The organism is Campylobacter concisus (genome assembly GCF_003048985.1).
Classification (GTDB): Bacteria; Campylobacterota; Campylobacteria; order Campylobacterales; family Campylobacteraceae; genus Campylobacter_A; species Campylobacter_A concisus_AY.
Map to the genome: position 1 here is coordinate 1 of NZ_PIRS01000003.1, position 57,671 is coordinate 57,671.

At 39.1% G+C, this 57,671-nt stretch carries 56 protein-coding genes, 6 tRNA genes and 1 rRNA gene (1 of these 63 running past the window's edge); 13 read left to right on the forward strand and 50 right to left on the reverse strand.

Annotated features, from left to right (window positions below):
- From CVS91_RS02720 to mqnE, 6 genes are all read right to left on the reverse strand, one after another.
- Positions 1 to 125, reverse strand: a 16S ribosomal RNA gene (locus CVS91_RS02720); the annotation flags it as partial.
- 320 nt (positions 126 to 445) lie between these two features.
- Positions 446 to 1,141: a Tfp pilus assembly protein FimT/FimU gene (locus tag CVS91_RS02725; RefSeq protein ID WP_107830166.1), complete on the reverse strand. Its 696-nt coding sequence runs from the start codon at positions 1,139 to 1,141 to the stop codon at positions 446 to 448.
- A 3-nt stretch (positions 1,142 to 1,144) separates the two neighbouring features.
- A complete protein-coding gene (locus CVS91_RS02730) occupies positions 1,145 to 2,362 on the reverse strand; it encodes an ArnT family glycosyltransferase (protein ID WP_107830168.1) in 1,218 nt (405 codons plus the stop codon).
- Positions 2,363 to 2,371: 9 nt separating this feature from the next.
- Positions 2,372 to 2,812, reverse strand: coding sequence for a phosphoribosyltransferase (locus CVS91_RS02735; protein WP_107830170.1), 441 nt, complete (start codon positions 2,810 to 2,812; stop codon positions 2,372 to 2,374).
- 12 nt (positions 2,813 to 2,824) lie between these two features.
- A complete protein-coding gene (locus CVS91_RS02740; RefSeq protein ID WP_103587469.1) occupies positions 2,825 to 4,117 on the reverse strand; it encodes an NCS2 family permease in 1,293 nt (430 codons plus the stop codon).
- Between the two features lie 11 nt (positions 4,118 to 4,128).
- Positions 4,129 to 5,193, reverse strand: coding sequence for an aminofutalosine synthase MqnE (gene mqnE, locus CVS91_RS02745; protein ID WP_107830172.1), 1,065 nt, complete (start codon positions 5,191 to 5,193; stop codon positions 4,129 to 4,131).
- 110 nt (positions 5,194 to 5,303) lie between these two features.
- Between mqnE and CVS91_RS02750 the strand changes: the two genes are divergently transcribed.
- The 6 genes from CVS91_RS02750 to CVS91_RS02775 all read left to right on the forward strand — a co-directional run bounded on the left by CVS91_RS02750 (position 5,304) and on the right by CVS91_RS02775 (position 11,798).
- Positions 5,304 to 7,802, forward strand: coding sequence for an HD domain-containing protein (locus CVS91_RS02750; protein ID WP_107830174.1), 2,499 nt, complete (start codon positions 5,304 to 5,306; stop codon positions 7,800 to 7,802).
- Between the two features lie 3 nt (positions 7,803 to 7,805).
- A complete protein-coding gene (glmS, locus tag CVS91_RS02755; protein ID WP_107830176.1) occupies positions 7,806 to 9,617 on the forward strand; it encodes a glutamine--fructose-6-phosphate transaminase (isomerizing) in 1,812 nt (603 codons plus the stop codon).
- Between the two features lie 146 nt (positions 9,618 to 9,763).
- Positions 9,764 to 10,552 (forward strand): peptidoglycan-binding protein, encoded by a 789-nt coding sequence (locus CVS91_RS02760; protein WP_107830178.1) that lies wholly within the window; start codon positions 9,764 to 9,766, stop codon positions 10,550 to 10,552.
- 1 nt (position 10,553) lies between these two features.
- Entirely contained in the window at positions 10,554 to 10,979 is a 426-nt protein-coding gene (locus CVS91_RS02765; protein ID WP_107830180.1) for a gamma-glutamyl phosphate reductase, read from the forward strand.
- Positions 10,980 to 11,010: 31 nt separating this feature from the next.
- Positions 11,011 to 11,283: a DUF4172 domain-containing protein gene (locus CVS91_RS02770; protein WP_107830182.1), complete on the forward strand. Its 273-nt coding sequence runs from the start codon at positions 11,011 to 11,013 to the stop codon at positions 11,281 to 11,283.
- Between the two features lie 263 nt (positions 11,284 to 11,546).
- Positions 11,547 to 11,798, forward strand: coding sequence for a Fic family protein (locus CVS91_RS02775; protein WP_265094388.1), 252 nt, complete (start codon positions 11,547 to 11,549; stop codon positions 11,796 to 11,798).
- Positions 11,799 to 11,890: 92 nt separating this feature from the next.
- Here CVS91_RS02775 and CVS91_RS02780 read toward each other — a convergent pair whose 3' ends face one another.
- Entirely contained in the window at positions 11,891 to 12,385 is a 495-nt protein-coding gene (locus CVS91_RS02780) for a hypothetical protein (RefSeq protein WP_107830186.1), read from the reverse strand.
- Between the two features lie 13 nt (positions 12,386 to 12,398).
- Entirely contained in the window at positions 12,399 to 13,598 is a 1,200-nt protein-coding gene (locus CVS91_RS02785) for a tetrahydrodipicolinate N-succinyltransferase N-terminal domain-containing protein (protein WP_107830188.1), read from the reverse strand.
- A gap of 160 nt (positions 13,599 to 13,758) precedes the next feature.
- Here CVS91_RS02785 and CVS91_RS10400 point away from each other — a divergent pair, with 160 nt between their 5' ends.
- Entirely contained in the window at positions 13,759 to 13,944 is a 186-nt protein-coding gene (locus CVS91_RS10400) for a hypothetical protein (protein WP_234409651.1), read from the forward strand.
- Positions 13,945 to 14,000: 56 nt separating this feature from the next.
- Positions 14,001 to 14,183 carry a DUF1440 domain-containing protein gene (locus CVS91_RS10405; RefSeq protein WP_234409655.1) on the forward strand — a complete coding sequence of 61 codons (183 nt, stop codon included), beginning with the start codon at positions 14,001 to 14,003 and terminating at the stop codon, positions 14,181 to 14,183.
- Positions 14,184 to 14,497: 314 nt separating this feature from the next.
- Here the strand turns inward: CVS91_RS10405 and CVS91_RS02795 are convergent, their stop codons facing one another.
- The 6 genes from CVS91_RS02795 to thiC form a co-directional block, all read right to left on the reverse strand.
- Positions 14,498 to 14,950 carry a hypothetical protein gene (locus CVS91_RS02795; RefSeq protein ID WP_107830190.1) on the reverse strand — a complete coding sequence of 151 codons (453 nt, stop codon included), beginning with the start codon at positions 14,948 to 14,950 and terminating at the stop codon, positions 14,498 to 14,500.
- 155 nt (positions 14,951 to 15,105) lie between these two features.
- Positions 15,106 to 15,795, reverse strand: coding sequence for a cytochrome-c oxidase (locus CVS91_RS02800; RefSeq protein WP_107830192.1), 690 nt, complete (start codon positions 15,793 to 15,795; stop codon positions 15,106 to 15,108).
- 102 nt (positions 15,796 to 15,897) lie between these two features.
- Complete coding sequence (locus CVS91_RS02805; protein WP_107830194.1) at positions 15,898 to 17,235, reverse strand: PFL family protein; 1,338 nt, start codon at positions 17,233 to 17,235, stop codon at positions 15,898 to 15,900.
- A 9-nt stretch (positions 17,236 to 17,244) separates the two neighbouring features.
- On the reverse strand, positions 17,245 to 17,511 hold the full coding sequence (locus CVS91_RS02810; RefSeq protein ID WP_002939508.1) for an ACT domain-containing protein: 267 nt from the start codon (positions 17,509 to 17,511) through the stop codon (positions 17,245 to 17,247).
- Between the two features lie 142 nt (positions 17,512 to 17,653).
- The gene (locus tag CVS91_RS02815; RefSeq protein WP_107830196.1) at positions 17,654 to 18,754 is read right to left on the reverse strand and encodes an Mrp/NBP35 family ATP-binding protein; all 1,101 of its coding nucleotides are present in this window, start codon (positions 18,752 to 18,754) and stop codon (positions 17,654 to 17,656) included.
- Positions 18,748 to 20,043 (reverse strand): phosphomethylpyrimidine synthase ThiC, encoded by a 1,296-nt coding sequence (gene thiC / locus CVS91_RS02820; RefSeq protein ID WP_107830198.1) that lies wholly within the window; start codon positions 20,041 to 20,043, stop codon positions 18,748 to 18,750. The genes CVS91_RS02815 and thiC overlap by 7 nt, the downstream gene beginning before the upstream one ends.
- Positions 20,044 to 20,189: 146 nt before the next feature.
- On the opposite strand from thiC, the gene CVS91_RS02825 reads away from it, so the two are divergent.
- The 4 genes from CVS91_RS02825 to CVS91_RS02840 are packed head-to-tail and all read left to right on the forward strand — an operon-like array spanning position 20,190 to position 23,830.
- Positions 20,190 to 21,308 (forward strand): bifunctional 2-C-methyl-D-erythritol 4-phosphate cytidylyltransferase/2-C-methyl-D-erythritol 2,4-cyclodiphosphate synthase, encoded by a 1,119-nt coding sequence (locus CVS91_RS02825; RefSeq protein ID WP_107830200.1) that lies wholly within the window; start codon positions 20,190 to 20,192, stop codon positions 21,306 to 21,308.
- Positions 21,305 to 22,195, forward strand: coding sequence for a response regulator (locus tag CVS91_RS02830; RefSeq protein ID WP_107830202.1), 891 nt, complete (start codon positions 21,305 to 21,307; stop codon positions 22,193 to 22,195). Before CVS91_RS02825 ends, CVS91_RS02830 begins: the two co-directional genes overlap by 4 nt.
- Positions 22,173 to 23,354 (forward strand): sulfate adenylyltransferase, encoded by a 1,182-nt coding sequence (locus CVS91_RS02835; protein ID WP_103596762.1) that lies wholly within the window; start codon positions 22,173 to 22,175, stop codon positions 23,352 to 23,354. Before CVS91_RS02830 ends, CVS91_RS02835 begins: the two co-directional genes overlap by 23 nt.
- 8 nt (positions 23,355 to 23,362) lie before the next feature.
- A complete protein-coding gene (locus CVS91_RS02840; protein ID WP_021084234.1) occupies positions 23,363 to 23,830 on the forward strand; it encodes a phosphatidylglycerophosphatase A in 468 nt (155 codons plus the stop codon).
- Between the two features lie 68 nt (positions 23,831 to 23,898).
- On the opposite strand, the gene CVS91_RS02845 is transcribed toward CVS91_RS02840, so the two are convergent.
- The 31 genes from CVS91_RS02845 to CVS91_RS02995 form a co-directional block, all read right to left on the reverse strand.
- On the reverse strand, positions 23,899 to 24,453 hold the full coding sequence (locus CVS91_RS02845; RefSeq protein WP_107830204.1) for a hypothetical protein: 555 nt from the start codon (positions 24,451 to 24,453) through the stop codon (positions 23,899 to 23,901).
- A 78-nt stretch (positions 24,454 to 24,531) separates the two neighbouring features.
- A complete protein-coding gene (locus CVS91_RS02850) occupies positions 24,532 to 24,966 on the reverse strand; it encodes a fatty-acid--CoA ligase (RefSeq protein WP_107830206.1) in 435 nt (144 codons plus the stop codon).
- Positions 24,967 to 28,062 (reverse strand): cytochrome c biogenesis protein CcsA, encoded by a 3,096-nt coding sequence (ccsA, locus tag CVS91_RS02855; RefSeq protein ID WP_107830208.1) that lies wholly within the window; start codon positions 28,060 to 28,062, stop codon positions 24,967 to 24,969.
- A gap of 45 nt (positions 28,063 to 28,107) precedes the next feature.
- Complete coding sequence (locus tag CVS91_RS02860; RefSeq protein WP_002941036.1) at positions 28,108 to 28,665, reverse strand: c-type cytochrome; 558 nt, start codon at positions 28,663 to 28,665, stop codon at positions 28,108 to 28,110.
- 93 nt (positions 28,666 to 28,758) lie between these two features.
- Positions 28,759 to 29,988: a major outer membrane protein gene (locus CVS91_RS02865; protein WP_107830210.1), complete on the reverse strand. Its 1,230-nt coding sequence runs from the start codon at positions 29,986 to 29,988 to the stop codon at positions 28,759 to 28,761.
- A 268-nt stretch (positions 29,989 to 30,256) separates the two neighbouring features.
- Positions 30,257 to 30,694 (reverse strand): hypothetical protein, encoded by a 438-nt coding sequence (locus CVS91_RS02870; RefSeq protein ID WP_107830212.1) that lies wholly within the window; start codon positions 30,692 to 30,694, stop codon positions 30,257 to 30,259.
- Between the two features lie 123 nt (positions 30,695 to 30,817).
- Positions 30,818 to 31,405 (reverse strand): hydrogenase-4 component G, encoded by a 588-nt coding sequence (locus CVS91_RS02875; protein ID WP_107830214.1) that lies wholly within the window; start codon positions 31,403 to 31,405, stop codon positions 30,818 to 30,820.
- An 83-nt stretch (positions 31,406 to 31,488) separates the two neighbouring features.
- Positions 31,489 to 31,923 (reverse strand): Dps family protein, encoded by a 435-nt coding sequence (locus tag CVS91_RS02880; RefSeq protein WP_002941158.1) that lies wholly within the window; start codon positions 31,921 to 31,923, stop codon positions 31,489 to 31,491.
- A gap of 152 nt (positions 31,924 to 32,075) precedes the next feature.
- Complete coding sequence (locus CVS91_RS02885) at positions 32,076 to 32,453, reverse strand: rhodanese-like domain-containing protein (RefSeq protein WP_107830215.1); 378 nt, start codon at positions 32,451 to 32,453, stop codon at positions 32,076 to 32,078.
- A 230-nt stretch (positions 32,454 to 32,683) separates the two neighbouring features.
- Positions 32,684 to 32,760, reverse strand: a tRNA-Arg gene (locus CVS91_RS02890).
- Positions 32,761 to 32,839: 79 nt separating this feature from the next.
- The gene (fusA, locus tag CVS91_RS02895; RefSeq protein ID WP_021090006.1) at positions 32,840 to 34,918 is read right to left on the reverse strand and encodes an elongation factor G; all 2,079 of its coding nucleotides are present in this window, start codon (positions 34,916 to 34,918) and stop codon (positions 32,840 to 32,842) included.
- Between the two features lie 12 nt (positions 34,919 to 34,930).
- Positions 34,931 to 35,401 (reverse strand): 30S ribosomal protein S7, encoded by a 471-nt coding sequence (gene rpsG, locus CVS91_RS02900; protein WP_002941142.1) that lies wholly within the window; start codon positions 35,399 to 35,401, stop codon positions 34,931 to 34,933.
- Between the two features lie 78 nt (positions 35,402 to 35,479).
- On the reverse strand, positions 35,480 to 35,875 hold the full coding sequence (gene rpsL, locus CVS91_RS02905) for a 30S ribosomal protein S12 (RefSeq protein WP_002941121.1): 396 nt from the start codon (positions 35,873 to 35,875) through the stop codon (positions 35,480 to 35,482).
- Between the two features lie 80 nt (positions 35,876 to 35,955).
- Positions 35,956 to 37,089, reverse strand: coding sequence for a beta-aspartyl-peptidase (gene iadA, locus CVS91_RS02910; RefSeq protein WP_107830217.1), 1,134 nt, complete (start codon positions 37,087 to 37,089; stop codon positions 35,956 to 35,958).
- Positions 37,086 to 38,441, reverse strand: coding sequence for a Na+/H+ antiporter NhaC (gene nhaC, locus CVS91_RS02915; RefSeq protein WP_199906221.1), 1,356 nt, complete (start codon positions 38,439 to 38,441; stop codon positions 37,086 to 37,088). Before nhaC ends, iadA begins: the two co-directional genes overlap by 4 nt.
- A gap of 199 nt (positions 38,442 to 38,640) precedes the next feature.
- A complete protein-coding gene (locus CVS91_RS02920) occupies positions 38,641 to 39,030 on the reverse strand; it encodes a DoxX family protein (RefSeq protein ID WP_009294512.1) in 390 nt (129 codons plus the stop codon).
- Positions 39,031 to 39,162: 132 nt separating this feature from the next.
- On the reverse strand, positions 39,163 to 43,677 hold the full coding sequence (gene rpoC / locus CVS91_RS02925) for a DNA-directed RNA polymerase subunit beta' (protein WP_002941087.1): 4,515 nt from the start codon (positions 43,675 to 43,677) through the stop codon (positions 39,163 to 39,165).
- Entirely contained in the window at positions 43,664 to 47,809 is a 4,146-nt protein-coding gene (rpoB, locus tag CVS91_RS02930; RefSeq protein WP_107830221.1) for a DNA-directed RNA polymerase subunit beta, read from the reverse strand. Before rpoB ends, rpoC begins: the two co-directional genes overlap by 14 nt.
- Positions 47,810 to 47,926: 117 nt before the next feature.
- Complete coding sequence (gene rplL, locus CVS91_RS02935) at positions 47,927 to 48,304, reverse strand: 50S ribosomal protein L7/L12 (protein ID WP_009294518.1); 378 nt, start codon at positions 48,302 to 48,304, stop codon at positions 47,927 to 47,929.
- A 29-nt stretch (positions 48,305 to 48,333) separates the two neighbouring features.
- Complete coding sequence (gene rplJ, locus CVS91_RS02940) at positions 48,334 to 48,819, reverse strand: 50S ribosomal protein L10 (RefSeq protein ID WP_103567743.1); 486 nt, start codon at positions 48,817 to 48,819, stop codon at positions 48,334 to 48,336.
- A 103-nt stretch (positions 48,820 to 48,922) separates the two neighbouring features.
- Positions 48,923 to 49,624 carry a 50S ribosomal protein L1 gene (gene rplA / locus CVS91_RS02945; RefSeq protein ID WP_103567742.1) on the reverse strand — a complete coding sequence of 234 codons (702 nt, stop codon included), beginning with the start codon at positions 49,622 to 49,624 and terminating at the stop codon, positions 48,923 to 48,925.
- 59 nt (positions 49,625 to 49,683) lie between these two features.
- Positions 49,684 to 50,109, reverse strand: a complete 426-nt coding sequence (rplK, locus tag CVS91_RS02950) for a 50S ribosomal protein L11 (RefSeq protein WP_021092996.1) — start codon at positions 50,107 to 50,109, stop codon at positions 49,684 to 49,686.
- 10 nt (positions 50,110 to 50,119) lie between these two features.
- A complete protein-coding gene (gene nusG, locus CVS91_RS02955; protein WP_199906224.1) occupies positions 50,120 to 50,653 on the reverse strand; it encodes a transcription termination/antitermination protein NusG in 534 nt (177 codons plus the stop codon).
- 12 nt (positions 50,654 to 50,665) lie between these two features.
- The gene (gene secE / locus CVS91_RS02960) at positions 50,666 to 50,845 is read right to left on the reverse strand and encodes a preprotein translocase subunit SecE (RefSeq protein ID WP_002941070.1); all 180 of its coding nucleotides are present in this window, start codon (positions 50,843 to 50,845) and stop codon (positions 50,666 to 50,668) included.
- A gap of 17 nt (positions 50,846 to 50,862) precedes the next feature.
- A tRNA-Trp gene (locus tag CVS91_RS02965) sits at positions 50,863 to 50,938 on the reverse strand.
- A 19-nt stretch (positions 50,939 to 50,957) separates the two neighbouring features.
- Entirely contained in the window at positions 50,958 to 51,116 is a 159-nt protein-coding gene (gene rpmG / locus CVS91_RS02970) for a 50S ribosomal protein L33 (RefSeq protein WP_002941157.1), read from the reverse strand.
- 53 nt (positions 51,117 to 51,169) lie between these two features.
- Entirely contained in the window at positions 51,170 to 52,369 is a 1,200-nt protein-coding gene (gene tuf / locus CVS91_RS02975; protein ID WP_002941132.1) for an elongation factor Tu, read from the reverse strand.
- 72 nt (positions 52,370 to 52,441) lie between these two features.
- Positions 52,442 to 52,516, reverse strand: a tRNA-Thr gene (locus tag CVS91_RS02980).
- Between the two features lie 124 nt (positions 52,517 to 52,640).
- Positions 52,641 to 52,717 (reverse strand) — tRNA-Gly (locus tag CVS91_RS02985).
- Positions 52,718 to 52,724: 7 nt separating this feature from the next.
- Positions 52,725 to 52,809: transfer RNA gene (locus CVS91_RS02990), tRNA-Tyr, on the reverse strand.
- A gap of 52 nt (positions 52,810 to 52,861) precedes the next feature.
- Positions 52,862 to 52,937: transfer RNA gene (locus CVS91_RS02995), tRNA-Thr, on the reverse strand.
- Positions 52,938 to 53,195: 258 nt separating this feature from the next.
- Here CVS91_RS02995 and CVS91_RS03000 point away from each other — a divergent pair.
- The gene (locus CVS91_RS03000) at positions 53,196 to 53,444 is read left to right on the forward strand and encodes a hypothetical protein (RefSeq protein WP_002941090.1); all 249 of its coding nucleotides are present in this window, start codon (positions 53,196 to 53,198) and stop codon (positions 53,442 to 53,444) included.
- Here the strand turns inward: CVS91_RS03000 and CVS91_RS03005 are convergent.
- From CVS91_RS03005 to CVS91_RS03025, 5 genes are all read right to left on the reverse strand, one after another.
- Positions 53,441 to 53,935, reverse strand: coding sequence for a transglutaminase-like cysteine peptidase (locus CVS91_RS03005; protein ID WP_223227820.1), 495 nt, complete (start codon positions 53,933 to 53,935; stop codon positions 53,441 to 53,443). The genes CVS91_RS03000 and CVS91_RS03005 overlap by 4 nt on opposite strands.
- 124 nt (positions 53,936 to 54,059) lie before the next feature.
- Positions 54,060 to 54,695: a response regulator transcription factor gene (locus tag CVS91_RS03010; protein ID WP_103614743.1), complete on the reverse strand. Its 636-nt coding sequence runs from the start codon at positions 54,693 to 54,695 to the stop codon at positions 54,060 to 54,062.
- A 17-nt stretch (positions 54,696 to 54,712) separates the two neighbouring features.
- A complete protein-coding gene (locus tag CVS91_RS03015; protein ID WP_103632496.1) occupies positions 54,713 to 55,210 on the reverse strand; it encodes a DUF5416 family protein in 498 nt (165 codons plus the stop codon).
- The gene (locus CVS91_RS03020; RefSeq protein ID WP_103596752.1) at positions 55,210 to 56,676 is read right to left on the reverse strand and encodes an HlyD family type I secretion periplasmic adaptor subunit; all 1,467 of its coding nucleotides are present in this window, start codon (positions 56,674 to 56,676) and stop codon (positions 55,210 to 55,212) included. The genes CVS91_RS03015 and CVS91_RS03020 overlap by 1 nt, the downstream gene beginning before the upstream one ends.
- A 2-nt stretch (positions 56,677 to 56,678) precedes the next feature.
- Positions 56,679 to 57,671 carry the 3' end of a type I secretion system permease/ATPase gene (locus CVS91_RS03025; protein WP_002941147.1) on the reverse strand. It continues 1,146 nt past the right edge of the window, so the window shows 993 of its 2,139 coding nt (coding positions 1,147–2,139); the start codon falls outside the window, past its right edge — the gene reads right to left on this strand; it ends in the stop codon at positions 56,679 to 56,681.

A 57,671-nucleotide genomic window follows, 5' to 3' on the forward strand; every position in this document is an offset into this window, starting at 1 on the left:
AGCTATACATTACTCACCCGTGCGCCACTAACTCATAAGAGCAAGCTCTTACTCGTCCGTTCGACTTGCATGTATTAGGCACGCCGCCAGCGTTCACTCTGAGCCAGGATCAAACTCTCCATATTAATTACCTATCTAATAGATAGGATTTTTATTATGAAGTTTTTAATCAAAAAAACTTTTAGTTTTATTATCAGTTTGTCTAATCTATTATTTAATTATAATAGACTGGCTCAATCGATCACTTGTTTAGATTTCAAAGATTGACTAATAGTTTAACAATTGTAAGTTAAAAGAACAACGATAAGAAAAAGGCTTTATTAACGGTGAAGTTAAAGGTGGTTTCTCGTTTCGTGAGCTGGAATTATATATGAGGGATGCTTAAATGCAGATTAAAAAATAGCAGCTTTTTGAAAAAAATCAAAAGCTCAAATTTTGATCAAATTTAACTATTTTCTTTTATGGATGCAAAGCCACTTTCTTTTTCTATAGTAATTGTTGTTTGATTACCGCGTTTATCAGTTATTGTTATACTGCAATCTTTTTTAAGAAGTCTATCATAAGGGCGCTTTGCTCCTCGATTTTTTGTAACACTTACTACTTTCATAGGGCGACCCATTTCATCAAAGTTTATAGTTTGCATTCCACTACAACCGTCTTTAAAATCAACTGATGTTATGCCAAACCTTTTTCCTAAATTTAATTCTTTATTTATTTTTTTGCAAGCATCTGTTGACATTCCACTCCAACCACCACTAAGAAGCTTTCCACTTTTATAGATATCGTTTGCGACTTCACTTTCTGAATTTATATTTCCTTTAAAACTATTATCAAAAAAAACATTATACTTCCAAGTCTTTATTCCTGGTTTGTCTATCAAACATTCATCATACAAACTAGTATTATTAAAAGCTATCCCCCATCTCATCTTAAACCATAGTTTAGACTGATTGTTAATAAAATTTTCATACTTATCATCCTGCATAGCGAGGTGCTGGGTGTATCTTATATGAGTTAGGATCTGATTTGCAGCTTCTCTTGAGGCATTTCTGTTTAGTTTTGGGATCATAATGGCAGCTAAAATTCCAACAACAACAATAACAAAAATAAGCTCTATCATCGTAAAAGCTCTTTTTTTCATAGCTTATCGTTCCTTGATATTGAAATTTGCAACTACTTTTCCCATTTTTTCTATACTAAATTTCGATTTTTCATCTAAATCGGCAATTGCTAATAAATTTTTAGAGTAACTTTTTGTTTTTATCCCATAAAATTTAAGTCTTAGCGCAAGCCTTGTATCTTCAGTCGCAATATCTTGCACTCCAGCCTCTTTTAGCTTATCTGCTAGCTCTTTTGCTACATCAAATTTATAAGTGAGATGTTTTGTAGGATCGTTTAAAAATAGGTAAAAAATTTGATTAAAGATGATCGCTGACCAGTTAAATATCAAAAAAAGCATCACTAAGCTAGTGCAAATTTTGTGTCCTTTTCTAAATTTTGGCAGCCTCACGCGATATGAGTTGAAAAAAACTCTTACCATAAGTGGCGTTGCGATCACACAAAATGGCAAAAACTGCTCAAGCTCCAGTCTTTGGCGCACAGAGACTATCATACAAAAGCAAAATGAGCAAATGGCGATAAACCACAAAAGATCCTTCTTCTCCTTAACCCAAATTCTATAAATCGTATATACAAAAAAGATAAAGACAAATGGCGAAAATACAGCGGCAAATATGCCAAAGGTATCGATAAAATGCCCGCTTGGTCTGCCATTTGTTTCAAAGCCAAAAAAGTAAAGCGTCAGCAAAAATAAAATGGCACTGAGCCAAGCAATAGGCGGCTTTCTTTTATAAAGTGCAAATATAAAAAATCCTGCATAAAATATCAAAAAGTCACCATCTATAAAAAAGGCTAGGCAGAAAAATAGGCTAAATAAAATTTTCTTTTTAATATGAAAAAGATATATACACAAAAGCGCTAGAGTGATGCAAATTCCAGCGTTATTTATGATAAGTGCTGAAGCTAGCGTGCCAGGAAGTAGCACAAAAAGTAGAACCGCTATAATCCTGTCAAACTCGAGTTTAATGTAAAATTTACTCACCTTATACATCAAAACCACGCTTGCGATGTGAAAAAAGATCATCACGCCCCGCACAGCAAGGTCATTTTGACCAAAAAAATGGGTGCTTAGTTTTAAGATGTAGCCAAGAAGGCTGTGCTTTTGAAAGAAAATTTCAGCCTCGTTGTAGCTTATGCTAAGAGAATTTGCCGCATAAAGTAGAAAAACAAAATCAATCAAACATATCAAAAATACGCTAAAAGCGATGTGTCTGCTAGCAAATTCTCTAACTCTTTCTAACAAATCGCGCCCTTAAATATGTATATCCCAGAAAAACTCAACCCAGTCATGAGCCTCTTTTACCTTAAATTCAGGCAAAAGCAGAGCCTTCTCTTTATAAAATACAGTCGCTATCTTTATATCTAAATTTGGATAGCGTTTAAGCAGTTCTCTTTTTATCTCGACCATGCTCTCGCCGCTATCGATGATATCATCAACAAGCAAAATTCTAGTGTATTTGCTAAGATCTGGCACGTTAAAAATTTGTATCGTATCAAGCTTGTTTGTATCCTCGTAGTGGATAGAATTTAAAGTAAATAAATTTCTATTTTCAAGCGCAACAGCTAGTGAGTGGCCAAGCGTTAGACCGCCTCTTGCCACAGCTAGTATCACCTCTGGATCAAACTCATCTTTTATCTGTTTTGCCATCTTTTTGGCATCAACGGCAAATTCATCGTAGCTATAAAATATCATCTTTAATCCTTATCAATGCACTAAAAATACGATAAAACTAATAAGCGCTAGCACGACTACACCTAAATTTATATCGCTAAATTCTCTCTTTATGAGCTTAACTATGACGTATGACATAAAGCCAAATGCAAGACCGTTTGTGATCGAGTAAGTAAGCGGGATGAGCACAACTATGAAAAATGTCGCAACGCCGATGGCTGGATCTTTGAAATTTATGCTAGCAAGCTCGGCAAACATAAGCACGCCGACCATTACGAGGATCGGATAGATGGCATTGCCAGGGATCGCTTTAAAAAGTGGCAACATAAATAATGTAAGTATAAATAAAAGTCCGCAAAATACAGCTGTTAGGCCAGTCCTACCGCCCTCTTCTACGCCGCTTGCGCTCTCTACAAACGATGTGGTCGTACTTACACCTACAAGCGAGCCAGCTGCAGTAGCAACAGCATCAGCTTCAAGGGTTTTTTCAAGTTTTACGACGCCATCTTTTTTGTTTTCGTCAAATATCCCAGCCCTTGTGCCAACGCCAGCTAGCGTGCCTATCGAGTCAAAAAGATCTGTCACAAAAAATGTGATAATAACCGGTAGCAAGGCTAGGCTAAAGGCACCTTTTATGTCAAGCTCTAAAAATATCGGTGAGATAGAGGCTGGAGTTGAGAAAATTTCTGTTGGATGAGGAGCGATGCCAAGTACCCAAGCTATCACTGAAGTGACAAGCACTGCTAGGATAAACGCACCCTTTATCTTCCACGCCCAAAAACAAATAACCAAAAATAGCCCCAAAACGCCAAGAAGCACGTTTGGATCTCTGAAATTTCCTATGCCAACCAAAACCGCATCGTTATTTACGATAAAGCCCATTTGCTGAAACGCAACAAAGCTGATAAATGTACCTATGCCAGCGCTTATCGCTCTTCTTAGATCAAGTGGGATGGATCTTATTATCCACATTCTAAAATTTGTAAAAGACAAGACAACAAATATCACGCCGCTTAGAAAAACAACGCCAAGAGCCGTTTGCCAAGGCACTTTCATACCGATGCAAAGACCAAATGTAAAATAAGCATTAAGCCCCATGCCAACACTCATCGCAACTGGTGTGTTCGCCCAAAGACCATTTAATACAGTAGAAAATATGGTAATTAGCGCAGTTGCAGTGATTAATGCCTCATAAGGCATGCCAGTTTTGCTCATAATGATCGCATTTACCGGCACGATATACATCATCGCCAAAAATGTCGTAAGTCCCGCTCCAAATTCCTGCTTCACACTCGTTTTGTTTTGTGCTAAGTCAAAAAATTTCACCCCAAGCTCCTTTAGTAAATTTTAAGTTCGTTATATAAGCTATCACGCTCAACCGGCGTAAAACCAGATGTTTTTATGAGATCACAAAATGTCTTTAGTGTGACGCCATTTGCGCTATTTGCGCCAGCTGCACTTTGTATGCTCTCTTTTTCTATCGTGCCATCAAGATCATCAGCACCAAATTCCTGAGCGATCATCGCTAAATTTAGCGTCGAAGTAGCCCAGTACGCCTTTATATGCGGGACGTTATCAAGCACCAAGCGAGATATCGCCATAGTCTTTAAAATTTCAGCTGATCCTAGAAATTTAATATCTTTTAAGTAGTTATTTTCTCTTTGATAGACAAGCGGGATAAATGCGTTAAATCCGCCAGTTTCATCCTGCAAGTCTCTGATCCTTAGCATGTGATCGATCCTATTTTTACGGCTTTCTATGTGGCCAAAAAGCATTGTTGCATTGCTCTGCCTGCCTTTATCGTGCCACATTTTGTGGATCCTTAGCCAGTTCTCGCTACTTACCTTGCCTTTGCAAATTTTAGCCCTGACCTCTTCGTCAAAAATTTCAGCCCCACCCCCTGGCATGCTATCGACGCCGTATTCAAGCATCTTGTCTATCACCTCATCGTAGCTTAAGCCGTAATGCCTTGATAAAAAATCAATCTCAGCCGCCGTCATCGCCTTTACGTGAAGCTCTGGATGAGCCGCCTTTATCTTTTTAAAAATTTCTAAGTACCACTGCCAACCGCTAGTTGCGTTGTGGGCGGAGACGATGTGTATCTCTTTTACACCGTGACTCACGCTCTCATCAACGATCTTTAAAATTTCTTCGTGACTCATTAGGTATGGATTTGGATTTTTTCTGTGGGCTGAAAATGCGCAAAATTTACAGATATCAGCACAGATATTTGTTGGATTGATATGGCGATTTGCGTTAAAAAAGACCTTGTTGCCGTGCAGTTTTCTGCGCTTTTTATCGGCAAATTTAGCCAAGGTAAAAAGATCAAGCTCATAAAGCGAAAAAGCCTCTTGCTTGCTTAATCTCTCGCCACTTTCTAGTTTTTGTAATAGATTCATTATTTATATCGTCCTAAAGCTGAACTTAAGGCTTCATTATAAGCAAATAAAGCTTTGTTTTTGCAAAAATTATGTAACATTTGCCAAGATATTTTTAACAATGGAAACACTAAATGCTAGCTGATAAAAGTGCCAAAAATAGCGATAATTATTCAAAGATCAAAGAGAAATTTCTTGATTTTAAGGCAAATTTGCCAAAACATTTTCAAAAAAATCAAGGCAGAAATTTCACAAATTTCTTAGCCAAAGAGTATGATGATTTTATAAAATCTTATTTAAATGAAACTATGCGAGAATTTTTTGATGAGTTTGTGCCACAAAATGACAGCTTTGCCTTTAGCGTTCTAGCCACTGGCAAATACGCCCAAACGCTACTTAGCGCAAATAGCGAGCTTGAAATTTTGCTAGTTTATAAAAATTTAAAGGGCTACAATATAAAAAATTTCTTAAAAGAATTTTCTGAAATTTTAGACAGCTCTGGCATGAAATTTGTGATAAAAATTGCCGAAGTGGATGAAATTTTTATAAATTTCAAAGATGACCTTAAATTTAAAAGTGAAACCTCGCAACTTCGCTATATCTGCGGCTCAAAAAGCTTATATCGCTTAGTAAAAAGCGAGATCGTAAAGATAAAAGAATTTGATAAAAAAGCCTTTTTAAACTACCATTTAAAGGCATTTTTGCCATTTTCTAGCATAAGCTACTTGGCACAAGAGCCAAATTTAAAAAGTGGCTTTGGCGGGATCGATGAAATTTACCACCTAAACTGCATACTAAACTGCCTAGATAGCGACGTTTCTGTTAGATCGCAAGCCCTTAAAGTGATGAATGAAAAAGAGATAGCAAGTTTTAATCTAAATGTGGATTTTTTACTAAGCTTGCTAAGTGCTTTAAATTTAACTCAAAACACCGATACTTTCAGTGCTTCAAGTGTCGAGATCACGACAAATTTCATGCAGACAAAGTCCAAAAAGCTGCAAGACAACGAGAGCGTCATCAGCCAAAAGATGCTAAGCTCGATGAATAACGTAGCCATTTATTCAAGATTTATCGCAGCTTCGCTTTGTAGGCCATTTTTCAAAAGCGAGTTAAGCTTCGAGCAGAGAAAATTTGCTAGGCTAAAAAATGGCTTTTACGAGATAAATGGCGTCATCTACGTGCCACTTCACAAAAAGCCAGCCCTTATCGAGGATCTCATAAATGAGCTTTTGGAGTTAAAAGATGTGGATTATAAATTTGATATAAGCGCAATCTTTTATATCAAGCGAGCCATCATCACAAAAGATGGCTTAGAGCGCGCTATAAGCGAGTTTAAGAAGATATTTTTAAGAGAGAATTCCTACGCCATCTTAAAATCCTTGCTCGATGCGCAGATGATACAAATTTTGATAAAACCGATGGAGCATATCTCCCAGCTAGCAGAATATGACGGCTATCACGAATTTACGGTTGATGAGCATAGCGTTTTAAGTGTTAAATTTCTTGAAAATATAAAAGATAAATTTATAAAAAATCTCTATGCTGAGCTTTGCTTGGAGGGCAAAACGATGCTAAAGATCGTGACGCTTATGCATGACGTTGGCAAAGGACTTGGCGGCAAAGATCACGCAAACATCGGCGCAAACATCTTTAGGGCCTATGCTAACAAACTAAATTTAAGTCAAAAAGCTATCAACGTCGGCGTCATCTTGATAAAATACCACACCCTAATGAGCAACGTCTCAAACAGAGAGGACATCTACTCGCAGCGCGTCATCTTCGCCTTTATCTCGAAGCTTGGCGACAAACAGGTTTTAAAGCTACTTTACATCCTTAGCTACTGCGTGATAAACGCCACAAATGAGAGGCTTTACAACGCCTACACAGCAAAGCTTTTAAGGGAGCTTTATGAAATTTCTCTTAGCGCATTTAGCGATGAAAATTTACTTGATGAAGCGACAAGGCGAGTAAAAAAAGAGCAATCTATAAAACGAAATAGCGAGTTTTTGGCGCTTGAGCCAAAGCTGCAAGAGAAAATTTTTAAGATCACATCAAATTTGGTCTTTACAAAATATAGCGCAAGCGAGATCATAAATTTAAGCAAGGTAGCTGACAGCTTAAACGAAACCGAAATTTTCATAAACAATAGTAAAAATTTAAGCATTCAAATTTATACAAACAAAAGCCTAAATTTAAGCGCCCTGCTCTATGAATTTGCCAAATTTGACCTTGCGTATATGGAGATATTTGAGCTATTTGAGAAGAAATTTTATATCAGGCTTGACTTTAACCAAAATGTAAAAAATCATGAGCTTGAAAATACTAAAATTTTAGCCCTAAAATCCCTAAATAGTGAGGTTTTAAGAGAGCCTTTGAAACCAAATATTAACAAAGATGAGATAAACTTCGAGCTAAATCACTCAAAAGATTACGCCAAACTTAGCATCAACGCAAAAGATCAGCGTGGGCTAATGGCTTATGTGATGAGTGTTTTTGACAGGCTTCATTTTCAAGTCACGAGTGCGAGAATTCAGACGGTTAAAAATAGAACGAGAAATCTCTTTTTGATCGAGAAAAACGAGCGACTTGAGAGTAAAGGCGATGAGATATTAAATTTATTAATAAGCGAGTAAAACATGTGTGGAATCGTAGGATACATCGGAGATAGAGAGAAAAAAGAGGTCATTTTAAGCGGGCTAAAAGAGCTTGAGTATCGCGGATACGACAGCGCTGGCATGGCTGTGATGAGTGATGGCAAGATCGACTTTTTCAAGGCGGTCGGCAAGCTTGAAAATTTAGTCCTAAAGACAAAGGACTTTACATCAGAAGGTTTTGGCGTGGCGATAGGTCACACACGCTGGGCGACGCACGGCAAACCAACCGAGATAAACGCTCACCCACACCTTGGCGAGCACTCATTTGTCGTTCACAACGGCATCATCGAAAACTACAAAGAGCTTAAAGATGAGCTTGAGGCAAAGGGCGTGAAATTTGTCAGCCAAACCGACACCGAAGTGATCGTGCATCTTTTTGAAGAAATTTTAAAAGAGGCAAAAGACCCATTTAAAGCTTATGAGGCGACTATCGCAAAGCTAAGAGGTGCTTATGCAACGCTACTTATCACCAAAACTGCACCTGATAAGATATTTTTCGCAAAAGATGCCGCTCCTATGGCGATAGGCAAAAGTGACAAAAAAGAGGTATATTTTGCCTCATCAGATGCTCCACTTATTGGCAACGCAACCGAAGTGGCATATCTTGATGACAATAACTACGGCTATGTGAGCTTAGACGAGATAGCTGTTTTTAAACACGGCAAAAAAGCTAGCATAACCTTTAACGCTTTGCCAAAAGATAAGAGCTATGCCCAAAAAGAGGGTTATACATTTTTTATGGAGAAAGAAATTTACGAGCAAGGTGCAGTTGTATCTGAAACCATCATGGGCAGGGTTAAAAACCACAAAGTGACCCTTGAAAATTTAGACGATGAATACCTAAAAGGCATCGATGATATCGTGCTTTGTGCGTGTGGCACGAGCTATCATGCAGCGCTAACTGCAAGCTATCTTTTTGAAAGACTTGCTAAAGTCAGGACAAAGGTCGAAGTGGCAAGCGAATTTAGATATAGAAAGCCTTATCTAAACAAAAACTCGCTTTTTATCGTCATCTCACAAAGTGGCGAGACAGCTGATACTCTTGAGGCACTTAGGATCGCAAAAGAGGCTGGGCTAAAGACACTTGCGATTTGCAATGTCGATAACTCATCTATTGTTAGACTAGCTGATAATACACTTCTAACTCGCGCTGGCATCGAAAAAGGCGTGGCAAGCACAAAGGCCTTTGCTACGCAGATCATCGTGCTTTGGATGCTTGTACTTCAAATGGCATCAGCAAAGGGTTCTATCAGCAAAAAAGAGCTTGATCACGAGATCAAAACGCTTCTTCACATACCACAAATTTTAAATATAGATAACTCTTTGCAAGAGAAGCTTCACCGCCTAAGCAAGCACTATTTACACGGTCATGGCTTCTTCTTCATCGGTAGAGACATCTTCTATCCGCTAGCACTTGAAGGTGCATTAAAGCTTAAAGAGATTTCATATCTTCACGCCGAGGGCTATCCATCAGGCGAGATGAAGCACGGACCTATCGCACTTGCAGACGAGAAGCTATTTACGATCGCTTTAATGCCTCAAAATTTGTTATATGAAAAAACAAAGAGCAACGTCGAAGAGCTTGCTGCAAGAGATGCATATATCCTAGCGATAAGTCCGCTTGAGTTTGAACTAAGCGACGACTACGTAAAAACAAGTGTTCAAGATCACTACATGAGCGAATTTTTCGAGATGATGCTTGTGCTTCAGCTGCTTGCACTTGAAATTTCTGTTAGACTTGGCAACAACGTCGATATGCCAAGAAACCTCGCAAAAAGCGTAACTGTCGAATAATTTATGTGGCTGGCATCTTGCTGGCCGCTTAAATTTTTGTAAAAAATAATTTTGTATTATGTTATTAAACATAAATTTTATATTAATATTTTTCTAATATTTACTCATATATAATTCTAAAACCAACTTAAATATTAAGGAAAAAAATGAAGTTAAGTTCATCTTTACTAAGCGTGGGTCTTGGAGTTTTACTTTTAAGTGGTTGTGCAACTGGTAACAACAATGGCGTAACTGGCAGTGCTGCTGGCAGCAACAACAAAAATGCTAACACAAAAATAGAAAAGTGTAGTAGCACTATTGGAACACTTGCGTTTTATGAAGACCAAAATTCAGACTGGTATTCATATTTAACACGCAACTACAAGCTCACATCAACTATTCCTGTTCTGCGCCTTCTTGCACAACAAACCGGCTGCTTTGTTATAGTTGAGCGTGGTGCTATGATGGATAATATGATGCAAGAGCGTGCACTTGATAGATCAGGCGAACTACGTAGCGGTTCTGGCTTTGGCAAAGGCAAAATGGTAGCGGCTGATTATACTATTCGTCCTGAAATTTTCTTTAGTAACGAAGATACCGGTGGTGTAGGCGGTGTTGTTGGAGCACTTTTTGGTAGTGCAGCAGGTGCTATCGCTGGTGGTTTTTCAACAAAAGAGACACAAACCACATTGGTTCTTATAGAAAATCGCTCAGGTGTTCAATTAGCAGCAGCCATTGGCTCAGCTTCTAGCACTGACTTCTTTGGCATGGGTGGCGGCGCTGGCGCTTCTCTTGGTGCTGGACTTGGCGCATATTCAAGAACACCTGAGGGAAAAACACTTGTAAATGCTTTCCTTGATTCAATGAATCAATTAGTTATCGCTCTAAAAGACTACAAAGCACAAACCGTAAAGGGTGGTCTTGGCAAAGGTGGAAGCTTAAAAGTAGGAGATTAATATGAAATTTATAGCCATTTTATTTTGTTCATTAACTTTTTTGTTTTCTATGAGTTACGAAAAAAAAGTTGAAGCTAGGCTTTGTGGTCTTATAAATCAAAGAGAAATGGCTAAAATTTATGGCGACATAAGAAGTATTGATAGCTTTGATAAAAAAATAGAAAGCTATAAATTTCGCAACGGAATAGAAAAATTTGACGAGGATAGTTGTCGCGCAAATGGCTACTATCCTGTTGATCCAAACTATGCGCCATATCCGCCTAACTACCGCCCATACTATCAAAATGAGTACGAAAGATTTGATAGATTTCAGCGTGGTTACCGTGGAGGCTACTACAACGACGATGACTACGACGATGGTTTTGAGCACGGATATAGACGTGGCTACAATGACGCTAGAAGAGAGTATAGAAGACCTTATAGATAGACACAAAAGCCACAATCTTTAAAGAAATTTGATGCAAAACATTTGGATATGGCAACATCCTAACTACCCAAATTTCTCTTTCGATAAAAGAGAGATAGACGCCATCATAAAAAAGCTAGAGCAAAATCACGAAATTTTAAAAGATATAACAAACAAGATCAACAGAAACGATCTTTTAAAGGCGCAAATTAGCGCACTTGAAGATGAAATAATAAGCTCATCTCTCATAGAGGGCGAGAGGCTAAAAAGATCAAGCCTTCGCTCATCGATAAAAAAGAGACTAGATGAAAATTTGACTGGCTAGCCGACACTCATGCGACTAGACACAGTGATAATCTAGTCTCGCTAATGCTTGAAGCAAATTTAAACAAAGCCCTATGAGCTTCGAGCGGCTACATGGCTTGCACAATGCCTTGTTTGAATATAGCCATAGCAAATTTTACAAGATAAAAAGAGCTAAATTTAGAGATGATGAGATGAGCGTCGTCTAAGGTCCTTCAAAAAATGTGCAAATCCACTACGAAGCCTTGTCAGCAGAGCGCGTAGAGGAGAATTTTTTTAAATTTTATCAATAAAAGCCCTGAAAACGCCTATGTAAAAAGTGTTTTGGCTCACCTTTTGTTTGCGATCATCCATCCTTATGAGGACGGCAACGGACGCATGGCAAGGGCTTTGGCACACTACTGCTTGGCTAGTGAAAGCATTGAGCCATTTTCAATATCCAGCATTATTTACGCAAATAAAAAAGTTTATTATGAAATTTTAGAGCAACAGCAAAGCTTGAAAATAATTCAAATTTTGACTTCACAGCGTGGATAAAGTGGCATTTAGAAGCGGTAAATAGCGCCATAAAACAAGCTATAAGCTCATTAAAAGGATAAAATTTCTATCAAATTTAAGAGCCAAAGCCCTTAAATTTTATCTTTACTTAGGATTTTTGCGAGCTGCTCTTTGATCTCGTCATCAAATTCGCTAACGCTTATCACACCCCTGCTCTCGCACATCTTAGCGTCATTTACCTCGCAGTAGCCACTCAGCGCGTTTTTGTATCCGCCCCTTATGCAGGCCTCTCTGTCTTCTAAAAATCCAGCGCCGCCAAGGATGAGCACGCCAAGGTCAAAGCCGATCTTAAATTTCGCACTCGCTGAGCTTTTTATCCAGCTTAAAAATATCTCGTCATACCTTAGCCCAAGCGCTCCAATGCCATCTGGCACGACCAAGATATCCACGCCGTAAAGACTCTCAGCGTAAATTTCAGAATGAAGCCTGACGCCAAATTCATCGACTATCTCAGGCTTTAGGGCGTAGGTTTTGATGTTAAAACCTTCAAATTTATGCAAAAAATCATAAATTTTGGCAAAGCTTAGCAAATTTATCTTATCAAACATCAAAATGCCAACTTTCATGTTAGCTCCTTTTTTAATGAAGTGCCTCATTTAGCTTGATCGCCCTTTTGCTCGCACTCGCGGTGATCTGCCCTGTTTGGCTATTTTGTCTAAAATGAAGCCCGTTTAGCCCGCCAAGCTCAAGCGCTTTGTAAATTTCAGCTTCAAATTTAAACTCTGGATTTAGCCTAGCTAGCTTTTCGCGCTCGCTTGCCGAGATATAGACCTTTGTGCCCTCAAGCACCGCTATGCCAGCATCCACGATGCAGTTATCACCTAGTGGCACGCCAGTAACTGAGTTTGCGCCAAGCAAGCAGTGTTTGCCGATGCTTACAGGGTTGCCGTTCGTGCCGCTTAGCACGCCAAGTATGCTAGCTCCACCACCTACGTCACTACCCTCGCCAACTACGACAGAGCTGCTGACCCTGCCCTCAACCATCACGCCGCCAGTCGTGCCTGCGTTAAAGTTGATATAAGCAGCCCCTGGCATGACGACTGTGCCAGGATGCACAGCTGCGCCCATGCGAACCTTGGCAGCGTCTAAAATTCTCGTGTTATCAGCTGGGATGATGTGACTTAAAAATCTTGGGAATTTATCCACGCTCACGATCGCTGGATACTCGCCAAACATCTTTAGTGAAATTTCATTTTCTCTTAGCCACTCAAGCTCGATCGGGATGTTTTGGCTAGTCCATGCGACATTTGGTAGCACTCCAAATGCTCCATCAAGCACGATCGTCCTAGGTGCGACCTTGCCAAGCGAGATCAAGTAGAGCTTGAGATAGACGGCCTCCACGCTAAGTGGCTTTGTGTCATCAAATAAAAATACAAGCTTAAATTTATTCTCATTTAGCTCAATGTCGTCCTCAAATGCCATCTTTACAGCGTGTAAATTCTCCACGTTTTTGTGTGATTTTATATCTTTTTCAAAGACGCTAAAGAGCTTGCTAGCCTTTTTCGCTACCTTTGACGTGAGATCAGCGACAAACTCGTGAGCGCTAAAATCAACCTCAACATCGCACTTTTGCAAGGCATAGATAAAAGCAGCTGCGCTTAAAAAGCTCTCTTTATAATTTACAACGGCGTAACTTGCTTGCAAAATTTTGTCGCTATTTTTTTGTCCGCGATCGACTCTTGCGATGCCAAAAGCAACTGGATCTTTGTAGCCATCTTTTTTTCTAAATTCTTCAAAAAATTCCTTAAATTCGTTTGCGTCTTTAAACTCTTTAGACATCTATTCTCCTTTAAATTTTTTCTTAGTCTAGCCAAAAATGGCTAAAAATTTTATGATTTTAAAGCATTTGAGCTTTGATAAATTTATAAATTATAATAATGATTAACCTTATCATAAAAAAAATAGAAATAAAATGTCACAAATTTTACAAGGAGACAAAATGTCAAATTTAGCTACCAAACCAAAATTTGCCTTAGCTGCGCTGATTAGTTTAATCGCTGGCGTAGTTTCAGCTTTTGTTAAATGGGGCGCAGAAGTGCCGCTTCCACTAAAAAACCCTTTGGATATGTTTAAGAAAGTGCCATCAGAGCGGCAGATGCGATCAACTGCTCGAGAAATTTTCTAAATCCACCTTATGTCTTTTTAAGAGATTATGTCGGTATCGCCGATCCAAATGCTGCTATTTACGAGTTTGCAGGGTATGCCTTTAACTACGTGATACTAACGCACATTATATTTTCAATTGTCTTTGCCGTTGGTTACTGCATTGTGGCTGAGAAATTTCCAAAGATCACGATGTGGCAAGGCGTAATGGCAGGCATTTTAGTAACTATCGCAGTTCATGGTATCTCACTGCCACTCTAGACACTTCCTTGGCATGGGTATGTATATGAGTTTGTAGGTCACATGATCTGGTTTTGGTCTATAGGGATCATCCGCCACGACCTAAGAGCTAGGATCACAAAAGAAAAAGATCCAAACGACTGCTGCAACGCTTAGCTTATAAATTTGCTGTTTTGGGCGCAAAACCTAAGACAGCAAAATTTAATCATTTAAAAAACTCTAGTGCCTCTTAGATCGCAGCCAATACCTAAAAACAAAATTTTCATCATTTTTGCAAAGCTTGAAAAACTTAAATTTATATATCTTTTAATGCATAAATTTAAAAATTTAAGCACTTAGCACTCACTGCTAAGCTCTAAATTTTCTAAACGAAGCGGCTTTTCATCCTCAAAGATCACCCCTATACCATAAGGCTCACAAATATCAAGCGCACCCTCGGCAAATCTCATCAACCACTGCTTATCACGCGCATAAAAGGTGCATTGCGGCGAGCTAAAGGGCAGGTCACAAACTGGCACGTCAAGCAAGCTAAACTCGTCCTTGCTCAAAAAGCGCCCTCGCTTAAGCTCATCTTTTAAAAAGATAAGTGCCTCTTTTACGTACCGATCGATATCACTAGCAATTCGCTCTGCTAGCAAAGTAGTCTCATCATCCACGTCTGCCCTATCTGCGCTAACAAGGCAAAACGCTACCTGCCCAAAAATTTCGCTTTTTAGCTTCATCTCCGCATACCAGATAAAGCCATCATCTGTTGCGACTTTTTCAAGCTCGACAAATTTCAAAGTCATTTTTTATTCTCATTTTTGTGATTTTGCTACTCTTGTAAAAGAGTCAAATTTAAGCAAATTTGTTGTGATTTAAAATAGAGATAGCTTGCAAATTTACCCTTTTAAGATAAAGCAAAAGCTAAATTTACAAGCAAATTTTCAGTTTTTCTCGCTATTTAAAAGCAAAATTTCTCATCAGTGCCATTTTGCTTGCGCATAGCTTTAAAGTTAGCAAGATTGTCTTTGTCTAAAAAGTAATCTTTCTCTTTTTTATTGCGGGCTTCAAGCTTTTCTATGCCTTTTGCAAGGGCTGCTTTTCTATCTTCGTGAGGCGAGCTAAATTCTGGCGAAAACATCGCTTCATAGGCATTTTTCTTAGTCCATTCAAGTGCTTTATCAGCGATCTCTTGTTGCTTTTTGATATCGCAAAATGCATAAGGATTTACCACGTCGCCAACAAGCTTCATAAACGCCCCTATCGCAGCCACCACATCAGTAAATTTCTCACCCTCCATGTCTATAACGCCTCTTAGCAAGATCGCGCGGTTTTTTGCCGCATAAAACCAAAATACCGCATCATCGCGAAGTCCAAGATCATAAGCGCGAGCTGAGAGGACAAAAAGAGTTATCGGACTAACTAACTGCGAAGCGTCCTGCACGATCTTTTCAGCCTTTTTAAAGTCCTCTACTTTGCCACTTTTTAAAAGCTCATCTATCTTGTCATAGACCTTGACATACTCCACCTTGCCAGCATTTGCTGAGTAGTAAGGCGTGACGTAGATGTCGATACTTCTTACTTTGCCATCGTTTGCAAAGCCACATACCGCTGTAAAAAGTAGCATCGAAAGCAGTGATAAAATTTTCATTTTAGCTCCTTAGTTTAAAATTTTTATTATTTTAACTAAAAGCAGTTAAAAAGTTTGGGATAAATTTAAGAAAAAGTCCGCAAATTTAAAGCGGACTTTGAATTAATTTTTAAAACTATGGATAGGTGCTGGAATTTGTCCGCCACGAGCTATGAAGTCGGCACTTGAAGCCTTATTTATCTTCATCACAGGCGCTCTTCCTAAAAGGCCGCCAAACTCGATCATATCGCCCTCCTTACCCAAAGGTATGATACGAACGGCCGTTGTTTTTTGATTTATCACGCCGATAGCCGCCTCATCAGCGATCATCGCAGCTATACTCTCGCTTGGCGTATCCGCAGGTATGGCGATCATATCAAGTCCAACTGAGCATATCGCTGTCATCGCCTCAAGTTTTTCTAAATTTAGCGATCCCGCGCGCACCGCAGCTATCATGCCCTCATCCTCTGAGACTGGGATAAACGCACCGCTTAAGCCGCCCACTTGATTGCACGCCATGACGCCACCTTTTTTAACCGCGTCATTTAGCAGAGCTAGTGCAGCAGTCGTGCCATGCGTACCGACAGCCTCAAGCCCCATCTCCTCAAGCACGCGAGCCACCGAGTCGCCCACAGCAGGCGTTGGAGCAAGAGAGAGATCAACGATGCCAAATTTAACCCCAAGGCGCTCGCTCGCCATTTGACCGACTAACTGACCGATACGAGTGATCTTAAACGCCGTCTTTTTCACAGTCTCAGCCACCACGTCAAAGCTCTCGCCACGCACCTTTTCAAGCGCTCTTTTTACGACGCCTGGGCCTGAAACGCCGACATTTATCACCACGTCAGCCTCGCCCACGCCGTGAAATGCACCTGCCATGAAAGGATTGTCCTCGACTGCGTTTGCAAAGACAACAAGCTTCGCACAGCCCATCTCTGAAGCTGCTGCCGTCTCTTTTATGATGCGTCCCATATCACGCACCGCGCTCATGTTTATGCCACTTTTTGTTGAGCCGACATTGACGCTTGAGCACACTTTTGCGGTTTGTGCAAGTGCTTGTGGGATAGAATTTATCAAAATTTCATCGCCCTTTTGATAGCCCTTTTGCACTAAGGCCGAAAAACCACCTATAAAATCAATACCAACTTCAATAGCCGCCCTATCAAGCGTCTTTGCGATCATCACGTAGTCTTTTGCATCTGTTGCGGCGCCGATTATCGAGATAGGTGTCACGCTCACTCTTTTATTGACGATTGGTATGCCTAGCTCGGCAGAAATTTCGTTGCCCACTCTAACTAGGTCTTTGGCTTTAGTGGTGATTTTTGCGTAAATTTTATCGCAGGCTTTATTGATGTCAGGGTCGATGCAGTCAAGCAAACTAATGCCCATCGTGATCGTTCTGATGTCAAAATTTTGCTCCTCGATCATCGAGATCGTTTCGGTTACGTTTTTGATATCCATCTTTTGTCCTTAAATTTTGTGCATCGCATCAAAAATGGCTGAGCTTTGGATATTTATCTTTACTTTTAGGCTCTCTCCAAGCTTATCTAGCTCCGCTCTTAAGGCTGTAAAGTCCTTATTTTCATCGCTTGAAACCACCGCCATCATCGTGAAAAAGTCGCTTAAAATAGTCTGGCTTATATCATCTATGTTTAGCCCTAGCTCGCTAAGCTTTGCTGAGACGCCAGCAACGATGCCAACTCTATCTTTTCCGACTACGGTTACGATCGCTTTCATCTTTTCTCCTGTTAAATTTTCTTTTTAATAATTGCATTTTGGCTCCAAAATTTAAACTAAGCACCAAGCAAAGTCAAATTTTGGTAGCCAAATTTAAACTGGTAAATTTTAAAATTTGCTCTAAATTTTATCTTTTATAAATTTACTTCGAGCAAGCACTCTTGCCGTCATTTACTGGCTGGATCGCTGAGTTATCAGCCCCGCCGCCGTTATTTATATTTTCTATTATCTCCCAAAGCCTTGCAGCTGCGCTCTCGTAGCGTTTTGCAGTGACTGAGTTTGGCTCATAAAAGCTAACTGGCTTGCCATTATCGCCGCCAACTCTAACAGCTGGCTCGATAGGAATTTCAGCTAAAATTTGAGTGTTGTAAGCCTTTGCTACCTCTTCGGTCGTGCCTTTGCCAAAGATGTCATACTCTTTGCCGTTATCTGGGCAGATGAAGCCGCTCATGTTTTCGATGACGCCAGCGATTGGGATGTGAAGCTTCTCAAACATATCAAGCGCACGCTTGCTATCATCAAGTGCTACCACTTGAGGCGTTGTGACGCATACACCTGCTGTTACTGGCACGCTTTGAGCTAGAGTTAGTTGCGCGTCGCCCGTTCCTGGAGGCATGTCGAGAAACAAGACATCAAGCTCGCTCCAAAGCACGTCTCTTAGCAGTTGCTCGATCGCTTTCATGATCATCGAGCCACGCCAGATAAGGCTCATGCCCTCCTCCATCAAAACGCCCATACTCATCATCTCCACGCCATGGCTAAGTATCGGCTTTAGCTTGTTGCCAACGACTTGTGGCTGAGTATTTACTTCGCCAAGCATTCTTGGGATGTTTGGTCCGTAGATGTCAGCGTCTAAAATTCCCACTTTTTTGCCTAGTTTTGCCATTGAGATGGCTAAATTTAGCGTCGTGGTTGATTTACCAACGCCACCTTTGCCAGAGCTTACCATTACGAAATTTTTAACTTGCGGCGCGATATTTTTACCACTTTGAGTGTTACTTTTCTCCTCAGGTATCTTTGGCTGGATCAAATTTAGAACGTACTCATTTGAGCCCATGACACGTTTGATGTCCGTTTTTAGCTCGTTTGCCACATCAGGATTTGAGCTAACGATCTCGACTTCTATTGCAATTTTATCGCCGATTTCTACGTTTTTTACAAAGCCAAAGCTAACTATATCCTTTTCAAATCCCGGATATATGACGCCTTTTAGTCTATTTAAGACCTCTTCTTTATTTAACATTTTTCTCCTTTTTCTAGATCTTTTGAAATTTTATATGCACAAAATTTTGGTCCGCACATCGAACAAAAATGAGCGCTCTTAAACGCATCTTCTGGCAAGCTCTCATCGTGAAGCTCTCTAGCCTTTTTTGGATCAAAGCTAAGCTCAAACTGCTTGTTCCAGTCAAACGCATACCTCGCGTCACTCATAGCATGGTCTTTTTCGATAGCTCCAGCCTTGCCAAGTGCGATGTCTGCGGCATGAGCTGCTATCTTGTGAGCTACGATGCCCTCTCTTACGTCATTTTCATTTGGCAAGCCAAGGTGCTCTTTTTGCGTTACGTAGCAAAGCATGCTAGCGCCGTGATATGCTGCCATCGTACCACCTATCGCTGAAGTGATATGATCATACCCCGCGCCGATATCGCTAACAAGTGGCCCAAGCACGTAAAATGGGGCGTCATGGCAGAGCTCTTGTTCGATTTTCATATTATACTCAATTTGACTTAATGGCACATGACCAGGACCCTCTATCATCACTTGCACATCTTTTTGCCACGCACGAAGTGTTAGCTCTCCAAGCACCTTTAGCTCGCTAAGCTGTGCCTCGTCTGTCGCGTCATAAAGGCAACCTGGGCGAAGTCCGTCGCCAAGCGAGAGTGAGACGTCGTATTTTGCGCAAATTTCTAAAATTTGATCAAAAATTTCATAAAATGGATTTTGCCTATTTAGCTTTGACATGTAGCTAGCGCTCAAGCTGCCACCGCGGCTAACTATGCCCATTTTACGCTTTTTAACAAGCGGCAAAAACTCACGCAAAAAGCCAGCGTGTATCGTAAAGTAACTCACCCCTTGCCTTGCTTGCTTCTCTAGCACGCTTAAAATTAGCTCATTTGTAATATTTGTAACCTCTTTTGCCTCTTTTAAAATTTCATACATCGGCACCGTACCAACTGGCACGCTTGAGTGCTCTATGATAGCGCTTCTAATGGCATCCAAATCGCCGTCCGTGCTTAGATCCATAACCGTATCAGCGCCAAATTCTAAGCAAATTTCAAGCTTTCTAAGCTCAGCGCAAATGTCGCTGCTTAGGCTTGAGTTGCCGATATTTGCATTGATTTTTGTCTTTAGCTTTCTGCCTATGCCCATAGGCTTTAAATTTGTGTGATTTACATTTGCTGGGATGATGATGCTACCTTTTGCCACCTCATCCATCACTAAATTTTCGCTCACTCCCTCGATCTTTGCCACATAGCTCATCTGCTTTGTGAGCTCACCTCGCCTAGCATAGTACATCTGCGTCTTTGTCATGACCAGCCTTTTTTTAAAATTTAAAGGCTCATTTTAGTCCTTTTTTGTTTTGATCTAACTAAATGCTAGACTTAAATTTATTTCTATAAAAAGAAATATTTAGCTTTTAGGTGTATAATTCCGTAACAATCTTCAAAGGAGCTACCTTGCTTGATATCTCACTTATAATGCTAGGAGCCGGAAATTCTAGCCGTTTTGAGCTACCTGTAAAGAAGCAATGGCTTCGCATCGGCAGCGACCCACTTTGGCTATTTGCCACTAAAAATTTGAGTAACTTTTACACATTTAAAGAGATCATCGTCGTTAGTAAAGAGTGCAAATATATGTCTAAATTTGCTCCAAATTATAAATTTGTTGATGGCGGCGAGACAAGACAAGATAGCCTAAAAAACGCACTTGAGCTAGTAAGTAGCGAATTTGTCCTAGTTAGCGACATCGCGCGCCCTTGCATATCAAGTGAGCTCTTTCACAAGATCATCGAGGCTGCCGCTCAGGCTGACTGCGTGGTGCCTGCGCTAAAGATCGCTGACACTGCCTATCTTGGCGAAAACGCAATAGACAGAGAAAAGGTAAAACTTATCCAAACACCGCAACTCTCGCGCACAGCACTTCTTAAAAAGGCTCTTAGTAGCGGCGAAATTTACACAGATGATAGCTCGGCTATGAGAGCCATAGGCGCAAGCGTTTGGCACATTTTGGGCGATGAGATGGCTAGAAAGATCACTTTTAAAGAGGACCTTGCCAAAATTTCAGCCCTAAAAGCACCAGAAAACGAGGTTTTTGTTGGTAATGGCTTTGACGTGCATGAGTTTGAAAAGGGGCGCCAGCTTGTGCTTTGTGGCGAAAAGATCAACTATGAGTTTGGGCTAAAGGCTCACAGCGACGGCGATGTGGCACTTCATGCGCTAACAGACGCCATCTTAGGAGCTGCTGGGCTTGGCGACATAGGCGAACTCTTTCCTGATACAGACGCTAAATTTAAAGATATTAGCTCTACTTATCTGCTTCAAGAAGCCTATAAAAGGGTGCAAAGTGTGGGCTTTGTGCTAACAAATGTTGACATCACGATAATGGCGCAAAAGCCAAAACTTTCAAAACTAAAATCAAAAATGGAGGCAAACATCGCTCAGGCTCTAAATTTAAGCCAAAGTCGCATAAATGTAAAGGCAACGACGACTGAGGGGCTTGGCTTTGTGGGCAGATGCGAGGGGATCGCTGTCATGGCAAGTGCTAGCCTTAAATTTTACAACTGGACACAAATATGAAAATTTTAATAGTAGAAAACGAAATTTACCTAGCTGGCTCGATGGCTAGCAAACTAGCTGACTTTGGCTACGACTGCGAGATCGCAAAGAGCGTCAAAGAGGCTTTCAAATTTGAAAATTTTGACGTAGTGTTACTTTCTACCACACTCCCTGGGCAGGACTTCTACCCTGTCATAGAGAAATTTAAAAGCTCTATCATCATCTTACTCATCGCCTATATCAACAGCGACACCGTGATAAAGCCGATACAAGCGGGTGCGGTGGATTACATACAAAAGCCATTTATGATAGAAGAGCTAGTTAGAAAGATAAGGCATTTTGAAGAGTTTAGAGGCTTTAAAAACGAGATCAAAAACTACGAAAACTATATAAATTTCACCCTAAAAGACTACGAGATACCTTGCTTTGAAGCTAAAAAGATCAAATTTCCACTTCTTTTAAAATCAAGCAAAAATGGCTACAGCGATAAATTTATCTTTAACTATGTAAAGGCTGGGAATTTGCCATTTTTGTTTTTAGGCAAAGCCTGTTTTAGCGAGCTTGAAAAAGCACTTGCTCAAAGTGGCGACGAGCTCATCTACATCACAAATCTTGAAGAGCTAAAAGAGGATGAAAAAGAGAAAATTTTAGAGCTTTGCAAAAAGAAAAAAGTGGCTATCCAAACTAGCGATTTTGCGCAAAGTGCGCCATTTGAGGAGCTTGAACTCTCCATCCGAGATAAAAACTTTGACATCGGCGAGATCATCACGATCGATGAATATATAAAATATATCATCGTTAATTATCAAGATAAATTCCCCGACACCGAGCTAAGCAAAAAGCTTGGAATTTCTAGAAAATCACTTTGGGAAAAGAGAAAGAAATATGACGTCAGCAAGAAAAAATAGTGAAATTTCTATAAACACCGAAGTTTATGGCGCCTTAGAGCTTATCAAAAACAAAATTCTCTCAAATTTTAGCGCCCTGATGGACGACGAGCAGATCAAAGAGGTGGCAAAAAAGGGCTACTTTAATGGCGAGCCGATGCCCTACTCTTTTGGCTTTGCTCCATTTGGCGAGGTCAATCAAAATATCGCTAGCAAGCTGCATGCTGGCCAAAGAGTAAATTTAAATATGGACGGCAAGATCGTTGGGCACATCGACGTGGCAAAGGTCTTTAAATTTGACGAGAGCATGCGAGCTAAAAATATATTTTTAGCAAATGAATCAAACAGCGAAATGTCACTAAATTTGGGCAAATACGGCATAAGCGGCGAGTTTGAGCTATATGATGAGAGCTTGCAAATAAGCAAAGATGCGCTAAATGAGCTAATAAAAGAGAGTGGCGCCAAGAAGATAACGGCTGTTTTTTTAACGGCTGATCCATTTAACCGCGCTCATGAACGCCTAGTTAGGATGACTATCGACAAGGCCGATCTTGTGGTCGTTTTTCTAATAAGAACGCGCGAAGAGAGGCATATTGACTACGAGATTAGAAAGCAGGTGCTTGACTTTTTTAACCAAAACTACCTGCCTACAAAAAAGGTCTTTGTCTTTGCGCTAAAAAACACAACCCTTTTTAGCTCGCACGCCAACCCAACGCTTGAGTGCATCGCAGCTTCAAGACTTGGCGCAAACAAGCTAGTCATCGGACAAAACCACTCAGGAATTGGCATGTTTTTTGACCACAACGAAGTTCATACGATACTTGACATCTACAAAAACGATCTAAATTTAGATGTGATCGTCCTGCCAGAGCTAGTTTATTGCAACAAGTGTAAGACGCTAGTTAGCACCAAAAGTTGCCCGCACGGACAGCACCACCAGATAAAATACCACCCAGACGTGATCAAAGAGCTACTATTTAACGGCATCATGCCACCAGCCATACTCGTTAGACCTGAAATTTCAGCGCTCATCTTAAGCAAACTCTATGTAAATCGCTTTAAAGATATACAAAAGCTCTGCGACGATCTCTTTGTAAATTCTGGACTGCTTGAAAACAAGACCGACCGCGACTTTTACGAGGAGCTTATGAAGCTCTACCAGACATCATCACTCACTTAAGGAAATTTATGCAAAAGCTATTTTTGACATTTTTTGGATTTGGACTTTTACCAAAGGCACCTGGCACTTGGGGCTCGGTGGCTGGGGCTGTGGTGGCTTATTTTGTGTTATATTTTTTCTCATCTACCACGCTTTTGCTAGCTAGCATTTTGTTATTTTTGGTGAGCATCAGCGTCATTGATGATTTTGAAAAAAAGGTAAATTCACACGACGAAAGCTTTATCGTGATCGACGAGGTTGCTGGTGTTTGGCTTGCTATCGCCATTAGCGGAGCGACGATCTCACAGCTAGTTCTCTCGCTCGTGCTTTTTAGAGTACTTGATATCAAAAAACCATCGATCATTGGCAGGATCGACCGCAACGTAAAGGGCGGACTTGGCGTTATGGGCGATGATATGGTCGCTGGATTTTTCGCTGGCATTATTAGCGCGATGATATATGGCATAGCTATGAAATTTGGCGTAGTTTTGCCGTAAGCTGAGCTAGTGATCTTGCTGGCTCTTTTTAAATTTAACTCTCCCTGTTTTTTATTTTAGACCTCTTTTTAGATGAGAGCTTTATCGTTAGAATTTATCTCATCCCTGCCTGCAAATTTCTCTTTGTCATATTTTTTTCTAAAGACGATCATATTATAAAGTGAAAATCTAAGCTCTTCAAAAAGGCTTAAATTTTTGACATTTTCAGGGGTTATCTCATGGCCATTTTTGTCACATCCTTTGCCGCCTAAAAATAGCAGATAAATAAGCAAGGTCATGAAGTTAAATCTTAAAAGTAACGCCAAGAAGCAGTTTATAAAGCCGTGATTGTATTTAATGCAAACATAAAAGCCAAAAACAGCGTAAATAGCTATTATAAAAAGCATGGCATAAAATATGTAAGATAGCCCAGTATTGTTTGAAATGCCAAAATACTCGGCCGCTTCACTAAAAATAGCTACAGATATAGGAAATATCACGAGCGGAACGATCAGATGTAGGCCGATCAAGTCAAATTTACTCAGATAGACTTTTATATTTCGCCTGCCAGCAAAGATCATCAACAAAATAGCTAGCACTATCGGCAAAAAGACTAAACTAGCATAGAAATCATTGATGTCCAAATTGCACTCCTATTTTTGCTTTGTAAATTTGAGTTTTGCTAACGACATTTTGCGTTCTTAAATTTAAAAAAGCTAAATTTACCTGCGATTTTTGCGGTTTTCTATGCCTATCCTCTCACTGTCTTCGATCTCTGCAACATAGCTTGGATTTTTCTTTTTAGCCTCTTTATCTAAAAAGCTAATAAGCTTTGCATCGGCATTTTGATGAGAGCAGATGAGGATTATAAAATTTATGTAGTTGCTAGCTTCTTTTGGAGCGACCTGATTTTTTTTCGCTGGTATTATAAATTTCTCTCCGAAAATTTGTATAAGCTCGAAAAGCTCGTTTTTGCTTAGAGTTTTATCGCTAGCAAGTTCTTCAAGCTTTTCGATCGTGATCTCTTCTTCGCTCTCAGGCTCTAGCCCTCTTGCCAAGACTTGATGATCTTTGTTTTTTAGCAAAAGATAGATTAGAGCACAAATAGCCACTATAAGCAAAAAAACAAAAAAGACTATCAAGCCTTTAAGAAGCATCTATAGCCTTGTGCAAAGAGAGCGTTTCGTAAATGCGACAACGCTCATAAGCACCATTACAGCAATAACCACCCGGATAAAGTAAGGCACCGGAAGCGGATCTCCAGCTGCATATGAGTGCATGCCAGCTAGATAGAAATTTACCCCAAAATAGGTCATTATGATCGACCAATAGGCAAAAAATGATGCAACAGCAAATGCGTATTGATTATTAAGCTTTGGTATAAATCTCATGTGAAGCACCGCCGCATAGACAAGGATCGAAACTAGCGCCCAAGTCTCCTTGCTGTCCCAACCCCAGTATCTACCCCAGCTCTCATTTGCCCAGACGCCACCCAAAAAATTTCCAAGCGTGAGTAAGCTAAGACCTAGTATCATCGCCATCTCATTTATACGCGTTGCTTCAGTGATATTACGCGTGATCTCTGCATTTGGCTTTTTCTTGTTTTGCAAGATGATAAGCAGCAAAGTAAAGCCGCCAAGCAGTGAGCAAAGACCCAAAAATCCATAACTTGCAGTAATGATAGAGACGTGGATAGTTAGCCAGTAGCTCTGAAGTACAGGCACAAGTGTCGTGATCTGCGGATCCATCCAGCTAAGGTGTGCGACAAATAGCGTAACGCCAGCTAATATAGATGTAAGCGCAAGTGCGATCGGACTACGTTTTGCAAAGATGATGCCAGATAGACCAAGCGCCCAAGCGATATATACCATCGACTCGTAGGCGTTACTCCAAGGGGCGTGCTCAGCGATGTACCAGCGAAGACCAAGTCCAGCTGTGTGCGCAAGAAAAGCTAGTAAATTTATAATATATACAGCTTTAACTATGCCATTTATCTGCACTTTTGGCGCTAACATCTTGACAAAAACAAATAGCAAAAGAGCAAGTCCAGCCAAAAGATATATCGGTGTCAAGCGGTCAAATACTTGAAATTTATTAAACAAAATTTCTATATCTATCTTTTTCTCACTTGGCATGACAGCAGCGCCGTATTTGTGCTGATAGGCTGAAATTTTCTCAAGCGCCGCATCCGCCTTACTCCAGTCATTATCCTTTGAGGCTGCATCAACAGCTGAGAAATACTCTCTCATCATGCCAACGACTAGCTCAGCCTCTTTTGGCGAGAAGTACATCATCGCGCTAGCTGGCGAATACCAAGAATTTGACGGATCGTCTTGTTTAGGGAAAATTTTGAAAATTTCACCGATAAATATCATATAAAATACATTTAGTCTCTCGTCAATCTTTATCACATCTTTGTCAAATGTATTGCGTGAGCCTGGGTGTTTGCGGTTTGCTATCTCGGCAAATTTTGTTAGTTTATACTCGCTTCCACCATCTTTTGTCGCTTTAAAAAATTCATCAAAGCTTGCGTATCTTGCATTCTCATCAACGCCTAGCTCTTTTTTTAGCTCCTTGCTCTGACCAAGCGCGATGATCTTCTCATTTCGCCAAAAATCAGGCGTTACCATTATAGAAAGCATAGCTTGGTTTGAATTTAGACTACCTATGCTCTCGCCTCTGTGAATTTTGTTTAAAACCTCTTTGCTAAGCGTATCAAATGGCTTCATCCTGCCATCTGGACTTTGCACGATGAGTCTAGCAAGCTTGTCAGCATGCTCTTTGCTGATATGTGGCAAGAAGTCCTCAGCCTTTAGCGAGCTAAAATTTAAGCCCAAAAGTAAGACTGCTATGAGCGCAGCTACTTTTTTGCCGCCTTTTGTTGATTCATTATCTATTAGTTTTGCGAGCTTTCTAAAGCGGCTGTTAGGGTTTATGACATTTAGCAAGAAGCCAAGTCCTAGCAAAAAGTAGCCGATATATGTCGGGATTTTACCTGGGTCTTTATTGACAGAGAGGATCGTGCCTTTCTCGTCAGTGTCGTATGAGCTTTGAAAAAATCTATATCCATCATAATCAAGCACGTGGTTCATATAAATTCTATAGTCAAACCCAGGATCATTCGTGCCGTCTTTTACCACAACCTCACTTGAGTAGCTCATAGGAGAATTTGAGCCAGGATATCTTTTTAGCTCAAAGTCTTTTAAGTAGAGGCTAAATGGGAGTTTTATCTGCTGAGCTCCCCACGAGGCGTTAAATTTCTGTCCAGCCACGGCGATACGTGAAGGCTCCATTAGGTTGTAAAATACATGCATCTCTTTACTCTCGCCTTTGTAGTTTAGCTCAGCTATCAACGCATTAAACTCGCTATCCTTTGAGCTGACTAGCTTTCTTGAAGCGTGCGCTGAGACTAGTCTTGGGGCAAAATTTATATTTGAGATAGTATATAAGCTACCTGTGCCAAATTCATTCACGCTACCAGCTTTTAGCTCAGTTTTTGAGCTGTCCGCCATAGTAAATTTTGAAAGATCGGCATTTGAAGTAACTGTGAAATTTCCATCATTTAGTCTAAAAAGAACGTATTTTTTATTTTCAGCTGGTTTAGCATTAAAGATAAAGCTAATATCTCCAACTCTCGCCTCTTCTTCTTCAAGCAAAAATATCTCTTCGCTTTCGCTCTCGTTTGATACTACAAATTCAACGACAGGCTTCCCGCTATCATCATTTACAAATTTATAGCTTGCATTTGGCACAAATTCTTTAAATTTTAAACTAGCCTCACCGTCTGCTGTTTTTAGCTTTAGATCAAAGCCTTTCTTCACATCAGCAAGTCCCAAAGGCATAGCCGAGCTGATCTCTTCGCCTTTGTCGTTAAGCGCAGTTAAATTTATATACGAAACCTTTGTACTAACGACGTTTGAAGCAGTGTTTTCACGTATATGCATATCAGCTTCAAAGCCAAGGTATCTTGTGATGCCAGCACCGATTAAGATGACGATAAAACCTAAGTGAAAGATGAGTGATGGGAGTTTTTTAGGATCGATTAGATTGTATCTAAAGATGTTGAAGGCTAAATTTATACCAAGCAGTAGTTGGATGAGCGCAAACCAGCCAGCGCCATAAACATAGTACCAAGCTGCTTCAGTGCTGGTTTTGCTCTCTATTATTGTGGCGGCTCCACTAGCTATGGCAAAGATTATCATCAAAACGATAGCTGAGCCCATACTTAAAAATAATGTTTTTGGATTTAACATCTGCTTCCTTTTATTTATATTGTGGCAAAGCTACCGAGGTGAAATTTATCTTAAATAACTGCCTTGCTTTGTTTCGGTTGAAACTGGTTTATTTTCGTTTGTATCTTGATCTGCAAGTGCGTCTTTACCTTTTAGATAAGCAAGTATTGCACCTAGGTCATTGTTTGAGACGATCTTAGCTTGGTTTTGCATAACGTTTTTACCACTACCACCAAAGCTTGAGTCGCTTCTATAAGAGATGATGCTATCTTCTATATCTTTAGCATCCATGTTTTTAAGTGGTGTTGAGCCAAATGGTCTTTTGTCTGCGCTTTCGCCATGGCAGCTAGCGCATTGTTTCTCATAAAGCTCTTTTCCTAAAGAGACGCTATATCTACCTTTTCTATCAACGCCAAATTTTAAAATTCTATTGTCTTTATAACGTCTTGGATCTTCATCAACATAGACATTTACTTTTTCGTTTCTATCATTAGCCTGCTTTTTTGCCATCTCGGCAAGCTCTTTACCAAACTCACCACGAGCTTCTATATAATAAACCTGAGAAGCTGCAAAGGCATTTGCCACCAAAAAACACGCCAAAAAAGAAATTTTGATATTTTTCATAAGTTTCCTTGAAATTTTGCTCTAAATTTAAAAATCCCGGATCAGATTACTCCGACCCGGGATTATATCATAAGTTGATTAACGAGCTATGAATTAGAATGAGTATTTAGCTTCAAATCTAAATTTGTTAGTTCTCTCTTTATCTCCGTTATACTCTTTTTCTGTTTTAAAGGCATAAAATGAGCTAAACTCTAGCTTTTTGCTGTATTGATAAGCAAATCTTGGAACAAATTGTTGAACTTTAGTCTTCTCGTTTGTTTTATAGCTACCTTTGATATAGTCTAGACCAACTTTGAATTTATCGAAATTATATGCACTTTTTGCATAGAAGAAGCTGCCTTTGCCTGTAGCACGTGTCCAATCAAATACGCTTTCGCCAGCGTCGATTAAGCCACCTTGATCTTCAAATGTAAATATTGAATACTTACCATCTTGATAATTTTGAGTTTTATAGCCGATATAACCAGCAGCTAGATCAAAACCATATAATGAAGTTGAGAGCTCGCCAGCATAGAAATTGCCATCTTCATAATTAAGAGTATTTTTTGCACTTGTATCAACTTGGCTATGTGCATAGTTAATTCTTGCACCTAAAGATATATCGTTAGTTATAGCAAAATTTCCTGAAACATCAGCTGCAAGAACATCAGCTAAATTTGTCAAACTACCATACCATAGTTGAAAATCGATTGGGCTATATGATCCCATAATAGCTGCAGCATATAGATTACCAGCATCATAAACATCAAGAGAATTTTTACCTCTAACAATTGAATACAAATCTCCATCACTCTCATCATTACCTTCAAGTGCATCAAAAGCTGCTGCTGCTAAAGTGAGACCTTCAATATCTTGATTTACTATTTTAATACCTGTAGCAACGGCATCATTAGTAAAGTATGAACCGATCTCTTGCTTACCAGCTGTTATAGTAGTGTTACCAGCTTTATATCCAAGATAGAATTGGTGAACACCGAATCCTGTAGTTGTATCTGTTTTATCTGTGCCATTAGTTTTTGAATTATCGCCTGAGCCATCAAGAGAACTATATCTCAAACCAATAACACCAAAGAAGTTATCATCTATAGCAGCTTTAAAATTCGTGATCATTCTAAAGCCATGGCCATCACCATCAGCACTTCCATTTTCTTTTACTACAACTTTACTTTTATCTTTCTTTACATGAGTATTTGTATATCTATATCTTGCAAATCCTGAAAGATCAACATTTTTTATAGCTTCTTCAAGTGGAGTAGCACTTGCTACGCTTGAGAATGCGCCTAAAGCAACCAAAGCGGCTAAACTAATTTTTGTTAGTTTCATTTTTTCTCCTTTTAAGGTTTTTGTGTCGACGATTATAATCAATAAATTTTAAGATGAAGCTTAAAAAATCATAAAATTTTGCATTTTTGTTACCGATCGTTTACCGATTTTGACCAAAAAGAGATACATTTTGATAATTTAATCTTTAAAAATGAAACTTTTAAAAAGGGGATAAAAAGAAAAAGGGGCCGTTGCTTTGCCCCTTAAAAGGAGTTCTAGTTTTGATTGCTGATGAAATTATATACGCTAGCAGTAAATCAACGGTAATCTAAAAAGAAATTTTCTCCTCTTTTGGCACATCGATATTTGTTTTTATATTTTTTCTTTTAACGACTACTTCATTTTGCGGTTTTCTTATGCCATTAAATGCACCTCTGGAGCCACCCTCTTTTATAAGAAGCATGTCTATGAGCTTATCTGCGTAAAATGTCGCATAGACAAGATCACCCTTATCGTAATAATATCTGTTTGCACAAAAATTTGCTTTGTTTAGTTTGTGATTTTTCACATCGCTAGCTACTATCTCGTAGCAGTATTTCGAATCTTTATAGCTAACATCTTTTATGAAGCCTTTAATGGAGCTTTTTGCAGGCATAGTTTTAGTAGCTTGCCTTGGTTGCTTGCGAACTGGCGGGTTATCATCAAAAAATGAACATCCCAAAAACATAGTGGCTACTGCTAGAGGAAGTAAAATTTTAGCTTTCATCTTTTCTCCTTAATATAAAGAGAAAAGTATAGCTTTTAAGATTAAATAAAATTTGCGAGTTTTAAAATTTGAGTTTTGTACTTACATTAATATATAAATTTCTTGGGAGAGACCCCAAGAAAATTAGGCTGATACATTTAAAACATTACCGCCAAGCTCAGCGATCTTTTTATCAAGCGTCTCAAGGGTCTTTTCGATAGTCTTTTGTGAAATTTCAGGAAGCTCTCCGCCCCAAATTTTCTTTGCGTCCTCAAAACCCTTTGCCACGCCATCTCTACCAGCTTTTAGCTTCTCTACATCATCACCTGCGCCATTTAGCACAAAACCGGCTATCCTATCAGCTGTATTTGCGATGCCAAAAAAGCCATTTTCACTAACTAGCTCGCTCGCCTCATCACTACTTAGCTCTCCTAGAGCTTTGCCGTTGTAGCCGATACCTGCTAGATCAAGTCCAGATAAAATGTCTGATAAATTTTCAGGCACGTTAAAGCTTAGACCACCTTGAACTAGTAAATTTGAACTAGCATTTTGAGTAATATCTTTTTGATACTGCAAAAAGTAGCTATTTGATATCTCTTTTGCACTTAAATTTGAAATCTCAGGCTGCTTTTTAGAAATCTCTTTTTCATCTTTATGAAGCGAAATTTCTGATTTTACATTTTCTTTTATGCTTGAAGTGTTGTATGAGCTTACGATTTGACTGATTTGCATATTTGGCTCCTATAAGTTTATAAAAACTATATCGCCAAAAGGTGAAATTTATTTAGAGTAAAGCGGGAGAGCTCCCGCTATGATTATTTACCAAGTGTTGCGTTTAGCATCCAGATTGCTTTTTCAAATTTAGCTATTTGATCTTGTGCGTACATCTGAGTTGTTGTGTCACCCTCTGCAAGCTCATCAAGCTTTTTAAACTCACCCAAAAGGTGCTTGTAATCAGCCAAAACAATATCCAAAACTTCAGTAGGAGTATAACTCTCTTTTGGCTCGTGTTTGATGTGAGCGACTTTTGCTAGCTCTTCGGCCTTAACAATAGGTCTGCCACCAAGCATAAGAGCTCTCTCAGCTGCGTCATCAAAAATCTCACTCATATCCTCATAAGCTTTTTCAGTATACTCGTGGACGCTGAAAAATTGAATACCTTTTACATTCCAGTGAAGATCGTGAAATTTGATATAAAGTGCATTTGCATCAGCCTGAATTGTGTTTAACTGTAAAATAACTTTTGACATTTTGTCTCCTTCTTTATTGTTTAAATGTGATGAAATTATATTGACTTAGAGTTAATCACTGGTTAATCAAATAATAAAATTTATTATTTAGGATAAATTTTGGCTACAAAATAAATTTATCTTGTAGCCAAATGTAGAATTTAGAAATTTGTCTATTTTTTATAAGGTGTAGTTTTGTAGCCTTGCTCGATCAAACTACTCATGCCACCATCTAAATTTATAATCTTAAGATCTGTGCTATCTATCGCTGCAGCTGCTGCTGTGCTTCTTCTGCCACTTCTGCAAACAAGAGCGATAGGCTTTTTGATATCAACCGCTTTTGAAAGCTCATCTAAAAATGCACTCTTATTACTTGAATCAAAAGTGATGGTCTTAGCACCAGCTATGATGCCAGTCTCTTGCCATTCAGATGGGGTTCTAATATCAACGATCTGATCATACTTTTTGATCTCATCTGGACTTATATTAACAGTTTTAACATCAGCTGACAACATGCAACAAACGGCTCCTAAAAGTAAAATTTTTTTCATCTACTCTCCTTAAATAAATTTTTGAAATGTTAGCATGGATTATTAAATATATAAAATTTTTGTTGATAAATTTTATTAATAATAAAGTCATACAAATAATGCGGTTAAGAAGAAAAATAAAAATTTATTTACATACCAAACATAACTACTTATAAAAATAAGAATTCTAAATATAAGTGGTTAAAAGAACTCTATAAAAGATTGTTATTGCATGGTATTAAAAGCAAGAGTGGTGTCCCCAGCGAGGTTCGAACTCACGACCTCAGAATTAGGAATTCTGCGCTCTATCCAGCTGAGCTATGAGGACAAATTTGCAAGATAGTTTAAATTTTTATCCAAGTAATTAAATTTTAAAGGGCAGATCGCTCTGCCCTATTTTTGGCTAATTAGCCATTTCTCTTTTTAATAATCTCTTCACTTACGTTTTTAGGAACTTCTTCGTAGTGATCAAATTCCATAGAGTAAGTCGCACGACCTTGAGTCATTGAGCGAAGATCTGTTGAGTAGCCAAACATTTGAGCAAGCGGACAATAAGCAGCAATGATTTTTACACCATTTCTATCATCCATTGAATTTACTTGGCCACGGCGCTTATTAAGGTCACCGATAACATCACCCATATACTCTTCTGGAGTCTCAACTTCAACTTTCATCATAGGTTCAAGGATAACCGCACCTGCTTTTCTAGCGCCCTCTTTAAAGCCCATAGAAGCAGCAAGTTTAAACGCCATTTCAGATGAGTCAACTTCGTGGTAACTACCATCAAAAAGTGTAACTTTAACATCTTCAACTGGATATCCAGCAAGAACACCGCTTTGAAGTGCCTCTTTACAACCTTTTTCAACAGCTGGGATATACTCTTTTGGAACAACACCACCTTTGATGTCGTTAACAAATTCAAATCCGCTAGCAGCTGGAAGTGGCTCGATACGTAAGAATACGTGACCATATTGACCACGACCACCTGATTGTTTAGCATATTTATACTCTTGTTCAACTGCCTTACGGATAGTTTCGCGGTAAGCAACTTGTGGCTGACCAACTTCAGCATCAACTTTAAATTCACGAAGCATACGATCAACAATAATCTCTAGGTGAAGCTCACCCATACCGCTAATAATAGTTTGTCCGCTCTCTTCATCAGTGCTAACTCTAAAGCTTGGATCTTCTTGAGCTAGTTTTTGAAGAGCGATCGCCATTTTTTCTTGATCTGCTTTTGTTTTTGGCTCAACCGCAACACTGATAACTGGCTCTGGGAAGTCCATTCTCTCAAGGATAACTTTATCTTTTTCACTTGCAAGAGTATCGCCAGTTAGGGTATTTTTTAGACCAACAACGGCGCCGATTTCACCAGCGAAAAGTTCAGTAATCTCTTCACGTTTATTTGAGTGCATTTTTAGCAAACGGCCAATTCTCTCTTTGCAGTCTTGAACTGTGTTGTAAGCGTAGCTACCGCTTTCAAGGCTTCCTCTATAAACACGAATAAATGTTAGCTGTCCAACAAATGGGTCAGTCATGATCTTAAACGCAAGAGCGGCAAATTCGCCATCATCTGTACTTTCAACAGTCACCTCAGTGCCATCTTCGTAAACACCATTTATCGCTGCGATCTCATCTGGAGCTGGTAAATAATCAACAACAGCATCAAGTAGAGGTTGAATACCTTTGTTCTTAAACGCAGTTCCGCAAAGCATAGGCGTAATAGTCATTCTTAAGCAGCCTGCTTTTATACCTTTTTTAATCTCTTCTTCAGTTAGTTCTTCGCCTGCAAAGAATTTCTCCATCAAACTATCATCTGTTTCAGAAACAGCTTCGATTAGTTTGGCGCGGTATTCTTCAGCTTTATCTTTAACTTCAGCTGGAATTTCTTCTTCTACATAGTCAGTTGGCTTTTTCTCGTCATTCCAAACGTATGCTTTCATTCTTACAAGATCAACCACACCTTTAAAGTTATCCTCTGCACCGATAGGAATTTGAATAGGCACTGGATTTGCTTTTAGCCTTTCTCTGATCTGCTCTTCAACTCTAAAGAAATTTGCACCAATTCTATCCATTTTATTAACAAAAACAATTCTTGGTACGTGATATTTATTTGCTTGTCTCCAAACAGTTTCAGACTGTGGCTGAACACCACCAACAGAACAAAATACCGCAACAGCACCGTCAAGAACACGCATAGAACGCTCAACTTCAATAGTAAAGTCAACGTGTCCCGGAGTGTCGATTAGGTTTACTTGGTAGCCCTTCCAAAACGCTGTAGTTGCAGCTGATGTAATAGTAATACCACGCTCTTTTTCTTGCTCCATCCAGTCCATAGTAGCAGCGCCATCATGAACCTCACCTATCTTATGGCTCATACCAGTGAAGAACAAAATTCTCTCACTAGTAGTTGTCTTTCCAGCATCAATGTGAGCCGCAATACCGATATTTCTTACCTTATGTAAAGGCGTTTTTCTCTCTGCCATACTAATTCTTTCTTACCAGCGGTAGTGAGCAAATGCTTTATTAGCCTCTGCCATCTTGTAAGTATCTTCCTTCTTCTTGAAAGATGCACCTTTTGAATTTGCCGCATCTAAAAGCTCATTTGCTAGTTTATCAACCATTGTTCTTTCGCTTCTTTTTCTAGCAAAAGTTATAAGCCAGCGGATAGCAAGAGCTTGTTGGCGAGCTGGGCGAACCTCAACTGGCACTTGATAAGTAGCACCACCAACACGGCGTGATTTAACTTCTAAAATAGGTTTTACATTTTCGATAGCGTCGTTAAAAACGTCGATGCCTTTAACCTCAGCATTTTTCTTTTCGATAGCTTTGATAGCACCATACATTATCTCTGTAGCGACGCTTTTTTTGCCATCATACATAAGAGAATTAATAAATTTAGTGATTATTTTATTTCCGTAAATCGGATCAGGTAAAACTTCCCTTACAGGAGCTTTTCTTCTTCTCATTTTGATCTTTCCTTCAAATTTTTATGAAATTTTACTCAAACGTTTGCAAATTTAAGCAACGTCTGCGAACCTAATTTTTTACTTTTTTGGAGCTGCAGCGCCAGCTTTAGGGCGTTTTGCACCATATTTAGAACGAGAAACTGTTCTTTTTGCAACACCAGCAGTATCAAGTGCACCACGAACGATGTGATATTTAACACCTGGTAAGTCTTTAACCCTACCGCCGCGAACTAAAACGATACTGTGTTCTTGTAGGTTGTGACCTTCACCGCCGATATAGCTGATGACTTCAAAACCGCTTGTAAGCCTAACTTTGGCAACTTTCCTCAAAGCTGAGTTTGGTTTTTTAGGAGTTGTAGTATAAACCCTAGTGCAAACTCCTCTTCTTTGAGGGCACTCTTTTAACGCTGGAGATTTTGACTTAACAGTCACTTTCTTGCGTTCATTTCTGACCAATTGATTTATGGTTGGCACAATAATTCCTTTCAACTAAATTTATTAAAAAGACCTAATTTTATTTAAAAAAAGCTTAAATAACGGTTAATAAGTTAGACTTATTCATATGTTCCTTTTTTTATAAAACCGCTGTCATCTTTTAAAATTTCGCCCTTTGCAACGACAAATTTAATCTCAAATTTCTCATCTATTAGCAAAATATCTGCATCGTAATTTTCTTTTATCTCGCCTTTTTTATTTTGCAAGGCCACACTTCTTGCCACATTTGTCGTAAAATATGGCAACGCCTCCTCGATACTAAAACCATCTTTTACAAAATTTATAAACTCTTCATACAGGCTCTTAACGCTAGCGATGCCAATTTTTAGTAAATTTCCGTCGCTATCATAGCTAGAGTAGCTACCAAAGCCGTCCGAGCTTATCGTGAGCTTGTTTGTTGGTAAATTTTCTTTTTTGACGCACTTTACAGCTTCAAGTGGCGTAAGTCCTGGCATGCAGGTAAAGTCGATATAGCCGCCGTCTTTTATAAATTTAAAGCTTTGTTTAAAAAGCTCCTCATTTCTATTTACATGCGTTGGCTGAAATAGCGTGATCGGCATGTCATACTCATTTAGCACTTCATAGATCAAATTTAAGCCCTTTTTGCCATCGCCCATGTGAAGCGTGGTGTGGCCTGACTTCGAGCTGATCATGCCAGCCACCCTGCCAGCCGAAACTATGTGAGCTAGCTCATCTTTGCTTACACTTGATGAGCGGTGGTCGCTTATGGCTAGCTTGGTGCCAATTATCGGATCAACAAAGACAATATCTTTTTCGATCTCGCCAGTTATGGTTGGCGTTTTAGAGCTGTATGCGCCAGTGTGAGCGTAGCATGTGATACCCTCGTCGTTTAATGTGTGTGCTTTTGCGACTAAATTTTCAACGCTTCTTGTCGTGCTGTCAGTTCCAAGTAGGCCAACAGCCGTCGTTATGCCAGCCTCTATTAAATTTGATAGCATGATCTCTGGCACCCTAGTCTTAAAGCCGCCCTCGCCGCCGCCGCCTGTTATATGCACGTGTTTATCGATAAGACCTGGTATGGCTACTAAATTTGAAGCGTCGATCACCTTTACATTTGGTAAATTTGGCTCTATATTTTCAGCTATGCAGACGATCTTGCCATTACATATAAATATATCTTTTTTGCCAAGAAATTTTGGCGAGTAAATTTTGACGTTTTTTATAAGTATCATTTGGCGTCCTTATTTATCTTAGCTATGCCAATACCGGTGAGTGCTAAAATAATAGCAAAGACAACGCCCATGTAGTTTAGTATCGCCCATGGCAAATACTCTACCGTTGGCACTCCAAGTGTGGCTGTCATATATGCGCCTGCTGCTGACCAAGGGATGAGCGGGACGATCACGGTGCCAGAGTCTTCAAGCGTTCTTGAGAGGTTTTTGGCTGCTAAATTTTTCTCTTTATAAAAGTCTTTAAACATCTCGCCAGGGATGAGGATAGAAAGATATGAGCTACCTGTGACAAATGCGACGGTTAGGCATGAGCCGATAGTCGAGATGATGACGCCTGCTGTTGATTTAACCCTTGCCATAATGGTGTGAAGTACCTTTGTAAGCATGCCAGTTTTTGAGATGATGCCAGCAAAGCCCATAGCGCAGATGACTAAGATAGTGGTTGAATTTACCGAGCTCACGCCGCCTCTATTTAGAAGCTTAGTGATATCTTTTGAAAACTCTATATTAATGCCGCTCATCGTGACGTTAAAGCCAGTCATCACTGAGATAAAGCCATTTTTAAAGCTAAAATCTTGAACGATAACGCCAAGAAGCACTGAAAATAGCGAAGCTATGATCATGACAGGTATCGTTGGCCACTTTAGCACTGAGCCAGCCAAGACAAAAAGCACAGGCAAAAGTAAGATGATGTTCCAGTGAAAAATTTTATCAAGCTGACCTTGAAGCGCCAAAACCGACTCTGAAACATTTGCACCACTACTTGCCGCCTCGCTACCAAAGAATAGATAAGCTGCTATCGCAACGATAGTTGCTGGGATAGTCGTATAAAACATATGTCTGATGTGCTCATAAAGCTCTGAGCCAGCAGCTATCGGAGCTAGGTTTGTCGTGTCTGAGAGTGGGGAGAGCTTATCACCAAAGTATGCTCCTGCGACTACCGCACCAGCAGTTGCTGCTAAATTTACATCAAGACCTTGAGCTATGCCCATGATGGCAACACCGACTGTGCCAGCAGAACCCCAAGATGTGCCAGTTACGGTTGAGATGATAGCTGCGATGACAAAAGCAGTTAGGACTAGATACTGCGGACTTATAAGATCTACGCCGTAGTAGATGATCATAGGGATGGTGCCTGAAAATACCCACGAGCCAATAAGCAGACCGACTACCCAAAGTATCATAAGTGCTGGCAATGAGCTTGAAATTTTCTCTATTACCCCTTCTTGAAGCTCGCTCCAACTATATCCTAGTCTCCAAGCGATGCCACCAGCCACGAGGGCTGCTATCAAAATGATCGGCTCAACCTTTAGTTTCATGTAACCAACGCCAAGCGCAAGGCCTACGATCATAACCAAGATAGGCGTAAGGGCTAGCAGAAACGAAGGCTCTTTTTTATAGAGTTCATCATGTGTCCTTTAAATTAGAGATATTTTTCAAATTTAAAAGCAATAAACTTAAAGTGTTATAAAAAAATAAACTAAATTTAAATTTTAAATAACATGTGTGAAAATTTAGCACATTTTTATCTGTGCTAAATTTGAGTTAAGATCAGTCTTGCTTTATTGCGTATTTGCCGCTGCCAGTCGAGATGATGCAAAGTGACATAGCGATATAAAGATATATAAGCTCTGCTTTAAAGCCATTTACATTAGTTAGCTCAAGTAAATTTGACAAGCCAAAATATGAATACAAGATGACAAGACTAGAGCCAAAAACTAGGAGCGCACCGAGCCTTGAATAAAAACCAACAGCGATCATTATAGGGGCTAAAACCTCGCTAAGATAGGCAAAATACGCTAAAAAGCTAGGTAGTCCAGCATCAACTAAAATGCTCTTTACGCCGCCAACTCCGTGTAAAATTTTGCCAAAGCCGTGCATAAAAAGGCAAATTCCAAGACCTAAGCGCAAAAATAAAAGTCCAAGATCGACATTTTTCATAATATCTCCGTTACATATTTTTAGTTATGGATTTTATTTAATATTGATTAATGGCTTGTAAATTTTAAAATTTTGTAAATTTAAGTGGGTAAATTCATGAGAGGATTAAGCCCCTAAGCGGGGCTTAATATATTAGTTTTCTTTGATCTTTATCTTTTTATCTTTGTAAAAACCAGTACCAACTGGGATCATACGTCCAAGGATGACGTTCTCTTTTAGATCTTCAAGATAGTCAAATTTAGCAGCGATTGAGGCTTCTGTTAAGACCTTAGTTGTCTCTTGGAATGACGCAGCAGAGATCACACTATCACTTCCGATGGCCGCTCTTGTGACACCAAGAAGGATCGGCTCAGCGATAGCTGGCTCGCCACCCATTTTCATGATGCGCTCGTTCTCTTCTTTAAATTTGTTTCTTGAAACCATGTCGCCAACGATGAAATTTGTATTTCCGCTATCGACGATTTTGACTTGGCGAAGCATTTGAGAGACGATGATCTCGATGTGCTTATCAGCGATCGCAACACCTTGGCGGCGATAAACTTGCTGAATTTCACTGATCAAATAGTAGTGAAGCGCCTTTTCACCAAGAATTCTTAAGATATCGTGGCTTGAGATAAGTCCGTCTGTTAGTTTCTCGCCAGCATGGACAAATTCGCCGTCTCTTACTTGGATCTGGCGGCTCTTCTCGATCAAATACTCAGCTGTCGTGCCATCTTCTGCTTGGATGATGATGCGCTCTTTTGAGCGAAGTGGCTTGTCAAATCTAACAACGCCGTCGATCTCTGCAACGATAGCTGTATTTTTAGGGCGTCTTGCTTCAAATAGCTCACTAACCCTTGGAAGACCACCAGTGATATCTTTTGACTTAGCAACAGCTTTTGGAGTCTTAGCCAAAATGTCAGCCTGAGCCACTTCATCACCACTTGAAACAAAGATCGCAGTTTTTGGATCAAGCGGATATTTGATCAAATGTCCGCTCTTTGTAGTAATGATGATCGCTGGTTTTACGCCACTTGGCAAATACTCGTTGATAACAAGACGTCTTTGGCCAGTTGCCTCATCAGCTTGCTCAGTCGCACTATATCCTGGCTCGACATCTTCAAAGCTAACCACACCAGCCTCTTCTGCGATAGTTGGAGTTGAGTATGGATCCCACTCAGCGATTATTAGCTTGTCATCTTTTTCAGGTAGTGAGACCACTGTCGCTCTTTCTACCGCATCATTGTCTGATACTTGGATGATAGAATTTCTTGGGATGTAGTGGCGAACTGCCTCACGTCCGTCTTTGTCAGAAACAACAACAAAGAAGCCTTTTTCAGTTACTTTGTGACCTTTTTTGATATCTTTTAGTCTATCAAGGAAGTCACCTTTTAGTATGAAAAATTTAACCACACCATTTGCATCTGCTGTGATCTTTCTAGTTACTGGATCGCCGTCTGAAATTTTAAGCTCACTAGCATAAGGGATACGATTTGGAATGTTCCAACCCTCTTTTATTATCTCAACAATACTCTCGTTCTCTTTTACCTTATCGCCATTTGCATAAGGGATATACATCTTGCCTTCGATCTTGCCGCTAACGCCAGCTAGTTCGTTTGGCTTAGCAAGATCGTTTCTTCTGATGGTATATTTGATCTCTTCTTTTTTGCCTTTAATTACGATATTTACATCTTCGTGGGCATATTCGATCTCGATTTTACCATCGATTGTTGATTTTATCTTTGGCTCAACAAGTAGTACAGCTGCACTTCTTCTGTTTGCAACGATTTTCTTGCCGTTGTTCTCGTATGTGCTAAGGTTGTAATACCTAATAAAGCCCTCTTTTTGAGCGATTACTTGGCGATCTTGTTGCTCAGTAGAAGCCGTACCACCGATATGGAATGTTCTTAGCGTTAGCTGAGTACCTGGCTCACCAATTGATTGAGCTGAGATGATACCGACAGCCTCGCCTGGTTTTACGAGTTTGCCCTCACCCAAATTTAAGCCGTAGCATTTTGCGCAAACGCCTTTTGGCGCCTTGCACGTGATAGGTGTTCTAATGCTTACTGATTTTATGCCAGCTTCTGTTATTGCCTTAGCTTTCTCCTCGTCAAGCAATGTGCCTTCGCTAAATAAAATTTCATTTGTTATAGGATCGATCACATCATCTGCTAAAACACGGCCCAATACTCTCTCTTCAAGGCTTTCGATTAGCTCGCCGCTCTCTGTGATATCTGTGATCTCAACGCCCTCGTGCGTACCGCAGTCGTGCATTGTGACTTTAACGTTTTGAGCAACGTCGATTAGCTTTCTTGTTAAGTAACCAGCGTTGGCAGTTTTTAGCGCTGTATCTGCAAGACCTTTTCTAGCTCCGTGGGTTGAGTTGAAGTACTCCATTATGTTTAGACCTTCACGGAAGTTTGAAATGATCGGTGTTTCGATAATTGAGCCGTCCGGTTTTGCCATAAGACCACGCATACCAGCTAACTGGCGAATTTGCGCTGCACTACCTCTCGCACCTGAGTCAGCCATCATATAAATTGAGTTAAATCCGCCCTTATCACTTTGGATAAGCTTCATCATCTCGCTTGCAACGCTGTTGTTTGTATCTGTCCAGATATCGATGATCTTGTTATATCTCTCACTATCTGTTAAAAGACCAGCGCCATATTGCTTTTGAATTTCACGAACTTTTTTCTTAGCTTCGTCGATATACTTTTGCTTGCTATCTGGCACGATGATGTCTGCGATAGAGATAGAAATTCCCGCTTTCGTAGCATACCTAAAGCCTAAATTTTTAAGCTTATCAAGGAAGTCAGCCGTTACTTCAAGGCCGCCATTTCTATAAACATAATCAACCAAATTTGCAATGTCTTTTTTCTTCATGATCTTATTCCACATATTTTCAGGGACAAAATCAGGAAGTATCGCTCTTAAGATCAAGCGACCAGCTGTTGTAAAGATGATCTTGTTATCAACCATTGTTTTGATTTTAGCGTGAAGACCAAGAGTGTTAGCCTCTTCAGCGATCATTACTTCATCAACGCTTGAGAAAATTTTATTTGCGCCTTTTTCATCGTTTCTCTCTAAGCTTAAATAATAAATTCCTAAAACCATATCTTGTGAAGGGACTGTGATAGCCTTACCACTTGCAGGAAGCAAGATGTTCATTGAGCTAAGCATCAAAATTTTGCACTCAGCGATAGCTTCCTGCGATAGTGGTACGTGAACAGCCATTTGGTCGCCGTCGAAGTCAGCGTTGAACGCCGCACAAACTAGTGGATGAAGCTGGATCGCCTTGCCTTCAACAAGCACTGGGTGAAACGCCTGGATAGAGAGCTTGTGAAGTGTTGGAGCACGGTTTAGCATGACTGGATAGTCTTTAACGACCTCTTCTAGGCACTCCCAAACCTCATTTGTCTTATCTTCTATCATCTTTTTAGCTTGCTTAACGGTTGTCGCATAGCCTTTTTCTTCAAGGCGAGCAAGCAAATGTGGCTTAAATAGCTCTAAAGCCATCTTCTTTGGAAGACCGCACTGATCCATCTTTAGCTTTGGACCAACGACGATAACAGAACGTCCAGAGAAATCAACACGCTTGCCTAGCAAATTCTGACGGAAGCGGCCTTGCTTACCTTTGATGATCTCACTTAGTGATTTTAGTGGGCGTTTATTTGCACCTTTTACTGCATTTGCTCTACGGCCATTGTCAAATAGCGCATCAACAGCCTCTTGAAGCATTCTCTTTTCATTTCTGATAATGATCTCAGGTGCGTCAAGCTCAAGTAGGCGTTTTAGACGGCTATTTCTATTTATTACACGGCGATATAGATCATTTACGTCCGAAACAGCAAATTTACCGCCATCAAGATTAACAAGTGGTCTAAGATCAGGCGGAAGAACTGGTAAATTTGTTATCATCATCCACTCTGGGCGGTTGCCTGAATTTAAAAAGCTCTCGATAACCTTTAGACGTTTTACGATAGTCTTTTTCTTAGCCTCAGAATTTGTAGCCTCCATCTCTTCTTGTAGCTGATTTAAAATTTGAGTTAGGTCAAGCTCAGCTAGCATATCATAGATGACCTCGCCACCCATTCTAGCACTAAAGCCAGTTTCTTCATATCTTGAAGCTAGGCTTTGATATTGCTCCTCGTTTAAAACGTCATATTTTTCAACTTTTTTAGAATTTTCATTGTCATAATAAGCCTCGCCAGCATTATCAACAATGTATGCCTCATAGTAAAGTACGCGCTCAAGGTCTTTCATCTTGATACCAAGAAGCGCACCTATACGGCTTGGCAAGAAATTTACATACCAGATATGAGCCACTGGAGTTACAAGCTCGATGTGACCCATGCGAGAGCGACGAACTTTAGATGTTGTTACTTCAACGCCGCACTTTTCGCATTTGATACCTTTGTAGCGCATCTTTTTATATTTACCACAAAGACACTCATAATCACGGATCGGTCCGAAAATTTTGGCACAAAACAGACCGTCACGCTCAGGTTTTAGCGTGCGGTAGTTGATAGTTTCTGGTTTTTTAACCTCGCCATAACTCCAAGATTTTATCTTCTCAGGACTTGCTAAACGAAGTTGGAAAGCTTCAAAATCACGAGGTCTATGCTCTTCTTTTATCTCAACTGGTTTTAAATTAGTTAGTTTCATTTGTCTCATCCTCATCATATACTTCCACATCAAGAGCTAGTGATTTTAGCTCGTTTGTTAGAACAAAGAACGTCTCAGGGATACCAGTCTCAGGAACGTTTTCACCTCTTGTTAAAGCTTTGTAAGCAGAAAGTCTTCCCTCAACATCATCTGATTTTACAGTTAGCATCTCTCTTAGTGTATGAGCAGCACCATAAGCCTCAAGTGCCCAAACCTCCATCTCACCAAACCTTTGACCACCAAATAGCGCCTTACCGCCGACAGGTTGTTGTGTAACAAGGCTGTATGGTCCAGTACTTCTTGCGTGGACTTTTTCATCAACCAAGTGGTGAAGTTTTAGCATATACATACAACCAACATTAACGCGTTCTCTTATCTTTGAGCCTGTACGTCCGTCATATAGCTCAGTTTTACCGTCACTATCTATCTTTGCCATCTCAAATAGTTTTGCAAATTCATCAGCTTTAACGCCTTCAAAAATCGGAGTTGCAAATCTTACGCCATTGCTCCAATCTTTTGCATACTCAAGAAGCTTCTCATCACTCATCTTACCAAGAGCTTTTTTAGCGTCCATTAGCTTAGCAACGCTTGCGATCTCTATCATCTTAGCTCTTAGCTCTTTTATCCATTCGCCTTTTTTGGTCTCAAAAATTTCATTGATCTGCTCGCCTAAACGGTAACCAACAAGACCAAGGTGACTCTCTAAAATTTGACCGATGTTCATACGGCTTGGAACACCTAGTGGGTTTAGCACGATATCAACGATCTGACCGCTTGGAAGATACGGCATATCGACTTCTCTTACTATATTTGAAACGATACCTTTGTTACCGTGACGTCCAGCCATCTTATCGCCAACTTTTAGTTTGCGTTTTGTAGCTATATAAACTTTTACAAGTTTTACAACGCCGCTTGGTAAAATATCATCTTTTTCTAAAATTTCTATCTTAGCGTCGTGCTCTTCTTTAAGCTTTTTCTTCTCATTTTGGAAGTAATTTTTTAGCTCATCATATTTCTTTTGAATATCTTTTGAAAAGCTCTTTACGATAGCATTTAGAGTAAATCTATTGATATTTTCAAAGTCAGCTTTGTTGATCTTTGAGCCCTTTTTATACTCTTTTTTATTTACCTCTTGATCGCTAGCTAGTGGGTTTTTAGAAAGAAGTGCTGTAACTTTTAGCATCTCTTCGCGGTCTAGCATAAGCAGTCTATCGTGGTGCTCTTTTTCTAAAAGAGTCTTCTCTTCTTCATAAGCTTTGTTCGTTCTGCTATCTTTCTCGTAGCCTTTTTTGGTGAAAATTTTAACATCAACAACCACGCCTTCCATTGAAGCTGAAGCATAGAGTGATTTATTTACCACGTGGCCGGCTTTTTCGCCAAAGATCGCACGCAGTAGTCTTTCTTCTGGGGTTGGTTTAACTTCGCCTTTTGGAGATACTTTACCAACTAAAATCATGCCAGGCTTGATCTCTGTACCGATTTTAACGATACCACTTTCATCAAGGTGCATAAGCTCCTCTTCTTTGACGTTTGGTATATCTTTTGTTATCTCTTCAACACCGTCTTTTAGCTCACGAGCCTCGATCTCTTTTTCATAGATATGAACGCTTGTAAAGGCATCTTCGCGTATCATTTTTTCACTAATAACGATCGCGTCCTCGTAGTTGTAGCCATTCCAAGGCATAAATGCAATTAGTGCGTTTTTACCGATAGCTAGCTCGCCTTTTTCCATGCTTGGACCATCGGCTATTATCTGACCAGCAAAGATCTCATCACCTTTTTTAACGATAGGGTGTTGTGAAAATGTCGTATTTTGGTTTGTTCTTAAATTTTTCTCTAAAGAGTAGTGATCGATATATGGACCAGCTTCATCTTCACCAAGGATAAAGATGTTTTTATTATCAACCTTTTCAACCACGCCACCTCGTTTTGCTTTTACACTCTCCCAAGCATCTCTTGCGATAACGCTCTCCATACCTGTTCCAACGATAGGAGCAGTTGAACGAAGTAGTGGCACCGCTTGACGTTGCATGTTTGAACCCATAAGCGCACGGTTAGCGTCATCGTGCTCTAGGAATGGGATAAGCGAAGCTGCAACACCAGCTATCATACCAGAGCAAAGGTCGATCAATGTAACATCTTCTCTACGAGCAAGCATCATCTCGCCCTCTTTTCTAACCTCGATCAAATCCTCAACAATATGTCCATTTTCATCAAGCTTAGTTGATGCTGGAGCGATAACGTTACCCTCTTCTTGAGTTGCAGTTAGATAGACTATCTCATCAGTCACTTTGCCATCGATGACCTTTTTATAAGGCGCCTCAACAAAGCCAAGGTCATTTACTTTTGCATAAGTTGAAAGAGTGTTTATAAGACCGATATTTTGACCTTCTGGAGTCTCAACCGGACAAATTCTGCCGTAGTGAGTTGGGTGAACGTCACGCACCTCAAATCCAGCACGCTCTTTTACTAAGCCACCCTCTCCAAGCGCAGATAGACGGCGCTTATGAGTAACCTCACTAAGTGGGTTTGTCTGATCCATAAACTGACTCAACTGACCGCCTGTGAAAAATTCCATGATTGTTGCCGTGATCATTTTTGGATTAATAAGATCATAAGGCATGATCTCATCAGTATTGTTGCTTAGACTTGTAAATTTATCACGGATAGCCTTTTGCATCTTAACAAAGCCAAGGTGAAGCTCACTAGCAAGTAACTCACCGATCGATCTTATACGGCGATTGCCAAGGTGATCGCGGTCGTCAATGTGACCTTGTCCATTTTTAACTTTTATAAGATATTTTGCAGTTTTGATGATATCTTCACTAGTTAGCAAAGTAACGTACTCTGGTACATCAAGTGAGAGCTTGTGGTTCATCTTCATACGACCAACTTTTGTTAGGTCATATCTTTCAGGGTTGAACAATATATCATTTACAAAGCTTTTTGCAGCCTCTTTAACTACCGGCTCGCCAGGTCTCATGACCTTGTAAATTCTAATCGCAGCAAGATCGTTTTCATCATCTACGCCCTCAGTTTGTTTTAAAACTTTAAGCATATCATTGTCAGCGATAAATGAATTTATGATAGCGTCGTCAACGCCAGCTGCGGAGTTGTTTATGATCTCGATACTTTCATGCTCAGCTAAAATTTTTGCCAGTTTATTCTCATCAAGAGCAGATAGTGTGTCATATAAAATTTCGCCGCTTTCTGTGTTTATCACAGGGTTTGCCAAATATCTACCAATAAGTGCTTCGATCGGATACTCAACAAATTTAACGCCATCTTCGATTAATTTATCAGCTTTTTTCTTTGTTAGGCGCTTGCCAGCTTGGTGAAGAACCTCTCCATCTTCATTTTTTATATCATACTCAACTCTTCCTAGATAATCCTCTGGATTGAAAAGAGCTAAAAATTTATTATTTTTAATAACCAAATTTTGTATCGGATAAAATAGCTTAATAATGTCTTGTTTTTTATATCCTAATGCTCTAAACAAGATAGTTACAGGCACTTTTCTGCGCTTATTTATCCTAACATATAAAATGTCTTTTGTATCATATTCAAAGTGTAGCCAAGATCCGCGATCTGGGATTATTTGAGCTGTATAGATAAGTTTATTTGCAACAGTCGCACTCTCTTCTTGTTTAAAGATAACACCAGGGCTTCTATGAAGTTGGTTTACAACAACACGCTCAACGCCATTTATAATAAATGAAATTCTATCTGTCATCAACGGAATTTCACGTATAAAAATTTCTTGCTCTTTTATATCTTTAACGCCAACTTTATCACCAGTCTTATCATCTTTTTCATGCACGATAAGGCGTATTTTCATTTTTAAATTTACAGAGTATGTAAGACCTCTTTCTATGCACTCTCTGATTGTATATTTTGGTTTTCCAATCTCTGAGCTAACATATTCTAAAGTCAAACGATTTTGCGGATCATGTATAGGGAAAATCGACTTAAAAACTTTTTCGATACCGCTTTCTGTCTGATTGTTATTTAGATTTAAAAAATTATCAAAGCTCTTTTTTTGTAGTTGTAGTAGGTTCGGAACGTCTATCTCTTTAACGACATTAGAGAAGTCAACTCTAAGACGATTTCCTGAGTATAAGCTATTTAACATTGCATCTACCTCGTGGTAATTTTGAAAGAAAAGTATAGCCTTTTACAAGGCATCTAAAATTTAAAAAAGAGAGAGCCTCTGCCCTCTCTTGAAATATTAAGCCTAAATAATAAAAAATTATTTAAGTTCAACCTTAGCACCAGCCTCTTCAAGCTCTTTTTTAGCTGCTTCAGCTTCGTCTTTGCTAACGCCTTCTTTAAGAACAGATGGAGTTCCTTCAACTGCGTCTTTAGCCTCTTTAAGACCAAGACCAGTAAGTGCTCTAACAACCTTAATAACGTTGATTTTCTTATCACCAGAATCAACAAGAACGATGTTAAATTCTGTTTTTTCTTCAGCAGCAGCTGCACCACCAGCAGCAGCTGCACCACCAGCTACCATTACAGGAGCTGCGCTAACACCAAATTTCTCTTCAAACTCTTTAACAAGTTCGCTAAGTTCAAGTACAGAAAGATTAGATATAAACTCTAATACGTCTTCTTTTGTAATTGCCATTTTTAATCCTTATTATTTTTTAATTTTAATTAAGCTGATTGTTCTTTTTTCTCTTTAAGCGCATTCAAACCAATTGTGAAATTTTGAATTGGCGCATTCCAAACTTGCAAAAGCATCGCAATAAGCTCATCACGGCTAGGCATTTTAGATAGAGCTTTAACTTTATCAACGCTTGCAACTTCGCCATCGATATATGCTGTTTTAATTTTGAAAAGGTCAGCATTAGCCTCTTCAAATTTTGCGGCTACTTTAGTTACTGCTAATTGATCTTCACTCCAAAGATAGATGTTTGTATCTTTAAGTTCCATTCCGACTTTATCAGAATTTTTAAGAGCAATATTTGCAAGAGTATTTTTAATAACTTGAACTTTTACATTTTGTTCTTTTGCAGAATTTCTTAAAACTTCAAGTTTTTTAACTGAAAGACCACGATAGTCACAAACTACAATAGCTTCAGCGGTTTTAAATTCACTCTCTAATTTTGCAACAACTTCAGTTTTTTCGTTACGTGTCACTTTTTCTCCTTTCCGACCGGTAATTTCAAGCAGAGCGGGTCGAATCAATTAAGCCCAATGGCCTCGGCTATCTCCAATCTAAGATATAAATTTGTCTAAATTCTTATTTTAAGTCCATAACCTCTTGAGTATCAAGAGTTACAGAAGGGCTCATTGTTAATGACAATGAAGCATTTTTTACATATCTACCTTTTGCAGTCGCAGGTTTATGTTTATTAATAGCTTTAATAAATGTTGAAATATTTTCATTTAATTGTTCTTTAGTAAAATTGACCTTACCAAGACCTGCATGTATATTTCCTTGCTTATCAACACGGAAATTTACTTGACCACTTTTTGCATTATTAACAGCTTGTGCAACATCCATTGTAACTGTTCCAGTTTTTGGATTTGGCATTAAACCTTTAGGTCCTAAAATTCTACCAACTTTACCTACAAGACCCATTAAATTTGGAGTAGCTATAAGAACGTCAAAATTCATTACACCTTTTTGGATATCCTCAACTAGATCATCAGCACCAACTATGTCAGCACCAGCAGCTTTTGCCTCATCAGCTTTAGCGTCTTTTGCTATAACAGCAACTCTTACAACTTTACCTGTACCAGCTGGCAAAACAACTGAACCACGAACCATTTGGTCAGCATGTCTTGGATCAACATTTAATTTCAATGCAATCTCAACTGTCTCATTAAATTTAGCAGAAGCTAAAGTTTTAACTGTATCGATAGCTTCACTAAGGTTATAAATTTTATCTTGCTCTACTTTTTTGAGCAATTCTTGAAATCTCTTACTAGTTTTTCCCATAAATTTCTCCGCATATAAATTGCTTCCGTCTTTTGAAAATCAACCTGACGGTAAAGGTTTTAGTCTATTACTTCGACACCCATTGAACGAGCTGAACCAGCAATAATCTTAGCTGCTTGCTCTTTATCATTTGTATTTAAATCAACAAGTTTTTTCTCAACTATTTCTAAAACTTGAGCTTTTGTTAATTTACCTACTTTATTTTTTAAAGGATTATCTGTTCCTTTTGTTATACCTGCAGCCTTTTTGATAAGGTCCGTAGCAGGTGGTTGTTTTGTGATAAATGTAAAACTTTTATCAGCATAAACAGTAATAACAACTGGGATATTAAATCCAACCATATCTTTTGTTTTTTCATTAAAGGCTTTACAAAATTCCATAATATTAACGCCTTTTTGTCCTAATGCTGGACCAACTGGCGGGCTAGGATTTGCTTTTGTTGCGGCAATTTGTAATTTTATTTCACCTATAACTTTTTTAGCCATTTCTTGCTCCTTAAATTATCTTCTCAACTTGTGAATACAAAATATCAACAGGGGTACTTCTACCAAAAATAGAAACATTGAGTCTAAGCTTGCCATGTATCATATCGTATTCTTCAACGATACCTGTAAAGTTAGCAAAAGGACCTTCTGTTATGCGAACGCTTTCACCATCCTCAAAAAATATTTTAGGTTTTGGTGCCGCTCTTTTTTGAACTTTCTCCAAGATAGTATTTATATCTTTTTCAGTCAATGGTGTAGGCTTTTTAGCCTCACCGATAAAACGTCCAACCTTTGGCAAAGACTGAATCTTATGCCAAAGAGCTGTATCAAGATCTAAACATGCAAAAGCATATCCAGGATAAAGAGTTCTTTCATTAATTTTTTGCTTACCGTTTTTTATCTCTATTACGTCTTCTGTTGGAACTATAACTTCTTTTAGTTGATTCTCAATACCGTGATCTCTAACTAAATTTTCAATTCCTCTTTTTACTGCCATTTCGCTACCAGCGTAAGTTTGTATAGCATACCATTTATGTGACATTATTTTTCCCTTACGCTATATAACTTTAGAAAGAACAAAGGACATAATAACATCAACAAGAGCTAAAAAAAGTGAAACAACAGCGACCACGATAAAAACTGCAATAAAAGCATTTCTAATTTGTTCTTTAGTAGGAAAGATAACTTTCATTATTTCCAATTTAGATAGCTTTATATAATTTATAAATTTTTCCATAATCTTAACCTTAATTGTGGCAGGGCAAGAGGGATTCGAACCCCCAACCATTGGATTTGGAATCCAGCGCTCTACCGTTGGAGCTATTGCCCTAATAGCTACTTATTCTTAATTAGCTTTTTAACTTAACTTCTTTATGAACAGTATGTTTTTTTAATCTTGGGCAATATTTTTTGAGCTCAACCTTATCTGTGGTGGTTTTGCTGTTTTTTGTAGTAGTATAATTGATATCACCACACTCAGAGCATTTTAAACCGATTTTAATTCTCATATATATTCCTTATAGAAAGCCAAAGGGTTTCCCCTTTGGCATAATTTTATAAATTAACCAAGTATTTTTGAAACAACACCTGAACCAACAGTTCTACCACCTTCACGGATAGCAAAACGAGTACCTTCTTCAAGTGCAACTGGAGCTATAAGCTCAACAGAAATTCTTACGTTATCACCTGGCATAACCATCTCTGTTCCCTCTGGTAATGTAATAGAACCAGTAACGTCAGTTGTTCTTACATAGAATTGTGGTCTATAGTTGTTAAAGAAAGGAGTATGGCGACCGCCCTCTTCTTTAGTTAGAATATAAACCTCACCCTCAAATTTTGTGTGAGGAGTAATTGACTTAGGTTTGCAAAGAACCATACCACGTTCAACGTCTTCTTTTTTAGTACCACGAAGAAGAACACCAACGTTATCGCCAGCTTCACCTTGGTCCATCTCTTTTCTAAACATCTCAACACCAGTAACTGTTGTTGTTTGTGTAGGTTTGATACCAACGATTTCTATTGTGTCGCCAACTTTTACAACACCTTTCTCAATTCTACCTGTTACAACTGTACCACGACCTGAAATTGAGAAAACATCTTCGATTGGCATAAGAAGATCTTTGTCAGTAGCACGAACTGGAGTTGGGATATAGCTATCAACTGCATCCATTAGTTCCATAATTTTTGCTGACCATTCGCCATCTTGTCCAGCTTTTGCCTCTTCAAGAGCTTTAAGTGCTGAACCAGAAACTATTGGAGTATCATCACCTGGGAAGTTATACTCGTTAAGTAGTTCGCGAATTTCCATTTCAACTAGTTCAAGTAACTCAGCGTCATCAACCATATCTGCTTTGTTCATGAAAACAACGATATAAGGAACACCAACTTGGCGAGATAGCAAGATGTGCTCTCTTGTTTGTGGCATTGGGCCGTCTGCTGCAGAAACAACTAGAATAGCACCGTCCATTTGAGCAGCACCTGTAATCATGTTTTTTACATAGTCGGCGTGGCCTGGGCAGTCAACGTGAGCATAGTGACGTTTCTCTGTCTCATACTCAATGTGTGAAGTAGCAATTGTAATACCACGCTCTTTCTCTTCTGGAGCATTATCAATATTATCATAATCTTTTAGCTCAGCAAGACCTTTGCGTGAAAGAACAGCAGATATTGCAGCTGTTAAAGTAGTTTTACCATGGTCAACGTGACCGATAGTGCCTATGTTTACGTGTGGCTTGTTGCGTGAAAATTTTTCTTTAGCCATCTTTTCCTCCGTTATGATATGTGTCTTTATCTAATTCAAATTCGTATAGTAATATAAAATCATATAAACCAGTGGAGCTCATAGCGGGACTTGAACCCGCGACCTCTTCCTTACCAAGGAAGTGCTCTACCTCTGAGCCATATGAGCGAAAAACGCTTGGCTGAGATGATTTTAATCAACATACAAACAACTAAAAATTCATGAAAATAAAGATGGAATAACTGTGTTTAGTAAAATCTAGATACAGCTCCCAGTTTACTTTCCCAAATTTTGGAGCGGGAAACGGGGCTCGAACCCGCGACCCTCAGCTTGGAAGGCTGATGCTCTAGCCAACTGAGCTACTCCCGCATAACAATGGTGGTGAGACGTGGATTCGAACCACGGAAGACATAGTCAGCAGATTTACAGTCTGCCCTCGTTGGCCGCTTGAGTATCTCACCTTAAACATTAATAAGTTATTTTGGTATTTTCTGGTCAAACACTGTTACAAAATGGAGCTGGTGAACGGACTTGAACCGCCGACCCACTGCTTACAAGGCAGTAGCTCTACCAACTGAGCTACACCAGCACCTGTTTTGTGAAGTGGCAATTATAGCCCAAAATAAAATAAAAGTCAAGGAGATTTTGAAAAAATATTTTATCTAATTTTTTACAATCAAAAATCTATAGAATTTAAAAAAATTTCAAAAATAGCCCACTAATCTAAGCCACTTTTACCAAAAAACAAAAGATAAATTTTACATATACAAAATTTCATATTTTCATAGTTTTATTTTTTTTAAAAGCTAAAATTTCTATAATTACGAAAAAATACAAAGGATTTAATATGCAATTTTTACCTTGGGCGGTAATATTACTGCTAATTTATGTGATCTACTTCTTAATGATCCGCTATGAAAAAAAGATAGCGACACTAAGCAAAATGATCGAGCAAAACAGTGATGGTATCAAAGAAAATAGAGACCTTATAGGTCAAAACAGATCACTAATCGAGAAAAATAAACATAACATTGAGAAAAATACTAAAGATATTACAACAAATGTTGAAAAAATAGACATTGACTTGGAAGATTAATTCTTCCAAAATTTCTCTTCTTTTTCCTTTTTTATCAAATTTTCATAAGTTTGCATTCTTATATTCACTGGCTCTAAATTTATGCCATCTTTTTTTATCTTAAAATATTTCCCATCCATCAAGCAATACTCTGGCACCAGGTCGTAGCGCTTCGAAAGCGGCAAAACTCTAAAGCTTAGATTATCCAGTATCAAAGGCTCTTTGTGTAAATTTTCCCAAACAGCTAGCACCATATGATATTTTTTTGTATTTTTTTCCTGAACTACTAGAAGGCATTTTTGATTATCCACGCCAAGATCTTTTAGGCTATCGCGCTTTGATATCGCGTACTCCTCGCAGTCTCCGCCACCTCGCCTTAAAAACTCACCCCTAGTGCTCCACACATCTACATTTGTATTGTAAAAATCATCATATCTTGGCATCAAAGAATTTAAGTATGAATTTATGAGCTCTAGCTTTCTGATAAAGCTTTCGTGTTCTATTTTTTTCATAAAATTTGCATAGTGATTTAGGATATTTTTACAAATTTGATTTTTGCACTGAGATATATTTTTTGGAGAAATTTCAAAATTATTTGCAAAAAGAGAAGAAACAAAAAAGAGAAGAAGCAAAATTTTACACATGCAGCTGCTTCATCAAAAGCACAAGACCTATTCTATCTTTCACATTTAGCTTGCTGTAAATCGACGTAGTGTGCGCCTTTACCGTCCTTAAAGTAATGCCTGTTTGCTCTGAAATTTCATTGTTTGTTAGACCTTGATATATTAAGTTTGCGATCTCTTTTTCACGTGAGCTAAGCTCACTTAGATCAGACTTTTTCTCCAAAGTTTCACTTTCATTATTTATATATGAGCCAGTTAGTTCTCCGATCATCGCTTGGATAAATTCTGGATAAAGCCAAACTTTGCCATTTAAAATCGTCTCAAAGGCATCTTCAAAGTGTGTCTTTCTCATGTGTGAGTTTGCATATCCTTTGACACCAAGAGCCAGCAGATGTTTGCCTTCACTAAATTTTGGTTCGTTTGCAAGGATTAGACATTTTATATTTGGAAAACTTTCATGAATGGTTTTAATATTTTCATCAAGGCTATCTTTAAAAGCATTTGTATCGATACCGACGATATCAACCTCGTCGTTTAAATTTGCAAAAAAATCCTTTTTATTGTGAGTAAATTTCACATCATCATCTGAAAAATACCCTCGCCAAAGATTATTAAGCGAACCATTTTGAGTAAAAAAAACCACATTCATAACCATATTTCCTTATATCACATATAGGTTTGCTCGTAAATTTTTGACTCATTTACGAAAACGATCACGTGGCGCTCCTTGCCACTATTTGCCTCAAATTTATAACTAAAAGTGGATAAAAATTTCTCAACCACTTCTTTGTCTTCTTTTAAAAAGATACTCATCTCAAAACAACCATTTGATATGGCGTATCTATATGGCACGCTAAGAGATAGTAAATTTAGATCAAAGTCCAAGCTATCGCTGCTTTCATCGTAGCCACTAATTGATATCTTGATGCTGCTTACTAGCTCATCTTCTATCTTTAGCCCAGCTAAGCTGATATGCTCTTCTTTTTTTAAATTTATCATCTCATCAAAGCTTTTTTCACAGTCTTTAAAGAGAAATTTAACTACCTCTCTTCCGATTAGATCGCATATTTTGCCATCATTTAAAATGACAAATTCCTCAGCCAGCTTTGCTCTTGAAATTTGATATTCGCTAAAATTTCGCTCAAAGCTAGCTGACTTTTGCATTATCGCTCCGTTAAAGCGTTTTGTTTTGCTTTTAAGATAGGTTTTAACAGATAGTCAAGTATCGTCTTTTTACCAGTGATGATATCAGCTGAAACTATCATACCGACCTTTATCCTAAGTGGCTTCTCTTCGCTACCAAGATAGTTTTTCTCAGTTTCTATCCTGACTAGATAGTAGCTCTCGCCAGTTTTTTCATTTGTTTCAGTATCGGCACTGATCTGCGTTACTTTGCCTTTTAAACCGCCATAAATACTAAAATCATACGCCGTAAATTTAACCATCGTATCAAGCCCCGGTCTTAAGAACGCAACGTCAGCTGGCTTAACCTTTACCTCAGCGATGAGCTTATCTTCTAGTGGGACGATCTCAGCTATGTTTTCACCAGGCTTGATGACGCCTGAGACAGTATGCACCATCATCTTACTAACGATACCATTTACCGGAGATCTTACATAAGTTCTTTCAACCCTGTCGCTTAGGCTGATTTGCGACTCGTTTATCCTTGCGATCTCAGCAGAGACTTCATTCAGCTCTTTTTTTGCATTGTTTTTAAATGCCAGCTTTGCCTCTTCTATCTTATTTTTTGCCTCTTTTATGGTTGATTCGACCCTTGGCACGGCAAGCACAGATGCGTCAAGCTCGCCCTTTAGGTCATTTACACGTCTTTGAAGCTGGATATACTCGACCTCACTAACAAGACCTTTTTTAAAGATAGGCTCCATGATCGCTTTTTCTTTTAAAACAAGGTTGTAGCTATTTTGAGTTTGAGAAATTTTATTTCTAAGCTCATTTAGCTCGCTTTGGCGCTGATGGATCTGCTCTGTTAGAATTCCTATTTGCTCATTTAAGTGATCGATGTTTGAGTTATGTAAGCTTATCTCGTATTTTATAGCCTTGCTATTGTTCGCATCTCTTGTTTCGTTGTAGTCAAATTCTTTATCATTTGCTTCAGCATCAAGCCTCATAAATTTAGCCTGAAGCTCATCAAGTCTTAGCTTTGACTCGCCGTAGCTACTTGTAAAGTTTTTATTATCAAGTCTGATTAAAATCTGATCTTTTTTAACCTCATCGCCCTCTTTTACAAAAATTTGATCTACGATACCACCTTCAAGGTTTTGTATCGCTTGGTTTTTGCCTGATGGGATGATCTTGCCACTACCTCTTGTTATCTCATCTATCTGCGCCCATGAAGCCCAGATAAGAAGCCAAAATACAGTTATGCTAACTGCATAAAGTATCTTTTTTGAGGTTGATGGAGCTTTTGCCAAAACTGCTTCTGAGAGGCTTGACATAAATTTCAAGTCATAAGCATCGTAGTTTTTTGCTTGGATGTTTGACTTGATGCCATCTACGCTATTTAAAATTTGATCTCCAGCGCTCTCTTGATCTTTTATGTCGCTTTTTTGAACTGGCTTTTCGTCTGGCTTTAAATTTTCATTTTGTTGATTTTTTATATCTTCTTGCATAATCACTTCCCACTAAGTCTAGCTAAAACTTCGTCTCTTGGACCATCTAGTAAAATTTTGCCGTTATCCATCACTATGAGCCTATCAACAAGATCGAGCATCGATGTTCTGTGAGTTACTAAAATCATAGTTTTATTTACGGTATTTACCTTTAAATTTGCTTTTAGCTTGCTCTCAACTGTATTGTCCAGTGAATTTGTAGGCTCGTCAAGCAAGATGATAGGACTATCTAGCAAAAACGCCCTAGCCACAGCTATACTTTGACGCTGACCGCCGCTAATACCATCACCTCTTTCAAATACTGGCATATCAAAACCAAGTGGATGAGCATTGACATATTCATCGACGCCACTTACCTTAGCAGCTTTAATGATCTGCATATCATCGACATAAGGAGCTTTTTGAACGATATTTTCTCTAACTGTTCCTTTAAATAGCACAACATCTTGTGGCACGTAGCCGATATTTCTTCTAAGGTCAGCTGGGTCTATCTGGTTGATATCTATACCATCAATTAGCACTGAGCCTTCAGTCGGTGCATAAAGGCCTAGGATTATCTTTTGTAAGGTTGTTTTACCAGAGCCATTTCTACCGATGATGCCTACTTTCTCACCCGGCTGAATGACAAAATTTATCCTATCAAGTGAGCCTTTTGTAGTGTCTGGATATGTAAAGCTAACGTTTTTAAACTCTATCTTGCCCTCAAAAGAATTTCTTCTAACAAATTTCTTGCCCTCAGGCCTTTCAACTGGCATCTGCATGATCTTGCTAAGGCTTTGATAAGCTGTCTTTGTCTGCTCGAAATTTGCAGCTAGTGAGGCTACTTGACCCATAGGAGCGATCGCACGAGAGCTAAGCATAACAGCAGCGATCAAACCACCCATTGTAAGGTGCGTATCTTGTATCATATAAACGCCAAGAACGATGATAGCGATAGTGTTTAGCTGAACTAAAAATGAAGTCACAGTTGTGATCGAAGTAGTGATTATTTTTGA

Bases quoted from the DNA above. Each gene is read 5' to 3' on its own strand.
- CVS91_RS02725 (WP_107830166.1), bottom strand. From the start codon at position 1,141: ATGAAAAAAAGAGCTTTTACGATGATAGAGCTTATTTTTGTTATTGTT.
- CVS91_RS02735 (WP_107830170.1), bottom strand. From the start codon at position 2,812: ATGATATTTTATAGCTACGATGAATTTGCCGTTGATGCCAAAAAGATG.
- CVS91_RS02750 (WP_107830174.1), top strand. From the start codon at position 5,304: ATGCTAGCTGATAAAAGTGCCAAAAATAGCGATAATTATTCAAAGATC.
- glmS (WP_107830176.1), top strand. From the start codon at position 7,806: ATGTGTGGAATCGTAGGATACATCGGAGATAGAGAGAAAAAAGAGGTC.
- CVS91_RS02760 (WP_107830178.1), top strand. From the start codon at position 9,764: ATGAAGTTAAGTTCATCTTTACTAAGCGTGGGTCTTGGAGTTTTACTT.
- CVS91_RS02765 (WP_107830180.1), top strand. From the start codon at position 10,554: ATGAAATTTATAGCCATTTTATTTTGTTCATTAACTTTTTTGTTTTCT.
- CVS91_RS02770 (WP_107830182.1), top strand. From the start codon at position 11,011: ATGCAAAACATTTGGATATGGCAACATCCTAACTACCCAAATTTCTCT.
- CVS91_RS02780 (WP_107830186.1), bottom strand. From the start codon at position 12,385: ATGAAAGTTGGCATTTTGATGTTTGATAAGATAAATTTGCTAAGCTTT.
- CVS91_RS02785 (WP_107830188.1), bottom strand. From the start codon at position 13,598: ATGTCTAAAGAGTTTAAAGACGCAAACGAATTTAAGGAATTTTTTGAA.
- CVS91_RS10400 (WP_234409651.1), top strand. From the start codon at position 13,759: ATGTCAAATTTAGCTACCAAACCAAAATTTGCCTTAGCTGCGCTGATT.
- CVS91_RS02795 (WP_107830190.1), bottom strand. From the start codon at position 14,950: ATGACTTTGAAATTTGTCGAGCTTGAAAAAGTCGCAACAGATGATGGC.
- CVS91_RS02800 (WP_107830192.1), bottom strand. From the start codon at position 15,795: ATGAAAATTTTATCACTGCTTTCGATGCTACTTTTTACAGCGGTATGT.
- CVS91_RS02805 (WP_107830194.1), bottom strand. From the start codon at position 17,235: ATGGATATCAAAAACGTAACCGAAACGATCTCGATGATCGAGGAGCAA.
- CVS91_RS02810 (WP_002939508.1), bottom strand. From the start codon at position 17,511: ATGAAAGCGATCGTAACCGTAGTCGGAAAAGATAGAGTTGGCATCGTT.
- CVS91_RS02815 (WP_107830196.1), bottom strand. From the start codon at position 18,754: ATGTTAAATAAAGAAGAGGTCTTAAATAGACTAAAAGGCGTCATATAT.
- thiC (WP_107830198.1), bottom strand. From the start codon at position 20,043: ATGACAAAGACGCAGATGTACTATGCTAGGCGAGGTGAGCTCACAAAG.
- CVS91_RS02830 (WP_107830202.1), top strand. From the start codon at position 21,305: ATGAAAATTTTAATAGTAGAAAACGAAATTTACCTAGCTGGCTCGATG.
- CVS91_RS02835 (WP_103596762.1), top strand. From the start codon at position 22,173: ATGACGTCAGCAAGAAAAAATAGTGAAATTTCTATAAACACCGAAGTT.
- CVS91_RS02840 (WP_021084234.1), top strand. From the start codon at position 23,363: ATGCAAAAGCTATTTTTGACATTTTTTGGATTTGGACTTTTACCAAAG.
- CVS91_RS02850 (WP_107830206.1), bottom strand. From the start codon at position 24,966: ATGCTTCTTAAAGGCTTGATAGTCTTTTTTGTTTTTTTGCTTATAGTG.
- ccsA (WP_107830208.1), bottom strand. From the start codon at position 28,062: ATGTTAAATCCAAAAACATTATTTTTAAGTATGGGCTCAGCTATCGTT.
- CVS91_RS02860 (WP_002941036.1), bottom strand. From the start codon at position 28,665: ATGAAAAATATCAAAATTTCTTTTTTGGCGTGTTTTTTGGTGGCAAAT.
- CVS91_RS02865 (WP_107830210.1), bottom strand. From the start codon at position 29,988: ATGAAACTAACAAAAATTAGTTTAGCCGCTTTGGTTGCTTTAGGCGCA.
- CVS91_RS02870 (WP_107830212.1), bottom strand. From the start codon at position 30,694: ATGAAAGCTAAAATTTTACTTCCTCTAGCAGTAGCCACTATGTTTTTG.
- CVS91_RS02875 (WP_107830214.1), bottom strand. From the start codon at position 31,405: ATGCAAATCAGTCAAATCGTAAGCTCATACAACACTTCAAGCATAAAA.
- CVS91_RS02880 (WP_002941158.1), bottom strand. From the start codon at position 31,923: ATGTCAAAAGTTATTTTACAGTTAAACACAATTCAGGCTGATGCAAAT.
- CVS91_RS02885 (WP_107830215.1), bottom strand. From the start codon at position 32,453: ATGAAAAAAATTTTACTTTTAGGAGCCGTTTGTTGCATGTTGTCAGCT.
- fusA (WP_021090006.1), bottom strand. From the start codon at position 34,918: ATGGCAGAGAGAAAAACGCCTTTACATAAGGTAAGAAATATCGGTATT.
- rpsG (WP_002941142.1), bottom strand. From the start codon at position 35,401: ATGAGAAGAAGAAAAGCTCCTGTAAGGGAAGTTTTACCTGATCCGATT.
- iadA (WP_107830217.1), bottom strand. From the start codon at position 37,089: ATGATACTTATAAAAAACGTCAAAATTTACTCGCCAAAATTTCTTGGC.
- nhaC (WP_199906221.1), bottom strand. From the start codon at position 38,441: ATGATCGTAGGCCTTGCGCTTGGCGTTGGTTACATGAAACTAAAGGTT.
- CVS91_RS02920 (WP_009294512.1), bottom strand. From the start codon at position 39,030: ATGAAAAATGTCGATCTTGGACTTTTATTTTTGCGCTTAGGTCTTGGA.
- rpoC (WP_002941087.1), bottom strand. From the start codon at position 43,677: ATGAAACTAACTAATTTAAAACCAGTTGAGATAAAAGAAGAGCATAGA.
- rpoB (WP_107830221.1), bottom strand. From the start codon at position 47,809: ATGTTAAATAGCTTATACTCAGGAAATCGTCTTAGAGTTGACTTCTCT.
- rplL (WP_009294518.1), bottom strand. From the start codon at position 48,304: ATGGCAATTACAAAAGAAGACGTATTAGAGTTTATATCTAATCTTTCT.
- rplA (WP_103567742.1), bottom strand. From the start codon at position 49,624: ATGGGAAAAACTAGTAAGAGATTTCAAGAATTGCTCAAAAAAGTAGAG.
- rplK (WP_021092996.1), bottom strand. From the start codon at position 50,109: ATGGCTAAAAAAGTTATAGGTGAAATAAAATTACAAATTGCCGCAACA.
- secE (WP_002941070.1), bottom strand. From the start codon at position 50,845: ATGGAAAAATTTATAAATTATATAAAGCTATCTAAATTGGAAATAATG.
- rpmG (WP_002941157.1), bottom strand. From the start codon at position 51,116: ATGAGAATTAAAATCGGTTTAAAATGCTCTGAGTGTGGTGATATCAAT.
- tuf (WP_002941132.1), bottom strand. From the start codon at position 52,369: ATGGCTAAAGAAAAATTTTCACGCAACAAGCCACACGTAAACATAGGC.
- CVS91_RS03000 (WP_002941090.1), top strand. From the start codon at position 53,196: ATGCAATTTTTACCTTGGGCGGTAATATTACTGCTAATTTATGTGATC.
- CVS91_RS03005 (WP_223227820.1), bottom strand. From the start codon at position 53,935: ATGAAAAAAATAGAACACGAAAGCTTTATCAGAAAGCTAGAGCTCATA.
- CVS91_RS03010 (WP_103614743.1), bottom strand. From the start codon at position 54,695: ATGAATGTGGTTTTTTTTACTCAAAATGGTTCGCTTAATAATCTTTGG.
- CVS91_RS03015 (WP_103632496.1), bottom strand. From the start codon at position 55,210: ATGCAAAAGTCAGCTAGCTTTGAGCGAAATTTTAGCGAATATCAAATT.
- CVS91_RS03020 (WP_103596752.1), bottom strand. From the start codon at position 56,676: ATGCAAGAAGATATAAAAAATCAACAAAATGAAAATTTAAAGCCAGAC.